Raw genomic sequence first — 54,993 nt, 5'->3', positions numbered from 1 at the left:
GTCACCGTCGAGGGCGCGACGGAGAAGTGGGCGGCGATCTCGGTCGTCTTCACGACGTCGCCCTGCATGTGGATGTATTTGAGGTATTCCGCCTTCTTCGAGGAGAGTTCCTGGCCGGTGATCCCCTGCATGGGGAGAGGGTATGTCCTGCCGGAAGAAAAAGTTTCGCCGGGGCTAAACTTTCTCGTCCCCGGGCGGGATCAGTTCGGCGGCGACGTAGTGCCGATGGTTCCCGGTTATCACCGCCCGCCCGGCAAACCCGAACGGCAGGTCCCCTTCTACGACGACGTTGAGGTAGCAGGGATTGCGGCAGACGGTCGAGCCCGGCGCGTTCTTCTCGGTCGCGACGACCGGTGTCTCCCGCCCGACCCAGCGCTCGTTGTAGGCATCGTAGATCCGGTTTGCTTCGGCAAGAAGTGCGCGGGAGCGATCTTTTCGTATCCGTTCGGGGAGGTCTTTTAAGGCCGCGGCGGGCGTGCCCGGCCGCCGGGAGTAGCGGGTGATGTTCACCTTCACGAACGCCGCCCTCCGGAGGAGAGCAAGCGTCTGTGAAAACTCCTCATCCGTCTCCCCGGGAAAGCCGGTGATGAAGTCGGAGGAGATCATCATATCCGGGTAGCGTTCCCGGAACGTATCGACGATCCTGACGACGTCGGCAGCGGTGTAGTCGCGCTGCATCCGCTCGAGGACGGTATCGGAGCCCGATTGGACGGGGAGGTGGAGGAACCGGAAGATCTTCTCGCTCTTGTAGGCCTCGACGAGGGGCTCAAGAATCCCGAGCACCGTGGCCGGGTGCATCATCCCCGGCCTGACGGCGAACCTCCCGGGGATCTTCGCTATCTCCTGCAGCAACCCGGGGAGCGACTCGCCGCGGTCAAGCCCCCACGCCGCCACGTCCTGCCCGGTCAGCTGGATCTCATAGGCGCCCGAGGCGACGAGAGCCCGGACGGCGTCGACGATCGCCTCGCGCGGTGCACTTATAAGCCGCCCCCGGGCGAGCCGGGTGATGCAGTAACTGCACCGGCCGACGCACCCGCTTGCCACCTGCACCACGCCGGTCGCCCCCGGCCCCCGGGTGCCGACGCTGCCGGCACGTTCGTGGATCTCGTCCGGATGGATGACGTGCGGCGTGCAGACCGAACGGATCCTCTCCATCTGGACGAGCGGCATGCACCCGGTCACGTAGAGGTCGCGGTCGGCGAATAGAGCGAGGCGCCGGAGCATCTTTCGTTCGGTCGCGCCGATCACCGTGCAGGTATTGACGATGACGGCGTCCGCCTCCTCCGGCCGTTCGGTCATGGTGCAGCCGAGCCCCTCCAGTATCGCCGCGAGCCTCTGACTGTCGGCATGGTTGTAGGTGCACCCGTAGGTCTCGATGTAGACCCGTCTTCCTCGCAGTTCCTCAAACGTGATGGCGATCGACTCTCCTTGCGCGCGGTCGGCGGCCGGCCCGGGTTCCCGGCGGTGTGGTTGCCCCTATCGGTCGGAGGATACTTTTCACCCCTTCCGGCCGGTCTCGGCCTGAGCACAATACTTAACCGCTGACATTACAACTTCTTTATCCGATGATTAAAATAGGGTTGCTGGGATGCGGCAACGTCGGGCATATCATCGCCACAAATGCCGAGAGCATCCAGGTCACGGCCGTCTTCGATATCATCCCCGGGCGGGCGGAGGAACTCGCGGCACTCTGCCATGCCCAGCCGTACACGGACTTCGACGCCTTCATGCAGGACGACTTCTCGATCGTCGTGGAAGCCGCCTCGGTCGACGCCGTCAGGATATATGGCGAGGCCGTCCTCCGGTCTGGGCGGGACATCGCCGTGCTCTCCGCGGGAGCTCTCGCGGACGACGAGTTCCGCGAGCACCTCGTCGAGGTCGCACGGGAGATGGGAAAGAAGATCCGCATCCCGAGCGGAGCCATCATCGGCCTCGACAACCTCAAGGTCGGTCAGATCTCGCCGCCGCGGCAACTCCTCCTGCGGACGACGAAACCTCCCGCGTCGCTCGGGATGACCGCCGAAGCCCCGACCGAGATATTTAAGGGGCTGGCACACGAGTGTATAAAGCAATACCCCAAAAACATCAACGTCGCGGTAGCGCTGGGACTCGCTGCCGGCAGGGACGCCGATGTGGAACTCTGGGTCGATCCTGCGGCGGAGAGGAACACACACGAGATATTCGTCGAGGGAGACTTCGGGGACATCTACGTCCGGGTCAGGAACGTCCCGAGCCCCGGTAACCCGGCGACGAGTTATATGGCGGCACTCTCGATACTGACGCTCTTAAAGAACCTCGAGAACCCCCTGGTGGTTGGTACGTAACAATGGAAAAGGAGATTCGTGCGCTCAAGGCCCAAAAGAACGCAGTCGTCATGGCACATAACTACCAGCCTCTGGAGATCCAGGCGCTCGCCGACGTGGTGGGCGACAGCCTCGAGCTCGCGGTGAAGGCGAAGGAGACCGCGGCCGACCTGATCGTCGTCTGCGGTGTCCGGTTCATGGCCGAGACGGCAAAGATCCTCAACCCCGATCGGAAGGTGGTCATCCCGGTTGAGGACGCAGGATGCCCGCTTGCCGATTTCCTGACCCCGGATATGATCCGGGAGGCACGCCGGCGGCACCCCGACGCGGCCGTGGTAGTCTACGTCAACAGCACGGCGGAGAGCAAGGCGCTTGCCGACGTCACCTGCACCTCGGCAAACGCGGTTCGGATCGTCCAATCGCTCTCAAACGACACGATCCTCTTTGGGCCGGACGCAAACCTCGCGGGATACGTCCAGCGTGAACTCCCCGAAAAGACGATCATCCCCCTCCCACCCGGCGGCCACTGCTACGTCCACGCGGGGTTCACGCTCGCCGACGTCGAGGCGGCCCGGAAGAAAGGCGGCACAATCGTCTGCCACCCTGAATGCCCGCCGGAGGTTCAGGAGCGGGCCGACCGGATAGCCTCCACGGGGGGCATGGTCCGGGACGCCGCGGCCGGCGGGGATGAGCCCTGGTGGGTCTTCACCGAGCGGGAGATGGCCTCCCGCCTGCGGGTGCTCTACCCCGGAAGGGTCTTTTACGAGAAACCGGAGGCCGTCTGCGCGGATATGAAGAAGATCTCTCTTCCCGATCTCCGCCGGGCGCTCGAGTCCGGGGAGCACGAGGTCGTCCTCCCGCCGGACGTCATGGACCGGGCGCGGCGGGCGATCGAGCGGATGATCGCCGTCGGAGCGTGATGCGGATGATCCCGATCGACGACCTGCTCCGGTTCATCCGCGAGGATGCGCCGTGGGGCGACGCCACCTCCGAGGCGGTCGTTCCCGACGTCGCCTGCCGGGCGGTGATCCGGGCGAAGGATACGGGAACCGTCGCCGGCCTCGAGGAAGCACGGGCGCTCTTTGAGCACTTCGGGGTCACGGTGCGCCAGCGCATCCCCGACGGCAGGGCGGTTGCCCCCGGGGAGACTCTTCTCGAACTCGACGGCCCCGCGAGGGCCGTCCTCCTCGTGGAGCGGACGGCGCTCAACATCATCGGGCGGATGAGCGGGATCGCAACCCGGACCCAGGAGGCGGTCGAGGCCGTCCGGGCGGTCTCTCCCGACGTCCGGGTTGCCGCGACCCGGAAAACCGCTCCGGGGCTCCGGATGCTCGACAAAAAGGCGGTGGTCCTCGGCGGGGGCGATCCGCACCGGTACTCTCTCTCGGACATGGTCCTGATCAAGGACAACCACCTCGCGCTGGTGCCGCTCGCCGAGGCGATCCGGAAGGCAAAGGCGCGGAGCCGCTATCGGGCGGTCGAGGTGGAGGTGGAGACGGCACAGGACGCCGTCGAGGCTGCGGCTGCCGGTGCCGATGTCGTCCTTCTCGACAACATGTCGCCGGAAGCCGTCAGGGAGACGGTCGGGGCGCTGGCGGCCCGCGGTCTTCGCGAACGTGTCACCCTCGAGGTCTCGGGGGGTGTCGCCGGCGGCGCCCTTGCCCGGTATGCCGCGACCGGGATCGATATCATCAGCATGGGTGCCCTCACCCATACGGTCAGGAACTTCGACGTCAGCCTGGATATCCTGAAGGGTGCGGGTATCGTCAGGCTTCCGTGAAAAGAGGGGTTTAAGATGCGGTCCCGGGTTCCTCCATCGTGAGCTCGTCCAGGAACGGCATCAGCCCTTTGACATACGGTCTGGTTTTGCCCTTCTCTGTCCTGTGTTCTCCGTAGGCCACGATCTCGATGATCAGCGGGAGCTCGTTCAGTTGCCGGGTGAAGAGGGGGTCCTGCTCGGCGGCGAACCGGAGGAATTCGTTCAGGTCGACGAACGGGCGTTCCGTTTCGGAAACATCGCCGTATTTCTGCAGGTCCTCCTGGAGCGTGGAATCTCTCGCCAGATCCTCCTCGAAGTAGAGGAAGACCTGGAAGTTGTGGCGCCGTCCCATTTTATCGAGGTCTCTGATATCGATCTTCGCTCCGGCAACGATGCCGAGACGTTCCAGGTCCGGGGGAAACGCCGTACCCTCCGGTTTAACCGTCGGACTCTCCATACTATGGTGAAGGCAGGGAGAGTAGAAAAATGCACCCGTTGTGAGCATCTTCCGGGGCAAAACCTTATACCCGACCGGCCCCAGATGGGCGTGAGGTGGCCCATGGCAGGGAGGGATCCCCCGGTGCCGGGGAGAGAGACCGAAGGCCTTGAGAGGGAGGAGAGACTCCATAGGTATCTCTCGATGCTCGGGTCGGGGGATCTCAACGAACGGTGGCGGGCTGCTGACGCGCTCGGGGAACTCGGCGACAGTCGCGCGGTACAGCCGCTCATCGAAGCGCTGGAGGACGAGTACGTCGATGTCCGGTGGAAGGCGGCGAAGGCACTCGGGCTCATCGATGGGCGCGAACCCGTCCTCCCGTTGATACGGAGCCTGGAGGACGACAGCCCCTGGGTCCGGGTGGGGGCGGCCTGGGCGCTCGGGAAGATCGGCGATCCCCGGGCGGTCGAACCGTTGATCCGGTTACTCGACGACACGAAACCCCGGGTCCGGAGGATGGCGGCCTGGGCGCTCGGCCGGATAGGCAACCCGCGGGCCCGGGAACCACTTTTGCGCCTTCTCGGGGATGCCGACCGCGATGTCAGGGTTGCCGGGCGGCAGGCGCTCGACGAGATCGGAACCGAGCGGGAGATACCGAGCGTCTGAAGAGGGTGCGGCTCTCAGTCCGGTCCTCCCCTGCTGGCGGTCGCGTTTTGTATGCGTTTATTATCCAGGAACGTCTTCTTATATCTGATAGGGTGTTGCAATCGGTTTATATGCCTGGCTGAGCGCCCAGAAGGAGATGGACATGGACATATTCATGAAGTGCGCCGTTGAGGAGGCGGAAACGGGCCTGAGGGAGGGCGGAATACCCATTGGCTCGGTGCTGGTCTGCGACGGCCGGATCATTGGGCGGGGCCGGAACCGCCGGGTCCAGGATGACGATCCCGTTCTCCACGCCGAGATCGACTGCCTGAGGGACGCCGGACGGGTCCGCAGCTACGCGGGATGCACGCTCTACTCGACGCTGATGCCCTGCTACCTCTGTGCGGGGGCTGCCGTCCAGTTCGGGATCGGGAAGGTCGTGGCGGGGGAGTCGAAGAACTTCGCGGGGGCGCGGGAGTTCCTTGAGTCGCACGGAGTCGAGGTGCTGGATCTCGATCTCGACGTCTGCAAGGAGATGATGGGCACGTTCATCGCGGAGCATCCCGACCTCTGGTACGAGGATATCGGGGAGTTGTGAGGCGGTTTATGGCCGGGGACACGTTCTTCCGCTACACCGCCGTTGCCGTCGCCTGCCTCATCGCCGGGGTCTTGATCGGTCTTGCGGTCGCTCCTCTCCCGGCCGTTCCCGCGTCCGGAGATAGGGATACACTCTTTCAGGTCTCGACGATCGATGCGCTCCTCCAGGGCACCTATGACGGGAGCATGACGTTTGACGAGCTCGCGAGGCACGGGGACTTCGGGATCGGGTGCGGCGACCGGCTCGATGGGGAGCTGATCGGCATCGACGGCGAGTGGTACCTGATCCGGGTCGATGGTCGGGCCTACCCGGTTTCCGGGAACGCGACGACACCGTTTGCGGCCGCGACCTTCTTCGATCAGGACGTTTCGGTCGTGATCGATGAACCGATGAACCTGACCGCTCTCCAGAACCGTGTGGAGTCGGAGTTTCCTTCAGAGAACCTCTTCTACGCGATCAGGGTGGACGGCACCTTCTCGCATATGGTGACCCGGAGCGTGCCCGCCCAGGAGAAGCCTTACCCGCGGCTCGTCGATGTGACGGCAAACCAGACGGTCTTTACGTTTGAGAACATCACCGGAACCGCCGTCGGGTTCTGGACGCCGGCACTGGCGGAAGGGGTCAATGTCCCCGGCTACCACCTTCACTTCATCACCGACGACCGGACCGCCGGCGGCCATGTGCTCGACATGATCCTGGCGGAGGGCACCGTGCAGGTCGACACCACGGCGAACTTCACCATGGCGCTCCCGTCCGGGGGCGACTTCTGGACGGTCGACCTCTCAGGAGACCTCTCGGAAGACCTTGAAAGGGTTGAGTAGATCCGGGAAGAACCCTTTTTTTATGGCGCGCTTTTGCGAGATCCCGCGGTCTCGCGTGCGGTATTGATGGCGGGGCCTGTCTGAGACGTCCCGGTCGGGAGGAGGACACCCCTTCTCCTGTTCCTACCTATCCGGGGTATCTGGAACCCCCACTCCATCTGGCTCGCGGTGTGAGCCGGACCTCCACCCTCCTCCGGCATCTCCCCATGCAGTGGACTGGGGGTATCGCCATTGGGGGAGGCGGCCCGCGGGGGCATCCCCCCTCCCCTGTCTCTCCCCATCTTGGATACCTGTAGCCCCACCCCGCCCGCGCTCCTCCCCCGCCCCCAGGGGCGGGGGCAGTGCGTGGCGATGCCCGGTTAAAAGCCGTGCAAGGTTCTTCTCCGGTATCCCCATCGTAGTGGACCGTGGGGGTATTACCATTGGGGGAGGCGACTCGCGGTGAGGGCCCCCTCACGATAACAACGAGAGGCAACCGCCAGCAAACCGCTCCGGCTGTCCCGGCCGCCCGGGCTGAAAAAGAGGACGGCTTACCGGACGACGAGCAGCGGCGGTCTGACCGCACCGCCGATCTGTTCGAGCAGAGCGCTGACCCGGTTCTTCCCGCTTCTGCCGAACGTGCCCATGACGACCAGGCTGTATCCGCCGGAGTTTGCCTCCCTGATGACCTCGTCCCTGACACGCCCTTCCACGACCTTTGCGGAGCACTGGATCTTCTCGCCCTTGTAGCGGGAAAGAAGGCTGTTCTGCTCGTCCTGGATATCTTTGTGCATGTCTTCCCAGATCCGGCCTTCATAATCCTTCAGCTGGGCGCAGATGCCGCTCTGGGTGCAGAAGTTGAACGCCATCGCTTTGGCTTCCACGATATCCAGCACCGAGAAGAGGACTACCTCGGCGTTCTTCCGCTTTGCCACTTCAATCGCATGCAGAGCCGCTTTCTGGCTCCACTTCGAACCATCGATAAGCACGAGTATCTTCATGATCACACCACAAATTTCAGCCAGAGTATTCCAAACCCAACCGCCACCGTCACGAAGAGCACGAGCATCCCCACCTTCAGGAACTCGACGAAGGAGATGTGGAACCCCTCGCGCTCAGCGATACCGATGACGACCACGTTTGCCGACGCCCCGATGGCAGTCCCGTTCCCGCCGAGACACGCACCGAGGGCGAGTGCCCACCAGAGCGGGTAGACGTCCATCGTCGACCCCATGCTCTGGATAAGCGGTATCATCGCCGCGGTCAGGGGGATGTTGTCCAAGATCGCCGATGCGATGGCGGCAAACCAGGTCACGATGAATATCGCCTCTCCGGTCGAACCGATGTTCTCGATCATGACCGAGGCGATGCCTGCAATGACGCCGGTCTCGACGAGAGCACCGACGATGACAAAGAGCCCTCCGAAGAAGAAGAGGGCCGGCCACTCGATCTTCTCGAGTATCTCCTCAGGCGGTTGCCTGCTCCAGACGAGGAGGATCGCAGCACCGATGAGGGCCACCTCTGCAGGCTCAAGGCCCATCGCCGGGTCGACGAACGGCAGGACCGTGTGCAGGATTGCTCCGATCTGGTCGTGGACGAAGAAGAGGAGGACCACGAAGAGGATGACGGTCACCGATTTATAGAAGAGCGACCGGTCGGTGATCGCCGCCCGCTCGTCGAGACCGTTGAGCGTCTTGACCATCTCCTTCTGTTCTTCGGGGTTCACCTTCATCGAGCGACCGTAGATGAGGTACATCATCCCGAGGAGGATCACCATATTGATCACCATGATGGGGCCGAGATGAATCAGGAACTCGTTGAAGGAGAGGCCGGCGGCCGAACCGATCATGATGTTCGGCGGGTCGCCGATGAGTGTTGCGGCCCCGCCGATGTTGGAGGCAAAGATCTCCGTCACCAGGAACGGAATGGGGTTGAGTTCCATCACCTTCGCGACGTAGAGGAGCATCGGCGTGAGGAGGAGGACGGTGGTGACGTTGTCGAGGAACGCGCTCACCACCGCGGTCACGATCGCAAAGAGGATGAGGACCCGTATCGGGCTCCCACCCGCGAGTTTCGCTGTCCGTATCGCGATGTACTCGAAGAGGCCGCTGCCGCGTGCGGTGTTGACGATGATCATCATCCCGATGAGCAGGAAGATCGTTCCGAAGTCGATGTGCTCGAGGAGCGCATCCCAGGGGACGATCCCGATGAAGACCACGATCGCCGCACCGAGCATGGCGGCGACCGCCCGGTGGATCCGTTCGTCGATGATGAGCGCGTAGGTGAAGAGGAAGACCGCTACCGCGATCAGTGCAACCGTATCCACTGTGCACCCTTCAGTATATGAGCGCGGGGGTCTGGACCCGCTGGCAGAGGCGCAGAACGATCGGGCTCACCGAGTCGCCGGTCGACTCCCCGTCGGCGTAACTGCGGCAGAGCGCAACCATGTCATGGTTCTTTGCCATCCGGGCAACGTCGTCGCCTTTGTGTCCGACAAACATCCGCGTCTGGGTTGAAAACCCACGCTCTTCGAGTTTTGCTGCAGTCCGTTCGAGGAGTCTCTGGCCGTACTCTTCCTTCTTTGCCCGGAACTCCTCCGCCGACTCATGGCCGAGCGTCTGTTTGAGGAGGTCGATCACCCCGGCGTCGGTTATGTAGGCGAGCGATATTGTGGCGTCGTAGGCAGAGAAGACGTCGATTGCTTCGTCACCGATGTCGTGAACGAAGGAGTCGAGCGGCACCAGGATCGACCGGATCTCAGGAACGACCATCTCTTCGTCGGTCAGCAGGAACTCGCTGTAATCCTTCAGGACCGAGTCGTACCGCTTCCCGACGATATCTTTGAACTTTCGCTGGATCAAGGAAGAAGAGTATCCCATTGTGATCTAGGTATCCCGGCGCGCTGGTTTAATACTTTTGTTTGGCCGATTCCGCGCCCGCTTACTCTCGATTTGCCGGAAGGCGCTCCCCTGGCGTGATTTGCCGGCAGTCGGAACCGGCCTTGTGGCGCACCGGGTTTGCCGTCATCGCTCGCCTAAAGACGCGAGCGCCTCCCGACAGGCCGGGCAGAGCCTTTTCTTCTTCCGGTCCAGTTCGTCCAGGGTCTTCGGCCGGAACATGACGCACTCGGGGTCGGGACAGTGGTCGAGTCCGAGGAGGTGCCCGAGTTCGTGCGCGCCTTCTTTGGCAGTCCGGTCGACGAGGTCGGTGTCGTCCGGCGTCCGGTCATAGTAGTCGTTGCCGAGACGGGCGGTCGAGACGACGGCGACGCCGCATGCCGGTCTCGCGAGGCCGAAGACGAAGTCGAATCCATTGGCGTAGAGATCGCGGGAGGTGACGAGCAGCAGGGGGCCGTCGATATCGTATCTGCGCGTGAGGGTGTCCTGCAGGCGGTCCAGGATCTTTTGAGCATCGTGCTGGTCGCGGTTCCGGTCGTAGCCGTCGATGAGGAACGGGTATTCGACGAGTACGGGATCTCTTTCGAGGATCATCGCGATCATCCTGATGACCGGGAGTTCGATACCTCCCGGTGCCTGAGGGTCCCAAAGAATATTGATGCCCATTACCTAATCTCTGGGTAATGTGTCACTATAAACGTATTGAACGGAGTATCGGGGAATATATCGCCGGCCGTTACCGGCGGGCCGTGGAGGTGGGTATCGGCAACAACCCCGAGGCCGCAAGGCTGATCAGGGCCGCCGGTGCCCTGATGCTCTGCACCGACGTCAGGCCGGGGATCCGGCACGACGGGCTTACTGTGGTGACCGACGATGTCTTTGAACCGGACATCCGACTGTATGAGGGCGCGGACCTGATCTACGCGGTGAGGCCCGGCGTGGAGATGGTCCCGCCGCTGATCGCGCTTGCCGACCGGATCGACAGCGATCTCCTGGTCTACCACCTGGGATGCGAGATCTACGGGGGTGGCGGCGAGATCGTGGACTGCGGCCCGGTTCTCCTTCACTGCTACCACCGCCGGGGTATGTAGGCCTGTATGTCTCTTCCGATAGCCCCCACCCCGCCCGGCCTTCGGCCTCCTCCCCCGCCCCTCGTGGGCGGGGGCAGTGCCCGGGCGTTGCCACGGGAAAGCCGTGTTCTGGGAGCAAGCCGGCGAACTATCCTTCTCCAGAATCTCACCATGCACTGGACTGTGAGAATATCCGCCATTGGGGGATGGGGGCTCGGGGGTATGGCCTTCCCGTATCTCTTCCTGTTCAGGATATCTGTCATCCCCACAGGTGGAGAGCCGCACGCGCCAAATTCTTCAAAAATATGATGATCTGGTGTTCTAGAAGAGCGTCGCCTGGCCCGGGGGCGGGTCCCGCCGCGATTCTCCGGTATCGGCGGGAGGGTCGTCGTCCCGGGACTTCCTGGTCTTTCGGGCCGCCTTCTCTCCGGCGGCGGCCTTCTTTGCCCTCTCCTTCTCCTCCTTTGCCACGTCTTTGACGATCTTCGTCGCCCGGGCTTTGTCGTGGATGAAGAGAGTCAGTTCGTCGGCGTCGAGCTCGAACCCGCGGACGTATTTTTCGGGGTCCTGCTCGACGAGGATGCTGATCGCGGTGAAGAAGTCTTCCCGCAGCGCATCCTCAGGGATATGCGTCATCTCGCTGAGTTTCCGGGAGAGCCCTGCCCGGACCGCCTTCTGCTTCTTCGACGCACCCATCTTCTGCCAGCGCGCCGGCGGCATGATGCGGCCGCGGACGCCGTGCCCGCCGGCGGCGTCGGCGACGCCGAGGAGCATCACCGCGTTTGCGTAGCGCCAGAGGGTGTAGTACTGCCGCCGGTACGTCCGGCCGATATACTCGTCCGCCCTCGCGAGGCTGGCGTAGCCTTTTGCGAGAGAGGCGAGATCCGGCATGTGTTCGAGGTTCCCCTCGAGCCACTGCTCGACAGTGTCGGGGGTGTCCTCGACCTCCACCGCCATGCGGAGCAGGTCGGCATCCCTCCTCCCCTTATAGACCGCTCCGACGAGTTCGAAGATGGTCAAGCGCTCGTCCTTTGTGGAGGTGTGGACGTCGCCCGCCGTGAGGTGCTCCTTCCCGATGGCCGCGGCGTAGAGCATGTTCACCGCGGCTCGCATATCGCCGTCGGCCCGGTTCGCGATCTCGTCGAGCGCGGCGGGATCGCATGTCACGCCTTCCGCGGCGCAGATCTGGCGGAGGCGGGGGACGATCGAGCGGGCCTGGAGCGCCCGGAACTGCACCGGTTCCGTGACCGCCTTGAGCTCTCTCGTGAGGGAGTAGTAGTCGTTTGCGATCAGGATGATCGGCTGCTGCGCCGCCGCGATGATCTCCATGATCGCCTTCGCCCCTCCCCGATCGGCCTGCCCGTGCAGGTTGTCGGCCTCGTCCAGCAGGATGAGTTTTCGGCTCGCGCCGGAGAGGCTTGCCGTGGTGGAGCCCGAACCCGCCACCTTCTCGAGGGCCGCTTTCGTCCGCTGGTCGGAGGCGTTCAGTTCCACGACCTCCCAGTTCATGTCGTTCGCGAGGGCATGCGCACTCGAGGTCTTGCCGGTGCCGGGTTTTCCGTACAGGATGAGCGGTTTCTTCTGCCGCGACCAGTCCCGCGCCCACTCGAATATCTGCCTGACGGCACCGGAGTTCCCCACGATGTCCTGGAGATGTTGCGGCCTGTACTTCTCCACCCAGTCCATACCAGACTATTCGACGCGGGGCATCAAAAATGCCACCCCGGTGCGGGTGCAGAAGGACCGGGAGGGCGCGCCGCAGGGGAGCCATGTCATCCCGGCCGGATACATGCCGACCGTTCTCTCCTTGATCGGTTCAGGGAACAGAGTGCATAATACCGGTGAATCAAATACATTATCTTTGATGAGGCAGAATACCATAAAGAAACGTGGAGTGTTGGTGTTCTTGTGGTGAAGGATTGCTCCACCGATACGGTAGCACGGGCCGTCAGGGAATACGAAGGCGTCACCCGGAAGAGGGAGATCGGGGATATGATCCGGTCTCTCCGGATAGAGAGCCCCGACGTTATCGCTTCGTTCGGTGAGGATGCCGCGGTCATCCGGCATAATGCAGAGGACGCGCTGCTTCTTGCGGCGGATGGTATCTGGAGCAGGTTAATGGAGGCGGACCCGTTCTGGGCGGGGTACTGCGCCGTGCTCGTGAACGTTCACGACATCGCCGCCATGGGCGGAAGGCCGGTTGCGATGGTCGATGTCCTCTCTGCCACGAACGACCATATCCGCGACGAGGTGACCCGGGGCATGGTCACGGCGTCCGCACAGTTCGGCGTCCCGATCGTGGGCGGGCATCTCCATCCGGAGACGCCCTACAGCGTTGTGGATCTGGCGATCCTCGGGACGGCCAGGATGGACCAGCTCATCTTCTCGAACACGGCAGAGGAAGGGGACGTGGTCGTCGCGGCGATTGACCTCGATGGCCGGGTGCACCCGTCATGCAGCTTCAACTGGGACTCGGTCACCATGAAGTCGGCGGAGACGGTGCGGGCTCAGATCAGGGTGATGGAGGACCTGGGAAAAGAGCGCCTGGTGACGGCCGGCAAGGACATCAGCAACCCGGGCGTCATCGGAACCCTCGGCATGCTCCTTGAGGTGAGCGGAAAGGGCGCGGTGATCGACCTTGAGGCGATACCCCGACCGGACCTCTCCGCCCTCGGTCTCCCCTTTGAACAGTGGGTGCGCATGTATCCCGGCATGGGGTTCATCCTGACCGTCAGGCCGGAGAACGTGGAGGAGGTCTGCCGCCGGTTTGACGACGTCGGGATCACCGCCACCGCCATCGGGGAGGTTGACGGAACTGGGAGGCTCTCCGTCAGGTACCTGGGCCGGGAGACGCAGGTCTTTGATCTCGACCAGGACGGTATCATGGGGATCTTTTCGGACGGAGGGGCATGCCGGTAACGGTCGGGCTTGGTGCGGCGTCCCCCGACGCGAAGATCCTCTCGACCGTCCGGGCGGTCGGCCGGGAGGTCGATCTCATCCTTTTTTCCCCGCCGGGAACCGCCGGCTCGTTTCCTGATTCAGTTACGGTCGTCGAGTCCGAGGAGCCGCAGATCGCCCTCATCGAAGCGCTCTATGCCGGCAGGATCGATGCCGCCGTCAGGGGCACTCTCCCCGCCTCTTCGACGCTGAAGGCGCTCAAGCAGGCGGCAGGTGTCGATCACCTGGAGCGGATTGCCCTCCTCGAGGCCGCCGACGGGCATCTCTTCCTCCTCGCCCCGGTCGGGGTCGACGAGGGCTGGACGGTCGAGGAGAAGGTGCGGTTCGCTCGAACCGGCCGGGACATCGCCCGAAGGTTCGGGCTCCCGGAGGGGGTGGCGGTCCTCTCGGGAGGACGGCTCGGGGATCTCGGGCGGCACCCGGCCGTCGACCGGACGATGGCGGATGCCGAACTCGTTGCACGCCTGACCGGGGCGGAGCACACCGAGATCCTGATCGAGGAGGCGGTGGGAAGGTACGGGATGGTCGTGGCTCCCGACGGGATCTCCGGGAACCTGATCTTTCGGACACTCACGTTCCTCGGAGCCGGGGCGGGGCATGGTGCTCCAGTGGTAAATATCGATAGAATTTTCGTGGATACGTCGCGCGCCTCTGCAGATTATACCAATGCGATAATTCTCGCGAAATCTCTGGCGCAATCGGAAAGTCCCTGATTATGCCTCTGATTATCAATTGGGGTTCTAAAGTCCGTTATTCCAATCGGCACCGTTACCTGCCGATTATCGGGGTGCCCTGTCCAGACACACCCTCAATGGGAAAGAGAAACGCAAATTCCCGAGATAATCCCGAAACGTTTAAATATTAACTGAGACACCTCTTTTTAGAGGTGGAATGAGATTATGGCAGATCTACCTATTGCTGCGGTTGTACGTATCGCAAAGAAGAATGGTGCTGAGAGAGTCGGGAGCGATGCCGCTGCCGCACTGGTTACCAAGGCTGAGGCGTACATCGCCGAGCTGACCAAGGAAGCCAACAGGCTTGCCCAGCACGCGGGACGCAAGACGATCAAGGCGGAAGATGTCGACCTCGCGGTTAAGTCCGCGTAAGTCGACCTATCTTTCCTTCTCTTTACCGGGGTTCTTACGGGCCCCTTTTCACATCTCACTCCGGCAGCATACATGCCGAACGCTCGGATGATTCTCCTTCCCGGAGATGCCCCTGACGGCGTTCTGCTCCTCCCGGCCCGGCAGACAGATCGCAGATGTGTGTCAGACGCTCACAGCGGCGATTCCAGCCCGGTTGTCCCGACATATCGGGGGTTTTTACGTCTGCTGCACCGTGGAGGTTCTATGAGCCGTTACAGCGCTCGCGGGCGAGGCGCTCCACTTCAGGAAGGCGGGCCGGATCCAGGGTAGTGCGTGGCGGATGCCGCCCTCGGGGAGTGGGTCTCCCCTTTCCCTGTCTCTACCTCCCGGGGTGACTGTAGCCCCCACCCCGCCCGCGCTTCGCGCTCCTCCCCCGCCCACAAGGGGCGGGGGCAGTCATGGTGATAGCCGGTGGGAAGCCGTGTCTCGGGGCACACACCACACTTTTTAGCATCTCCCCATGCAGTGGGGGGTATCGCCATTGGGGGAGGGGCGGAGCATCCCCCCTCTCCTGCCTCTACCCCACACGGATCTTTTCGTAACTCCCACCCGCGCTCCCCTTTCCTGATAGAGCAAAACCGCGCCCCTCACAGCCCCGCGAGAGCCAACAATCGGGTGCAACGCACCACTGACAAAAAATTACCGTTTTCGGGGCTCACAGTGTCCCTTTGGTGCTCGGCACGTCGCCTATCGAGGGATCGACCGCCACGGCTGCCCGGAGCGCCCGTGCAAACGCCTTGAACGCCGCTTCACAGATGTGGTGGTCGTTGCTGCCCGTGACCGCGATGTGGGCGGTGATCCCGGCGTTGGTGCAGAGGCTGTAGAAGAAGTGCTCGATGAGGTCGCCGGGGATGCCGCCCGGCCCCACCGGCGAGAAGCCGCCCTCGAAGACGAGGTAACCCCGGCCGCCTACGTCGAGCGCCACCCGGGCAAGCGCCTCGTCCATCGGGACGGCGGCGTCGGCGAACCGGGTGATCCCTCTCCCGTCTCCGACCGCTTCGGCAAGGGCCGTCCCGAGGACGATCCCGATATCCTCGACGGTGTGGTGGGCGTCCACGGCGAGGTCGCCGGTCGCGCGGATTGAGAGATCGAGCCGCCCGTGCCGGGCAAACGAAGTCAGCATGTGGTCGAAGAACGGCACCCCGGTCTCGATGGTTCCCGCCCCGGTTCCGTCGAGGTCGAGGGAGAGCCTGATATCGGTCTCCCGTGTCGCGCGGTGGATCTCACTCGTTCGCATGCGCTGCCTCCATGACTTCCGGAAGCCGTACTTTCCCGGCGTAGAGGGCGGACCCGAGGACCGCCGCCGCCGCTCCGGCTTCTCGGAGCGCCGCGACGTCCCCGGAACTCGATATCCCACCCGAGACGACGACCGGAACCTTCACCCGGCGGAGGAGTTCCTTCACGGGTTCGATGGCGATCCCCTGCTGGAGCCCCTCCACGTCCACGTTCGTATAGAGGAGCGATCCTGCGCCGAGGCCTTCGAACCGCTCCGCCCAGACGAGATAACTCCCTGCCGGGCGCTCCCACCCTTCGATCATCACCTCGCCGGCCCGGGCATCGATACCCGCCATCACCCGCTCGCCGCCGAACTCGTCGGCAAGCGTCCGGACGATCTCCGGCTCCCGGACGGCCTGGGTCGAGACGATCACCCGGTCGATCCCGGCGTCGAGCCACCCCGCGGCATCCTCCACGCTCCTGATGCCGCCGCCGAGTTCGACGAACGTCTCCGTCTCGCGGGTGAACTTCCGGATCAGGTCGGCGTTCTTCTGCGCCCGGCCGAACGCCCCGTCGAGGTTGACGACGTGAAGGCCGTCCGCTCCCTCATCGAGCCACCGGTGCGCCCAGGCGGCCGGTTCTCCGTAGACCGTCGCCGCCTCCGGCCGACCCTGCACCAGCTGCACGCACCGCCCGTCCAGGATATCAACTGCAGGATAGATCTCCATCTTCTCAGCGTATGATCCGTTCGATGGGCATGACTAATATGTCTTTTGCGCCGGCGCGTTTTACCTGGTTGATCAGTTGATAGACCCGCTCCTCTTTCACGACGGCGTGAACGGCAACCAGGTTCTGGTCGGATGCCACCTCCATCACCGTCGGGCCGGAGAGGCCGGGCAAGACCTCCCGTACGTCCGCAAGGGCGCTTCGGTGGACGTTCATCATCAGGTAGCACTGTCCCTTCGCGCGGATGACGCTCTCGAGAGCGAGGACGAGCTCGTCGATCTTCTCCCGCTTGGCCGTGAGCGAGGCGGGGTTCGCCACCAGGACGGTCGTGGAGGTCAGCACCTCGTCGATGACGCGGAGGTGGTTCGTCCGGAGGGTTGTCCCCGAGGAGGAGAGGTCGACGATGGCGTCGGCGATCCCGAGGTGCGGCGTCGCCTCGCATGCCCCACCGACGGTCACGATCGTGACGGCAACGTTATGCCGGTCGAAGAACGCGCGGGTGATCGCCGGGAACTCGGTCGCCACCTTTGCACCTGCAAGGTCGGCGACGGTCTCGACGTCCGACTCCTCCGGCACGGCGACGACGAGCGTGGCTTTCCCGGTCTGCAGGTCGAGGACCTCTTCGACCACCGAGCCCCGCTCCATCACCATATCCTTCCCGGTGATACCGAGATCGGCGACGCCGCTCGCCACGTACTCCGGTATGTCGATCGGGCGGGCGAAGAGGATCTCCACGTTCGGGTCGCGGGTCCGGGTGATCAGCCTCCGATCGCTCCCGCCTTCGGCCAGGTGGAGGCCGCTCTTCTCGATCAGTTCGTTGATGGGCCCGGCAATCCTTCCTTTGTTCGGGATGGCAAGGCGAACGAGCCCGGGTCCGGGCACGGGCTGCCGGGGTGACGGTTTACTCATGGGTCAGAACAACTCCAAAAATGTTAGAAGGTTTAGAATGTAGAGAGTTCTCCCCTGATAACCTTCTCGGTGATGGCGGGGGTCTTCTCCAGCCATTCGTCGATGATCGACTCGACATCGGGTTTTATGGAGTTGATGTCATAGCCCGGTTTCGTGAGGATCTGGGCGCTTGCCACGTGCGGCTGGTCGATCGGGTAGCCGATCCGGGAGACCATGCGGACGTACATCTCCTCGATCCCGTCGACCTTCGCGACGCAGTCCTGCGCAACCTGCGTCGCGAGGAGGTTGTAGAGTTTGCCGATGTGGTTGATCGGGTTCTTGCCGCTCGTCGCTTCCATGCTCATCGGGCGGTTCGGGGTGATCAGCCCGTTCGCGCGGTTGCCGCGGCCGACCGAGCCGTCGTCGCCCATCTCGGCGGAGGTACCCGAGACCGTCAGGAAGACGCTGCCGGCCTCGAGGTCGTCGGCGGTGTTGATCGCGACGTTGACCGTCCTTCTGGTGAACTGTTTTGCGACCGCCGCGATCTGCTCCGTCAGGAAGTTCTTCTGCTCGACGTACTCGGCGATGCTCGAGCAGTAGCGGTCCACGAACGCCATCGCGACGGTGAGGGTGACGGCATCGCCGTCACGCAGGCACATGATCTTGCAGTCCTGGCCGATGACGGGGTACTTCGGGCGGAGGGTGTCGTCGATGTATGCTGCGACGCCCTTAACAATGCTCTCCGCCTCGCTGAACGGCGCGTGCCCGACCCCGAACGAGGTGTCGTTCGCCCGCGGAACCTTCCCCTCGCATGACCGGAAGACATCCTGCAGATCGGTCGATCCGTTTCCCATCCGGCAATCGACGATGATATCGCGGTTCATGTTGATGGTGGGGAGGATCTCTTTGATGTAGTCGCGTGCAGCCTCGACGGCGATCGCATCGGCGGGGATGTTTATGCCGTTGAACGTCTTCGTGGCCCGGCCCGATATGAGGAAGTAGATCGGTCTCGTGATCCGGCCGCCGCCGAACTTCGGGATCGACTCTCCTGCAACGACCTCGCCCTGGTCGGTGTTGTGGTGCAGGACGCTGCCGCACTCTTCCAGGTACGACCTGCTGAGTGCCCTGCTGATCGACTCCGCGATGCCGTCCGCGAGGCTGTCCGGGTGGCCGAGGCACTTCCTCTCCACCAGTTCAATCCGCTGCTTCTCGATCGGGATCTGGTCAAGCCATTCTACGCTGATGTTCCTGGTCATTAAATCCACCGTAGTTCTAAAGTATGATAAGAGAAATGATTGCAATTCATATAACCATTTCTAACCGTCACTACGGAGGCGGATGTCGGAGCGGATGCTGATCTTGCATTGCCCGTCCCTGAAGATGCGCACCATGCCTCCGCTCTCGGAGACCGTGATGCCGATGACCGGGATCTCGTGAGTGATGGACGCGGTTGCGCGGTGCCTCCCCCCGAGGCCGCCGGGAAGAGAGATGCCCCGCCCGGTGACGTCCAGGTAGCGGCCCGCCGACCGCACCTCGCCGGTCTTGTCGATGACGAAGACCCCATCGAGCTGGGCGAACTCCTTGACGCTCTCCCAGTTATCCTTGTTCTTGATGTCCCGTAGCGCTGCGGGATGTCCCTGGTAGGGGTTGAGGATCGCCTGGTGAGAGTGCCGGAAGACCTCCTCCGGGTCTCCTATGATGAACGCGGTGCCGATGGCTCTCCCTTCCCTTCCCTCGACCGCGATCTCGAGGGCGAGCGAGAGGGCCGAATGAAGCACCTCGCGGGGGACGATGTCGGAGAAGTCTTTCAAGTTGATGAAGTTCTTCCCCTCCTCGATATCATAGATGATGAGGGCGTAGGAGAAGACGCCGACGACGAGCCCGTTCTCCAGGTTGCGCCGGAGGTAGAGGTGGACGGCGGCGTCGAGCATATGCCGTTCGCTCACCTCCAGGATATCGTGCATGGTGAGGTCTTTTAGAACGTCGAGCTGGAGCTCCTGCACCTGGATGATCGGGACATCGGGCGCCTCCGCGAGAACCGGGGCCGGTTCGACGAAGGATACGACTGCCCGAGCCCCGATATTCTCCGCCACCGCGCAGGCGGTTGCGAGCATCAGCTCGCCGTTCATATGACCTCGTGGATCAGTCCGGGTATCTCAGATGGACGGGATGCGACGGGGATGTTCTGGTCGCGGAGCCGCCTGACCTTGGACCGGGCGTCGCCCTCGCCTCCCTCGATGATCGCGCCCGCGTGGCCCATCCTCTTCTCGGGCGGAGCGCTCACGCCGGCGATGTAAGTGACGACGGGAAGATCGGTCGACCGGACGCCTTCCTCCTCGAGGTTCCCCCCTACCTCGCCGATGACGACGACCGCCTTCGTCTGCGGGTCCTCCTCGAACCGCGCGAGAACATCCACGAACGTCTGGCCAATCACCGGATCGCCGCCGATCCCGACGACCGTGCTCTGGCCGATGCCGGCCCGGGTGAGTTCGTCGACCACCTCGTAGGTGAGGGTGCCGCTCCGGGAGACGACGCCGACGTTGCCGCGGCGGGCGAGGTGGGCCGGCATGATCCCGAGCTTGCACTCCCCCGGCGAGAGGAGGCCCGGGCAGTTCGGGCCGATGACCGTGCAGTCGTGGAGTTTCGCATAGGCGATCGCCGACATAACGTCATGAACCGGGATGTGCTCGGTGATGACGACGGCAAGTTCGATCCCCGCGTGCGCCGCCTCCATGATTGCGTCGCCTGCAGCGCCGCCCGGCACGAATATGACGCTCGCGGTCGCGTCGTGCTCGCGGAGCGCCTCCTTTACGGTGTTGTAGACCGGAACGCCATGAACCTCCCGTCCTCCCTTCCCGGGCGCGGTCCCGGCGACGACGCCCCGCCCGCCGACCTCGCGGGCGTAGGCGTTCATCAGTTCCGTATGGAACGTGCCCTGCTTGCCGGTGATGTTCTGGACGATCACGCCGAGATCCTTATCCCCATAAATCATTCTGCGACCTCCATCGCTGCTTTCACGGCCGCATCCATACTCTCGAGCATCCGGTAGCCGCATTCGGCAAGTAACTGCCGGCCTTCCTCCTCGTTCGTCCCGGCCATCCTGACGATGACCGTCGGCGCGACGCCGGCGGCGATGATCCCCTTTGCCACCTCGTCGCACCGGGTGATCCCCCCGAGGAGGTTGACGACGATCACGTTCACCCCGGGCATGCTCGCGACGAGTTTGACGGCGTGCATCACGCGCTCCTGGTCGGCGCCGCCCCCGACATCGAGGAAGTTCGCCGCCCGGCCGTGGTAAAACTCGATGAGGTCGAGCGTCGACATCGTGAGCCCGGCACCGTTGCCGATCACCCCGATGCTCCCGTCGAGTTCCACGTAGGAGAAGCCGTGCTTCTCGGCCTCGCGCTCCCGCTCAGAGAGGTCGCGGTTGACTGCTATCCCCTGGCGGGCGAGGGCGTTGTCGTCGATGATCAGTTTCGCGTCCGCCGCGTAGACCCCCCGCGACGTCGTCACGAGCGGGTTTATCTCCGCAAGCATGGCATCTTTCCCCTGGAATACGTGGTAGAGGCTGTTGATGACCGGCGCGAGTTCTTTGGGCGCGCCGCCGAGGAGTTCCCGCATCAAGAACGGCGGGATGTCGCGGAGGAGGGGGGATACGACGACCCTCCGTACGGCAGACTCATCCTCCTCCGCCATCTTCTCGATCTCCACGCCGCCGGCGTCGGCGAAGAGCACCACCGGCTGTCCGCTCGACCGGTCGACGGCGATGCTCACGTAGTATTCGTGCTCGATCGGGAGGCGCTCCTCCGCGAGGATCTCCCGTACCGGCACGCTCTTGATCTCCCGGGAGAAGAGGTCTCGGGCGGTCTCGGCCGCCGTCGTGCGGTCGGCCATCAGGACGCCGCCGGCCTTTCCGCGCCCGCCGACGTCCACCTGCGCCTTCAGCACCACGCCGTCGCCGAGATCGGGCAGGTGTGCCGCGACCTCCTCCGCCGCCCGTATAACCGCCCCTTTCGGGACCGGTATCCCGTACTCAGAAAAAACCCGTTTTGCCTCGTATTCCAGTAGTTTCATAAGTTCACGCTCGCTCTCCGAGTTCGAATCCTCTCTTCAACGCCTTCAGGTTCAGTTCCTCGGTGCCCTTCGGGACGCTGTCGAGCACCGCACGCTCGATCGCCTCTCTGCTCACGACCCCGGTCGCGGTCACGAGAGCGCCGATCATCACGATGTTCGCGACAATCTCCCGTCCGAGAGCGCCTTTCGCCTCCGATGTCGCCGGGATCTCGTAACAGCGGCATCCCGGGCGCGACCGGACGAGGTCGGCATCGATGAGCATGACCGCGTCCTCCCCGGCACGGGCCCCGTACTTCTCGAACCCCTGCTGCGACATGATGACGTAGATATCGGGCCTGGCCACCTCGGGGTAGAGGATCGGTTCGTCGTCGATCACCACCTGTCCCATCGAGGCCCCGCCCCGCGCTTCCGGGCCGTAGACCTGGGTCTGGACGGCGTACTTGTTGTCGTAGAGCGCCGCCGCCCGCCCGAGGATGACCGCGGAGAGGATGATCCCCTGCCCGCCGTATCCCGAGAACCGGATCTCATGCCTCATCGCCGCACCCCCATCGCAGGCTGGTTTCGCCGGACGAGTTCCCCGACGGTGAACGCCCCTTCAGGGATCGGCTCTCCTTCCGCGACCAGCCGATCACGCTTTGCAACGAGTATCGCGTGGCTCCGGAGGTGCTCGATCATCGCCGGGACGGTCCGGAGTTTGTTGTGGCGGCCGTAGTTCGTCGGGCACTGCGTCCGTGCCTCGATGAAGGCGAGCCCCGGCGTCTGCATCCCGACGGTGATGGCCTTCGTGAGCTCCTTGACGTGGTAGGAGGTCCACCGGGCGACGTAGTTCGCGCCGGCGGCGACCGCGAGCTCCGCGAGGTCGAACGCCGGTTCGCTCGCCCCGTATGGCGTCGTCGACGATATGGCTCCCGGCGGGGTCGTCGGACTCCCCTGCCCGCCGGTCATGCCGTAGATGTGGTTGTTCATGCAGACCACGGTCATGTCCACGTTCCGGCGGCAGGCGTGGATGAAGTGGTTCCCGCCGATGGCGGCAAGGTCGCCGTCTCCCGTGAAGACGACGACGTTGAACTCCGGCCGCGCCATCTTCACGCCCGTCGCGAACGCAAGCGCCCGGCCGTGGGTGGTGTGGAGCGAGTCGGTGAGGATGTAGCCGGGAGCCCGGGATGAGCACCCGATCCCGGAGACGAAGACCGTCTCATCGCGTTTCCAGCCCATCTCCTCGACGGCCGCGAGGGTGCAGTTGATGATCGTCCCGTTCCCACACCCTGTACAGTAGATGTGGGGGAGCCGGTCACCCCGGAACCAGTCGGGCGCGATCATCGGTGCGCCTCCAGCACCCGCACGAGTTCGGCAGGGGTATGCAATTCGCCTCCGATCTTCGGGATGGAGACGACCGGCTGGTCGACGTGGCGCTGGACTTCCCGCACCACCTGGCCCATGTTCAGTTCCGGCATCAGGAAGACCTTTGCGTTCGGGAATTCTTTCAGGGCGAACTCCGGGAACGGCCAGACGATCCTGAGCCGGAGGTGCCCGATCGAGTCGTCGGGATGGTCGCGCATCACCTGCTCCACCGTCCGCGACGGCGGGCCGTAGGTGACGAAGACCGTCTCGGCGCCGGGGTTCACGATCTCGTAGTCGGCGATATCGCGGCGTGCCGACTCGACCTTCGCGACGAGCCGCCGCACGAGTTTGTCATGCGCCTCGGGATCGGTCGTGTCCGGGTAACCCCGCTCGTCGTGGGTGAGGCCGGTCACGTGGACGGCTCTCCCCGAGCCGAAGGGCGCGAACCCGGGGATTTTGTCCTCGCCGGCCGCGAAAGGAAGAGAGCCTTCCGCGAGCGGGCGGGGGCGTTGTATATCGACCGCGTCGGGGATGGTCACCCGCTCGCGCATGTGGCCGACGATCTCGTCGGACATCAGGAAGGTGGGGACCCGGAACCGGTCCGCGAGGTCGAACGCCTTCACCGTCAGGTCGAACATCTCCTGGACGGAGTTCGGGGTGATCGCGATGGTGCTGTAGTCGCCGTGCGACCCAAACCGGCACTGGAGCATGTCTCCCTGTGCCGCCCGCGTCGGCTGCCCGGTGCTTGGCCCGCCGCGCTGGATGTTGACGATGACGCACGGCGTCTCGGTCATGGCCGCGTAGCCGATGTTCTCCATCATCAGCGAGAACCCGGGGCCGCTCGTCGCGGTCATGGCCCTCGCCCCCGTCCACGCGGCGCCGATGACGGCGGCGATGCTCGCGATCTCGTCCTCCATCGAGATGAAGACCCCGCCGGCCTTCGGGAGTCTCCGGGCCATCGTCTCGGCGATCTCGGTCGACGGCGTGATCGGGTAGCCGCCGAAGAACCGGCACCCGGCGGCAAGCGCGCCCTCTGCGCAGGCGGCGTTCCCCTGCATGAACTCGGTCCTGCTCAAAACTCCACCTCCACTCTGTGCGGCTCGAACGGCTTCTCCTCGACCCAGGATATGGCCTGGTCGGGACAGATCATGTGGCAGACCCCGCAGAGCATCCTGCCGTAGAGGGCCTGCAGCCTGCAGTTCGTACATCGTTCGGGGCGGTCGAGGACCGGGGCGACGATCCCCCGGCTGTTGAGTTCCGTTCCCTCCCGAAATATCCCGTAGGGGCAGACCAGCACGCAGAGATTGCATCCTTTGCAGCGGCTTTCATCGATGACGAGTTTCATGAGACGGTATCCTATCTTATGTTGAATCGCTGGTGAAATTGTGTTTTCGCTTTCTCCCGTACTGCGCGGAAGAGATCGCCGCCGTGGGCGTCGATCCCGACCGTCAGCGGCAGGTTATCGATCTGGATGACCCATACCGCCTCGGCCATGCCGAGGTCTTCGAAATAGACGCCCGAGAGACTCATGCGGTCTGCGGCGAGCGCGGCGCACCCCCCCGTGAGCGCGAGGTAGACTCCGCGCCCCCGGAGTCGCTCGACCACCTCCGGCCCCATGCCGCCTTTGCCGACGAGGGCGCGGACGCCTGCGTCGATGAGGAACCCCGTTATGGCGTTCATCCGGGCGGACGTTGTGGGGCCGGCGACGACGAGCCGGCCGTCCTGCACCACCGGGCCGCAGTGATAGACCACGGCACCCTCCGGGTCGAAGGGGATGCCCTCCTCCATCATGCGGAGGTGGGCCTCGTCCCGGGCAGTGTAGATCGTCCCCGAGAGCGTGACCGTATCTCCCGCACGGAGGTCGAGCACCTCGTCGCCGAGCGGTGTCTTGAGGTTCACCGCTCCACCTCCACGGTCGCCCGGCGGCAGGCCCAGCACTGCACGTTCACCGCAACCGGGAGGGAGGCGGTGTGGCAGGCGGCGCGCTTCACCTTCACTGCGAGCGCCGTCGTGTCGCCGCCGAGCCCCATCGGCCCGATCCCGAGTGCGTTGACCGCGTCGCAGAGTTCCTGCTCGTAATCGTCCATGGTGTCGACCGGGAGGAGCAGGGCCTCCTTTGCGAGCGCGGCGGCCATATCGAACGTCCCGCCGATCCCGACGCCCAGGATCACGGGCGGACAGGGTTTGCCGCCCGCGAGAAGCATCGTCTCGGCGACGAAGCGGGGGATCTCCTTTGCCTGCGAGGGAAGGAGCATCCCGATCCGTGAGACGTTCTCGGAACCCGCGCCTTTCGGGAGAACCGTCACCGTGAGCCGGTCGCCGGGCGTCACGTGGACGGCAGGCATCCCCGGGCCGGTGTTGTCGCCGGTGTTCTCGCGGGTGAGGGGATCGACGACGTTCGGGCGGAGGGGGATCGCGGCCGTCGCCCTCCGCACTCCCTCCCGCACCCCTTCAAAGAGAGCGGGTGAGAACGCGATGTCGGGCGGAAGGGTGAGGTAGACCACCGGGACGCCGGTATCCTGGCAGATCGGCACCTGCCGTTCCTCTGCAAGCGCGATGTTCTCGAGAATGTTGCCGAGTTCCCGGCGCGCGATCTCGTCCCTCTCGGCCGCCGCTGCCCTCCGGAGCGCCGCGAGCACATCGGGGGGCAGCCGGATCTCGGCCTCGGCGAGGGCTCTCGCTGTGGCGTCTGCCAGTGCGCTCGAAAGCGTAGGATCTGCCGGATTAACCATCATCTATACTGGTGGGAAGAGACTATATAATACCTGTATTTCCCCTGGTTGCGGATACGCCGCCTTGTGGGGGGTTCCCCGGAAAAAAGATGGGAAATGGTGCGGGTTTACGCTGTCGGCGCCCGCTCTTCGACGATCCTTGCTGGAGTCGGAAGTTTGTATATGCCGCGCCTGAGCGAGGTCTTGGCCTTCTCGGTGTACTGCGGGCTTGTCCAGACGGAGAAGACCTTCTGGCCCTTGTCCACCCGCGCCGCGGTGCCGACGGCCTTCCCGAAGGCGAGGCGCATGCCTTCCGAGACACGGTCCGCACCTGCGCCGGTCGCCTGTTTGTTCTCACGGAGGACGTGGTGCGGGAAGGTCCGGATCTTCAGGTGGTAGTTCGCCCTCCCGATCTCCTTCTGGAGTTGCCGGTTGATGCCGATACGAGCGGCCTCAAGCGCCGTGTGCCGTATCTGGCATGTCTCCTCAACGACGATGGAGAGTTCGACCGGGAAATCCTCGGTGAGGTTGCCCATATCAAACTGCACGATCTTGCTGCCCGGCACGCCGCCCATGTATTCCCTGCGTGTATATGCTTTTTTTGCGAGATTCCTGTACATCTTCGCTGGTTTTCGTACCATCGTTAAAAACTCCTGCCGATCTTTGAGTGCTTTATAAAATGGGAATTTCCTCTAATAAACCTTACTGGATGTTTTCGCTCTCGTCGATCATCCTGAGCACCCTTCGCCGGACTTCCGCGAACTCGGGACTGGTGCGATCCCGGGGGTGCGGCCAGGGAATCTCGATGACCTCCCGGATGGAACCCGGCCTCGGGGTGAGGACGACGATCCTGGTGGCGAGGTAGACCGCTTCGTCGACGCTGTGGGTGACGAAGACGATCGTCTTCTTCGTCTGTTTCCAGAGGGAGAGGAGCTCTTTCTGCATGTGGTTGCGGGTCTGGGCATCCAGAGCCCCGAACGGTTCGTCCATGAGGAGGACATCGGGGTCGTTTGCGAGCGCTCTTGCGATCGCCACCCGTTGCCGCATCCCGCCGGAGAGTTCGTAGGGGTAGGCGTCCCTGAACTGGGAGAGGCCGACCAGCTCGATGTAGCGGTCCGCCGTCCGCCGGCGCTCCTCTTTTCCGACCCCTTTCATCTCGAGGCCGAAGGCGACGTTGTCGATCACCCTCCGCCAGGGGAAGAGGGAGTACTCCTGAAAGACCATCCCGCGCTTCGGGTCCGGGCCGGTGACCGCGCGCCCCTCGATCGTCACGCTCCCGGTCGTCGCGGTCTCGAGGCCGGCGATGATCCGGAGTAGCGTCGTCTTCCCGCACCCCGATGGCCCGACCAGACAGATGAACTCCGTGTCGCCGATCTCCAGGTTGACGCCCTCGAGCGCCTGCGTGAAGGTGCCGTCCTCCTTTGGGAAGGCCTTGCCGACGTTCGCGACCGAGACTCCGCTCATTTCAGGCCACCTCCCCTGCCCGCCACCGCAGGAGCTGCTTATCGACGTAGTTCCTGAAGATGCGGTCGATGATGAGCCCCGTAAATCCGAGGATCAGCATGTAGACGACGACATTGGGCATCTGGTGGAGGTAGTAGTTGTGCCAGAGCTGGTAGCCGAGGCCGTAGGTGGAGACGCCGAACATCTCGGCGGCGACAAGACACATCCAGCCGACGCCCATGGCGATCCTGACGCCGGAGGCGATCGCCGGGACGGCGGCGGGCAGGGCGACGTAGCGGATCAGCTCAAACGAGGTGTCGCACCCGAGCACCTTGCCCGCCTCGACGAAGACCTTCGGGACGTCCCGGAACGCGGCATAGGTCGCGGTCAGGATCGGGAAGAACGCCCCTGCAAAGATGACGAAGCCCGCCGCCTGGGTGGTGAGCCCGAACCAGATGATGGCGAACGGGATCCAGGCGAGCGGCGGGATGGGGCGGAGGGTCTCGATGATCGGGTCGAGGAGGTGATCCGCCACCCGGAACCATCCCATCAGGATCCCGAGGGGGACGCCGAGGATGAACGCCGCGATGATCCCGATCCCGAAATGCTCAAGGCTCACTGCAAGGTCGGTGAGGAGCGTGCCGGACCCGAGGAGGTTTATGAATGCGCTGGCGACGTCGGTGACGCTCGGGAGGATGAATGATCGCCCCACCACGTAATCGGCGATGATCTGCCATACTATCGCCACGACGGCGACCGCTGCGATGCCGAGGAGTCGTTTCTGTGTCTGCTGCTTCATGGTTCTATTCCGCTGCTCATGACGGGTGCCGGAGTGGATCGCTGGCCGATCACCTCAGGAACCTTTTCTATTACTTCATCGGCATCGCCGTAAAAGATACTTTTGGAGAAGAAAACAGAGAGGTCCCGGGTTATGCCCGGGCCTTCTCGTAGAACGAGAGGTCGAAGAGGTCGTCCTGGGTGAGGGGTTTGTTGATGTAGCCGAGTTCATACTGGAGGTTCGTGTACTCGACCACCGAGGTCGTGATGACGTTCGGGTCGGCGGTCCAGGTGCCGTCCCAGTCCCGGAAGGATGCCTTCACGGTCTCGACGTTCTGCCCGGTCTTCTTTGAGTAGATGGCTGCGGCCTCGTCGGGATGTTCGATGTTGTACTCCGTCGCCTTGATATGGGTCCGGACGACCTGCTCGACGATCTCGGGGTGCTCGCGGATCAGGGAGCCGCTTGCAACCAGAACGCAGCAGGCGTGGTCTTTCATCATCTCGCCCGACTGCACGACGGTCCTCCCCGTGCCCTCGGCTGCGATGACGGACGGGGACGGGTGGGGCAGGAAGACGCCGTCGACCTGGCCTGCGGAGAGGGCGGTGGTGGCGGCGCCGGGGTCCATGGCCTTGATGTTGACGCTCGCCGGGTCGACGCCGTTCTCCTCAAGCCAGGTCCGCAGGATGGTGTCCTGGATGGTTCCCGGCGGGAAGGTGGCGATCGTCTTGCCCACGAGGTCGGCAGGGGTCGAGTAGGGGATCTCGTTCCTGAGCACCAGATCGGAGCCCTGGGTCTGCACTGCAGCAACGATCTTGGCGTCAAGTCCGGTGCTCACGGCTGCTATGAACGGGGCGGAGCCGACGTAGGCGATGTCCAGGTCCCCGGCGAGCATCGTCTGCATCTCGGGCGCGCCGGTGGGGAAGTTGTAATCGGTTATCTGCGTGATGCCGAACGGCGCGAGGTCCTCCTGCCACCATCCCTTATCCATCGCGGTGGTGTGAGCGGTCTGGTGGGTGCTCGGCTGGTAGCCGATCCGCAGATGCGTCACATCGCCGCTGTCGGTGCCGGTGCATCCGCTTACAAACGTGAACGCCGCGACCAGGGCCACGGCCAGAAGAATTGCAGTGAGTTGCTTCATATGTATCTCCATCTGTATGGGTAGTTGTATACTGAGTAATCATCACGCTGTCGGTATATAGTAGTGTCGAAAATTTGCAGTTATATTATACTATAGTATTAAAATTAGTTTGATATTTTTCCATATTGAATAAATGAGTGCCGGGTAATGTGGGGGCGGAGGCGCACGTTGCCGGGTGAGATCGGTCCAGAGATGCCTCTGCCGGGACACCCTCCCCCGCGTGGCGATACGCGATGGCTTGTAGCATCTTATTTAATCTACAATACATAGGTGGAATGCCCGCGTATGATTACCGAAAACCATCTATCTGTGAATGCAGGAGGAAGAGTGAATGACAGATACCTTAACATTTGACCAGGCGATGAAGAAGCACCTTCAGACATTGGAACTGTATGTGCCGATCGTAGCAAGAGTTCATGGGAGCAATCACCCGGAATTTGGTGAAGTTCACAGGTTGTTCGATACAATCGTTGAAAAAACAAAAGCAGCGGGCCCAGATAAACCTGAATTGAACGAAGAGTTTGCCCGACTGCAGGAGGTTACGGATACTTACACCGTCCCGGAAGGTGTGTGCGAGAGCTATGAGGCTGTCTACAGTATGCTGGCCGATCTGGATAGGGCATATCGTGCTGGATAGGGCATATCGTGCTTAGATCGTTATAATACAGAGAAGACGGTGAGCGTTTTGCAGAGATTTATACTGAGTAAGAAAAATCATATAACGCTGATCTGCGCTATTCTGATCGTTCTCGGGTTTATCAGTGGACTGGGTTTTAATAATGAGACTGTGGCTACCTGGTCCCTGGCCATCGCTTCAATTTTAGGGGTTGCGCCTATTGCAATCCAGGCCTATCAAGCATTGAAGGTTAGAGTCGTCAGTATTGATGTTCTAGTCACCGTCGCGGTCATCGGGGCGTTTCTCCTCAGGAATTTTGAAGAATCCGCCATTGTCACCTTCTTGTTCTTGTTCGGTGCTTATCTGGAGCAGCGGACATTGAACAAGACGCGTTCGGCCATAAAAGAGTTGACCGAAATGGCGCCGGAAAGCGCCCTAAAACAGATGGAGAATGGTGTATTTGAAGAAGTAAATGTGGATGAAGTCGATGAGGGCGATATATTACTGGTGAAGACCGGTGCGAAGGTTCCTGTTGATGGAACCGTTCTGTCTGGAGTTGGCCACATCAACGAAGCAAGTATCACCGGCGAGTCCGTCCCGGTCGGAAAAAAGAAAGATTCAGGTGTATATGCCGGAACGATTCTGGAGAATGGAACACTTCAGATTGTCGCCGACCGTGTAGGTGAAGATACTACTTTTGGTAGAATTATAGAGTTGGTTGAAGAAGCGCAGGATTCAAAATCCGAAGCGGAACGCTTCATTGATAAATTTTCTAAATACTATACTCCGGCAGTTTTAGGGCTTGCCATCATCACATGGTTAATTTCGCGAGATGTTGAACTGGCCATCACATTACTGGTTCTGGGATGCCCCGGCGCACTGGTCATCGGCGTACCCGTTTCAAACGTAGCGGGCATTGGTAACGGAGCACGGCATGGCGTTCTTTTAAAAGGCAGTGAAGTTATCGGCGATTTTAGCAGGGTCGATACCATCGTTTTCGACAAAACAGGTACATTGACGATAGGCAATCCAAAAGTAGCCGACAAAGAATTTTACGCGGACGACGTTCGAGAGGTATTAGCGTATCTTGCAAGCGTTGAAAGTGAATCGGACCATCCCCTGGCCAATGCAATTGTAGAATACATCGGAGATATACAACTACGTCGAGTAGAACGAACGGATGTTGTAAAAGGCGCTGGAATTGTCGCTTACATCGATGGACACAGGGTTGCGGTAGGCAATGTTGCGCTCATGGAGCGGGAGGATGTTCATTTATCTGAAAAGGCCCATGCAGACATTGCCCGATTCGGAAAGAGCGGAAACTCCCTTGTTTTAACATCCGTCGATGGCGAACTGAAAGCACTGATGGGTATCCGTGACCAGACCCGTCCGGGTGTAAGGGAGGACCTGCAAAAATTAAAGAAATTGGGCGTTAAAAATCTGGTAGTTCTCTCGGGAGACAACCAGGGGACAGTTGATCTGGTGGCGCGTGAACTGGGTTTGACAGAAGCGCACGGACATATGTTACCCGGAGATAAGTCGAAATATATTGAAGGGTTACAATCTAAAGGTCATATCGTAGCATTCGTTGGAGACGGAGTAAACGATAGCCCATCCCTTGCTCTGGCGCATATCGGGATTGCTATGGGGGGCGGCACAGATGTCGCGATTGAAACATCGGATGTCGTCCTGATGAATTCGGATTTCAGTCGCCTGCCACATGCACTGGGCTTAACAAAAGCAACGGCTGCTAACATGCACCAGAATATCGTTATCGCAGTAGGAGTTGTGTTAGTCCTGCTTGCCAGTGTATTTTTAAGTGACTGGATGAACATGTCGATAGCGATGCTGGTACACGAAGCAAGCATATTGGTCGTAATTCTAAACGGAATGCGACTCCTCCGGTACAGATTATGATATGAGGTTAAGGAGAGGTGAAGATGAAGAAAGCAACGATCCAGTTAGAAGCATTGGCCTGCCCGTCATGTGTCCAGAAGATTGAACAAGCAACAAAATCTCTGGCCGGTGTGGAAAAAGAGAGTGTAAAGGTGCTGTTTAACGCAAGCAAAGTAAAATTTGACTTTGATGCTGAGAAAACATCCGTCGAGGATGTCGAAAAGGCCATTACTGCACTTGGATATGTAGTCATAAAATCTCAGGTTAAAGATAAGTAAACTACCCCGCCCTTCGGGGCGAGGCCTCCTGCTTCATCCTTTCTCTATCGGGACCGGGTTCACGGGCACAATGGTGCGTTCCGAACCCGCTACCCCGAAAGGATTCTGATCTTCTCCGGCGTTTCTCTTGATATTGACCGCCGTGTTGACGTCGCAGTCATGATGGGTGCCGTGCGCGGGAGACTCTCCATTGTGATGCCCACCACGGTCCACTGCCCGGGGTGAACCGGAGAAGATCCAGAGCAACCATCCTATCCGTGCGTTGTTTTAATCTCCCCCGCGGCCAAACGATACAGACAGGACTGTTGATATAATGCGTTCGGATCAGATTCGGCAGGGCCGTCTCGCCGGTGAACGGTCGGGCGATCTCGAGCACTTTCTTGCATCGATGGAGACCGACCGCTGGATCGCGGAGGCGGATCTCCTCGTGGACATGGCGCACCTCCTCGGCCTTGTGCGGCAGGATATCATCAATGAGGCCCCGGCACGGGCCCTGATGGCGGCGCTCCTCGACCTCCACGACCACGGCATCCCGGAGGAGGCGTTCGACGAGAAGTTCGAGGACGTCCACGCGGGCAAGGAAGCCTGCCTCATCGATCGGGTCGGCGAGGACTTCGGCGGCCGCCTCCACATGGGCAGGTCCAGGAACGACGAGGTCGCGACCTGCATACGGATTCGGCTCAAAGAAGAGATGATCGCCCTCGTGCGGTCGCTTGCCGACCTCCGGCGGACCCTTCTCGACGTCGCCGCCGCCCACACGGAGACGGTGATGCCGGGCTTCACCCACCTCCAGCACGCCCAGCCCACGACGCTCGCCCACTACCTCCTCGCCTACGAGCAGGCCTTCTCCCGGGATACGGCCAGATTGCGCGAAGCGTATGCCCGGGTGGACGTCTCCCCCCTCGGCTCAGCGGCGTTCGCCTCGACCGGGTTCCCCCTCGACCGTGCCTACACTGCGGCTCTCCTCGGTTTCTCCCGCCCGGCACCAAACAGCATGGACGCGGTCGCCGCCCGGGACTTCGCGATCGAGGTGCTCGCCGATACAACGGCCATGATGACGACGGCGAGCCGGCTCTGTGAAGAGCTCGTCCTCTGGAGCACGGCGTTCGTCGGGTTCGTCCAGCTCGAAGACGCCTACTGCTCCTCCTCCTCGATCATGCCCCAGAAGAAGAACCCGGATGTGGCCGAGATCATGCGGGCAAAAGCCGGGACGGTTGCCGGTGCACTCACCGCGGCGGTCACCATCGTCAAGGGTCTCCCCATGAGTTACAACCGCGACCTCCAGGAGCTGACCCCTCACCTCCGGCGGGGTGTGGAGGGCGCCCAACAGAGCATCCCGCTCCTCGCAGGGATGATCGGCACCGCCACCTTCAACACGGAGCGGATGGCCGCCGAGGCGGGCAGGGGCTTTTCTACCGCGACGGAGCTTGCGGACGTCCTCGTCCGGGAGTATGGACTTCCCTTCCGCACCGCCCACCGCATCGTCGGGCGGGCGGTACGGCACGGCTCGCTCGACCTCGCCACGGTCGAGGGCGCCGCCCGGGAAGCGGCCGGGATCTCGGTCGTGGAACGGGGGCTGAACCAGGAGCGGATCGATGCCGTTCTCGACCCGGCCCACGCTGTTGCGGTGCGGAGCATCGTCGGCGGCCCGGCGCCCGCGGCGGTTGCCGTTCAGATCGATGAACAGAGAGAACTCCTTGCCCGCGACGAAGAGTGGGCGGAGGAGACTGAATCAGCACTATCAAGCGCATTTGAAGACCTTATCCTGAAAGCACGGAGGTTTGCAGCATAATGGAGAGACTCGAGACCGGAGACCTGGTGCGGTACACAAACGGCGGTACCGCGCTCACCGGCACCTATATCGCCGAACGGGACGGGATGGCCGTCGTCAAACTGGAGAGCGGCTACAACATCGGGGCGTCGCCCGAGAAGATCGAGTTCGTTGAGCGCCCCGCCCCGCAGCCGCCGGCAGGCGCCGGGGTCGTCGTCCAGAACCCCGACCTCCCGGAACTCGCCGTCATATCCACCGGCGGGACGATCGCGAGCAGGGTGGACTACCGGAGCGGCGCGGTGATGAGCCAGTTCTCGGCGAGCGATATCCTGCGGGCGATCCCTGAACTCGGGGACGTCGCCCGCTACCGCGACCGCCAGATCGCAAGCATCCTCTCGGAGAATATGAAGCCGGCGCTCTGGCGGGAACTCGCCCGGGCGGTCTATGACGAGATCCGGACCGGCGTCACCGGGGTGATCGTCACCCACGGCACCGACACGATGGCCTACTCGGCGGCGGCGGTCAGGTTCATGCTCAAGACGCCGGTGCCGATCGTCTTTGTCGGGTCGCAGCGGTCTGCCGACCGCCCGAGTTCCGACAATGCCATGAACACCCTCTGTAGCGCCGCCGTCGCCGCCGGCGATCTCGGCGAGGTGGCGGTGGTGATGCACGCGACGACGAACGACGACCGCTGCGCGATCCACCGGGCGACGAGAGTCCGCAAGATGCACACCTCCCGGCGCGACTCCTTCCAGAGCATGGGGATGGAACCGCTCGGCTACGTCGACTACCCCTCCCTCTCAGTCACCCTCTCGGACGAGGCGGTCCGCCGGGGTGCACAGGAGCCTGAACTCCATGACGCGCTCGAAGAGCGGTGCGCTCTCCTCCACTTCTACCCCGGGATGCCTGCGAGCGTCCTCGACGTCTTCGAGGGCTACGCCGGTCTGGTCATATCGGGGACGGGGCTCGGGCACGTGGCAACGGACTGGGTCCCGAAGGTCCGGGAGATGATCGAGGACGGGACGACCGTCGTCATGACGTCGCAGTGCCTGCACGGCCGGGTCTGCGACCGGGTCTACAACACAGGAAGGGATCTCCTCGCCGCCGGGGTCGTCGAGGGCGAGGATATGCTGCCTGAAGCGGCGCTCGTCAAACTGATGTGGGTGCTCGGGAACGAGAGAGATCCCGAACGGGCGAAGACGCTGATAGAGACCGATCTCGCGGGCGAGATCCGGCGGAGGTCGATCCCATGATGGACTACGGGAAACTCGGCCTCAAGGCCGGCATCGAGATCCACCAGCAGCTCGACACCGCCGAGAAGCTCTTCTGCCGCTGCCCGACCTGCCTCCGCGACGTCTCCGAGCGGACGGGGGAGTTTTACCGCTACCTCCGGGCGACGGAGAGCGAGCTCGGGGAGATCGACCGGGCGGCGCGGGAGGAGATGAAACTCGTCCGGAAGTTCCGCTACTACACCTATGATACGGTCTGCCTGGCGGAGCACGACGAGGAGCCCCCGTCCCCGATGAACCCCGAGGCGCTCGAGGTCTGCCTCACGATAGCAAAGATGCTCGATATGACCCCGGTCGAGCAGGTGCACACGATGCGCAAGCTCGTCATCGACGGTTCGAACACCAGCGGGTTCCAGCGGACGGCGCTCGTCGCGCTCTCCGGCGCCCTTCCCGGCGGCTGCCGGGTCGAGACGATCTGCCTTGAAGAGGAGGCGGCGCAGCGGGTGGAGGACGAGACCTTCTCCCTCGACCGCCTGGGGATCCCGCTCGTCGAGATCACCACCGCCCCCTGCATGCGCACCCCCGAGGCCGTCCAGGAGGTCGCGGGGCATATTGGGATGATCCTCCGCTCGACCGGGAGGGTGAAGCGCGGGCTCGGGACGATCCGGCAGGACATCAACGTCTCCATCGCCGACGGCGCCCGGGTGGAGATCAAGGGCGTCCAGGAACTCGATCTCATCGCCGAGGTGGTGCGGCGCGAGGTCGAGCGGCAGGTCAATCTGGTTGAGATCCGGGACGAACTCCGGGCACGGAGTGCCCGGGTCGATCACACCGTCGTCGACGTCACCGCCCTCTTTGCCGAGACGAAGTCCGCGATCCTGAAGAAGGCGAAAGCCGTCCTCGCGGTCCGGCTCTGCGGGTTTGCCGGGCTCGTTGGGCGCGAGATTCAGCCCGGCAGGCGTCTCGGGAGCGAGATGTCGGACTACGCGAAGAAGTGCGGCGTCGGCGGGATCTTCCACACCGACGAGCTCCCCGCCTACGGCGTCACGGCCGAAGAGGTGGCGCGCCTCCGGGAGTTCGTCCGGGCCGCGGAGAACGATTGCGTCGTCATTGTCGCGGCGGGAAGGGAGCGCGCCGGGTGCGCGGCCGAGCAGGTGATGATCCGCGCGGAGATGGCGCTCTCCGGGGTCCCCGAAGAGACGCGCAAGATGCTCGAGGAGGGGAGTTCCGCCTACATGCGCCCGCTCCCGGGAGCCGCCCGGATGTACCCCGAGACCGACGTCTTTACGGTCGCGATCGACGGGGGCCTCTGGGAGAGGATCGTGATCCCCGAACTTCTCACCGCCCGCGCCGAGCGGTTCGTTCGGGAGTTCGGGCTCGACGAAGGGCTGGCACGGCAGGTCGCGTTCTCCGAACGGCTGCCGCTCTTCGAGAAGGCGGTCGCCGCCGGCGTCCGCCCCAATCTTGCTGCACGGACGCTGCTTGCCACCTGCCGGGAGCTCGCCCGCGACGGCGTCGACGTCGGCCGGGTGAGCGAGGAGGAGATCCTTGCCCTTCTCTCGGCGGTCGAGGGCGGCCGGGCGGCGAAGGAGGCGATCCCCGATCTCCTCACCGAACTCGCAAAGACCGCCGGAGACGCCGGGGAACCGGGCGTTCGGGTGGACGCGGCGATCGAGAAGATGGGGCCGGCCGTCTCGCAGGCGGATGTGGAGGCGATTGTCCGGCGGATCGTCGCCGAACGGGAGGCATTCGCCCGGGAGAAGGGTATGGGCGCGCTCGGCCCCCTGATGGGCGTCGTCATGCAGGAACTCCGCGGGAGCGTCGACGGGAAGGTCATCAGCGAGACCCTCCGACGCGAGCTCCAGCGGTTACTCTCCTGATCCCCGGCCCGGGTCCCTCCCGGTCGGGTTACTTTTATCATCGGATCAGTGCATAAATATAAAGGAGTTTTATCATGGGAAAGACAGGCAGTGTTCAGTGGGCCCAGGTCAAGGGCGTCAAGGGGCAGATCCGGCTCGTCCCTGCAAGTGAAGGCGAAGTGAAGAAACCCGGCCCGAACCAGCGGTTCAAGCCGGCAGCGGATATCCGGAAGCGGGCGAGCAGAGAAGGGCAGGACCAGCGGCGCGGCGGACGTGGCGGGCGCGGTGGACGCGGCGGGCGCGGCGGCAGGGGAGGCGGCGGCACTCCTACGATGGACGTGCGGGTACGCCGCGGCATACGGCGCGCCAAGGTGTCGGCTCTCGGGACCAAGCAGAAATCGAGATAAGCCGTCCCCCTCTTCTCCTTCAATACTTTTTATACTTGAGAGTTCCAGTATGTGGTATGGATCTCAAATCCGCCATCAGGACCTATCAGTTTGCCGAACGGGCGAAATCCGAACTGATTGTGGGGTCGCACCTGACGACAGCCCTGATCCAGTTTCCGCTCACGGAGAAGCCCGGCGGGAAACGGATGCTTGTGATGGTGCTCGAGTCGATCCGCTCGGAACTCGACTTCGCGTATGGGGATACGGGACTTTCCGAATTCAAGAAGGCCATCGATCACCTCAACGAGGCGATCAGCCTGACGGAGAGCATGGATCTCGGCGCTGCGTCGGAACGGATAGGAAGAGCCGTCAGCGCTGCCACAACTGCAGCCCAGGCGGCATGGGAGACGCTCAAAGAGCATGAACTCCTCTGATATCCTCCGATTTCTGAGAGCGCGGTCGTCGGTCCGGGAATACTCCGGGGAGCCGCTCGATCCGGAGGATCTCGACTACATCCTCGCCTGCGCGAGTACGGCGCCGAGCGCCGGCAACCGCGAGGCATGGGATCTCGTCGTCGTCACCGACGACGATGTCAGGCTGGAACTCGCGTCGGCGGCCCTCGAGCAGGTGCATATCCGGGAGGCCCCGGCGGTCCTGGTGGTCTGTGCGAACTACGTCCGGTCGATGTCGCACTACGGGGAGCGGGGGATCCTCTACGCGCTCGAGGACGCGACGATCGCCTGCACCTACATGATGCTCGCCGCCCATGCCCGGAACCTGCACTCGTGCTGGACGGGGGCGTTCGAGGAGAACGAGGTTCGCGAGCTTCTCGGCCTCCCGCAGCATGTCCGTCCCGTCGCGCTCCTCGCGGTCGGGAAGGGGAGGCCGCCGCTCGAACCCATGAAACGGATGCCGGTGGACGAGCACGTACACCGCGAGACCTGGTAGGACTAACCATTTTCGGAGAGAATATGTCGGATTATTTGGTTACGCTTGAATCAGCGTGGATAATTAAAGACGTCAAGTCTATGGACGACGCCGTGAGCATTGCGATCAGCGAGGCCGGCAAAAGGCTCAACCCCTCGGCGAAGTTCGTGGAGATCGAGGCAGGGATGATCGCCTGCCCCTTCTGTGAGGGGGAGTTGAACACCGCGCTCGTGGTCGCCGGCACCGCCCTTGTCGGGCTCATGCTGGAGATGAAGGTCTTCCGTGCGGAGTCCGAAGAGCACGCGGCAAGGATTGCAAAGTCAGTCGTCGGGAAAGCGCTGCACGACGTGCCGCTGAAAGTCCAGGAAGTGCAGGAGTTATGATCTCCGTCGTCGGGCATACCGCCATCGACCATCTCTTCCAGGTGCCGAAACTCCCCGGGCGGCACAACTCGACCTACATCGCCGGCCACGAGGTCTACTTCGGCGGCGGGGCGGCGAACATCGCGGCCGGGATTGCAGTGCTCGGGGAACGGTGCCGGCTGGTCTCCGCGGTCGGCGGGGACTTTCCGGGGAGCGACTACGACCGCTGGCTGCACGGCCTCGAGATCGTGCAGGACTTCACCCAGGTGAACGATGCCCGGACCGCGACCGCGTACGTCTTCACGGACGACGACGGCGACCAGGAGACCTTCTTTGAGTGGGGCGCGTCGACCGCGTTCTCCCGCGCGGAGGCTCCCGCTCTCGACTTCGTCCACATGGCGACGGCCGACCCCGACTTCAACGTCCGGGTGGCCCAGAAGAGCAAGTTCGCCTCCTTCGACCCGGGGCAGGATCTCCTCCGCTACACCCCGGACCAGCTCGAGATCATCCTCGCGAACATCGACATTCTCTTCTCGAACAACCATGAGATGGACCGGATGTGCGATATGCTGGGGCTGGAGCGGACCGCACTCGTCGCGTCGATCCCGATGACCGTCACGACCCGGGGGGTGGAGGGGAGCATCCTCTGCGTGGACGGCGAGGAGTATCACGTTCCGGCGGTCACGGTCGAGGCCGTCGACCCCACCGGTGCCGGAGACGGCTACCGTGCCGGGTTCCTCACGGCGTTCCGGAGGGGCTACGCCCCGCTCGACTGCTGCCGTGCGGGGGCGGTGGTCTCGTCCTTCGTCGTCGAGAGGACGGGCACCCAGACGAACCTTCCCGACTGGGAGCGGATGCTTGCACGGTATCGGAAGGTCTTTGGCGAGCCCGGCGAAATTATTATCTGAATTATGGGTAATACAGCGCAGATAGCCGGCATCTCTCTGCCGGCTGCCGTTTCCGGCCCGAGACTACCCGGAGGCGCCTGATGGAGTCCGGCCCCGACGTGCGTGTCGAGCGGCTCACCCGCTACATCTTCTCCGCCCCGTCCTGGCCGCGGTCGCTTGCACTCATCGTCGTGCTCGGCCTCGTCATCGATGCTGCTACCTACCGGGTGTGGGACGAGCTGTTCCTGGTCGGCACCCTCGGGTTCTCGGTCCCGGCACTGGTCGCTCTCCTGCTGGCGGTGCCGCTGGTGCGGGCCTTCGGCGGCTACATCACCTGGAACCGCTCGGCGCTCCTCGCCCTGGCCTGCACGGTTCTTGCGGTGATCCTGAGCCTCTCGCCGGTGCTTCTCTTCGGTCGTGCTCTCTTTCCCACGCTCTATGCGATCGCGTTTGGCCTGGCCTTCGGCCTCCGGCTGCTGGTTCTCGTAGCCGTCGCCGATTACCGGATCTCCCGGATGGTCCTCCCCGCGTTCACCCAGAGTGCGGTTGCCATAGCGGTCGGAGCCTGGTTCTTCACCCCCGGGTTCGCGCCTTACGCCCTCCTCCTCCAGGTGGTCTTCGGGCTGGTCTTCGTCTTCCTGATCTGGGTGATCGAGCGGCCGCTGAAGCGGGCGTTCCAGATCAGCGGGCTCAACTTCCTCAACACCTTCATCGCCCACCTGACCGACGGGTCGAAGAACATGGAGGACTTCTTCCGCGAGATCGGCGAGGAGGTCTATGTGCCCCAGATCTCCCTCTTCTTCTCCCGTGACTCGGGGAAGAACGTCCTCTTCACCGTCCCGAACGTCCACCCCGGCCCGATGGGCGACGTCGGCGGCGGGAACCTCCCCCGGATCCTCCACGACACCTTCCCCGAGGAGACGCTTGTCGCCCACGGCTGCGCCACCCACGACTTCAACCTGGTCTCGGAGAGCGAGATCGAGAAGATCGCCCGCGCCGTCGAGGCGTCGCGGGAGGGGCTCGCCTACTCTACCACCGCGAGCCGTCCTGTCCGGGTCGAATCGGGCTCGGTCTCGATCCTCTGCCAGCGGTTCGGGGACGCCCTCCTGATGGTGAGCACCCGGTCGCCGGAGCGCACAGAGGACCTCGACTACTCGATCGGGATGGCGATCATGGCCGAGGGGCGGTGCGACTTCTCAGAGGTCGCGTTCGTGGACGCTCACAACTGCATGACCAGCGTGGGCTCCCCGGTCCTCCCGGCGACGAAGATCGCGACGGAGTACATCGCCGCCGCACGCGAGGGATTCCGGGCCGCACGGGACCTCCCGGCGGAGCCGCTCTCGATCGGTGTCTCCCACGTCAGGGTTCCGTTCACCCGCGAGCAGGGGTTCGGGTCGCTCGGGGTGCAGGCGCTGGTGACGGAGGTCGAGGGGAAGCGGGCGGCCTATGTCCTGATCGACGGGAACAACGTTGCTCCGGGCGTCCGGGAGCAACTGCGGGCGGTGGCGCTCGAAGACGTCGACGAGGCGGAGATCATGACGACCGATACGCACACGGTGAACACGATCACCGGTAAGAACCCGGTCGGCTACGTGGTGCCGGCGAAGGCGATCGTTCCCTACATCGAGCAGGCAGTCCGCGAAGCGATCGCCGATCTCGCGCCGGCCCGCGTGGGGGCGGCGACGGCTTCGTGCGAGGGGGTCGTCGTCTTCGGGTCGCAGCGGGTCTCGCAGCTCGCGAGCACCGTGAACGCGATGCTCGCGTTCATCGCCCCGCTGAGCCTGATGATCCTCATCCTCGCGTTCCTGCTCTCGGTCCTCGCCTATATCGCGCTCCAGTAGGGGCGGGAACGCCCTTTTTCTTTCTGCACGCCCAACCCCTATCATGAACTACCGGTTCGCTGGTCGGATGGGGCGTGCCCCGGAGTCGTTCCTCGAAGAGCTCTTCCGGGTCTCGGCGGTGCCCGGGGTGATATCGTTTGCTGGAGGCCTGCCGGGCTCGGCATACATCGACGTCGAGGGGATCCGGGAGGCGGCCCGCGAGGTCTTCGCCGACGAAGGGCGGGCGGCGCTCCAGTACACGACGACGGACGGCTACCTCCCTCTCCGGGAGTTCATCGCCGACCGTTACCGGCGGAGGCTCGGCCTCCCGGCGACGCCTGAAGAGATCCAGATCGTGAACGGCTCGCAGCAGTGCCTCGACCTGGTCGCGAAGATCTTCCTCGACTCGGGGGACGCCGTCGGGATGGAGCGGCCGGGCTACCTCGGCGCGATCGAGGCCTTCTCCCTCTACGAACCAGTCGTTCACTCGGTTCCCCTGGAGGAGGACGGCCCGGACCTTGCGGCGTTCGCATCGCTCATCCGCGACCATGCGCCGAAGTTCTTCTACGGTATCCCGAACTCGCAGAACCCCTCGGGGACGACCTACTCGGAAGGCAAGCGGCGGGCGGTCGCGGAGGTCCTCGAAGGGACGGATACGGTCTTCTACGAGGATGATGCGTTTGGCGAGCTCTTCTTCGACGGAAAGCCCCGGCCGCCGGTGAAGCGCTACCTTCCGGAGCAAACGGTGATCTCGGGGTCGTTTTCTAAGATCGTCGCGCCGGGGATGCGGATCGGCTGGATATACGCGCCGGCGCCGATCCTCCGGGAGTTCAACGTCGCGAAGCAGGCGGCCGACCTCCACTCGAACTTCCTCTGCCAGGTGATCCTGCACCGCTACCTTTCGACGCACGATCTCGATGCCCACGTCGCCCGCGTCGCGGCGGTCTACGGCGCAAACTGCCGGCTGATGTGCGACCTCCTCAACGACCTGATGCCGCCGGGGACGACCCATACGAACCCCGAGGGCGGGATGTTCATGACGGCGACGCTGCCGGATGGGATCTCGTCGATGGAGGTCTTTTCAGAGGGTGTCAAGGAGGGCGTAGCGGTCCTCCCCGGGGTTCCGTTCTACGCCGACGGCGGCGGGGAGGATACGATCCGGCTGAACTTCTCGGCGGCTGGCGAGGAGGAGATCGCGGAGGGGATCCACCGGCTGGCGAGGGTGGTGCGGCGGCTGGCGTGAGAGGGGCTACCGGCGTTTCGTCATGCTCCACGCCATGAGCCAGCATCCGATCATGACGAGCAGCCCGTGGGCGATCCGGACCGCCGGGGGCGCGAAGAACTGCGGGAGGAAGAGCACGAACCCGAGCGCGAGCGGGATGCCGCTCCACCCAGGGAGGATGCCCGAGCGCCAGATCGCGGCCCCGAAGAGGATGCTGCCTGCCGCAAGAGCGAGGAGGCCCGCACCGAAGAGCCAGACGCCTGCCCCGAACCGGATCGCGTCCGTGAGCGTTACCAGAAGATCGACGCTGTTCTGCTCGATCGCCTCCCGGCCGACGGCGGCGAGCGCGAACGTCTCGGCCCCGTAATAGGGGAGGATCAGCCCGACGCCGGTCCAGGTCAGGACGAGCGCCGCGATGCCCTGGGGTTCGGCCTTTGTCTCGCGCAGGATGCCGTAGAGGCCGAGCAATCCGAGAACGAGCAGGATGAACCCCATCATGGCGAGCGTGTGCGAGAGGAGCCAGGCGGTGGAGGCGAATGCCCCGGCGCCGGCGAGGGACGCTTCGACGGTGTACGGTCGGATCGCGGGATACGCGAAGAAGCAGGCGCCTGCAACCGCGAGCGAGAGTACTGCGAGACGTGTTCTGGTCATCGGTTTATCTCCGGTCGTGGCGGTCGGTTATTCCGGCAGGCAGGGCCGGCCGGGGCTTGAGCGCCGCTCTACCTGGACGAGCATCAGCACCGCGGGTTCGTTGCCCACCGTCCCCGATCTATGGCCCCTGTGCCCCTGCCCGTTGGGCCGGGTATTCCGGTCATTCCCGAACGAGAGTTCCCCCGGCCCCATCTCCACGCGGGTGCCGTCCATCGTCTCGACGAACCAGCGGCCCGAGAGCGGCACGATCCACTGCGGTTCCGGGAACTCGCGCCACTCGCCGACCCAGCCCGCGGGCAGGACGAGGACGACGACGCGGGCTGCCGGGTCGCCGGGTCTCCCGATCCACGACGGCGCGGCACCCTGCGATACGCTTGCGAACGCGAAGTCGGTAAGCCGGCAGCGGTCCTGCCGACTCACGCCGTTCTCGTCGGTCCAGACGTGCCAGTAGGGGACTTCGGGCGTGTCCGGGTTACGGTCTCTCTCCATGGTAGCCTCCAGTCTTCGGGCCCGTCCTCAAATACCTTTGGCCTCGGGAGTCGCCCTGGAGAATGGTTGCCGGAGCGGGTTTTTCCCCGGCGGCATGCGGGCGCTGGACTTAATACATGCGGTGGAGAATAGGTAATGGCACTTTTCGAGCGAGGGTAGCCAAGCCCGGCCAAAGGCGGTGGACTTAAGATTTAATACTAAAAAAGGTTACTAGATCTCGCCGTCTGCCGAAGCCGTCATCCGGCGTCGGACTTATTACGTGCAATCAACAATAGTTATTGGATCTTTTGAGCGAGGGTAGGTAAGCCCGGCCAACACCGACGGACTTAAGATCCGTTCTCGAAGGAGTCCGTGGGTTCGAATCCCACCCCTCGCATTCCGTGAATTTAATCTTTGGCATTATTTAACCGGAGAAGCCACCTCCGGCAAATGAACGATGATACCTAGGAGATTGTCCGAAAGTGTCTCCTCTCAAATAAAGTTCGTCCCACGTTTTCTAAGGTTTGAACATTCTGAACCTTGACGAGATCGCCTTAATTCTATATTCCTTTCGAAGCGGAAGGGCTTTATTCCAGTGCTGGAAAAACAGGGTGCATGGAACCACTTGATGGCGAGCAGCATAGACAACTGCTCAATATTGGAACTCAACGGGTAATTGGGAAAATTCTCCTCCTCCAGGACCTCTATGGACACGTAAGATTATTGGAACAGGCAAACCAGAACCCTGACCAGATGGCTCTTACGCGAGTTGTACTGAAACAGGTATCTAAAAACGTGTGCAAAGACTTAGAAGAGTTGTTCGAGCGTTATCAAGATCCAATCTTTCGAAAAACACGGAATGCCATCGGCAGTGCTGGCACATCTCTTGATGACGGAAACTATGTTGCCGGAATAAAAGCGACATATGAGGGTTTTGAAGATCTAACAGCAATGGTTGAAAAGAAAGTGTTCAACTATTAATCTGCTGGATCTCCATTTCATTGACGACCTCAAAAATTGTCTGATCTCCATCGATGTAGAATGAATATTCCTCTGTATCCATTTTTGGACTTGCTGGTGTAAATGCCGGTTTTCCACCACGCATTGTGGTAGCTAATCCAGATGGTTTGACAGAATAATATGTCTTGATCACAATCGGCAGTTGTATCCCCCATACGCCCAGATACGGAAGTATCTGTGCTTTGATTCTCTCTGGTGTCATTATGCCTTCGCCTCGTTTGTCTGCCGAGCGTTTAACCCGCACTTTAGAGCCCTCTCGTTCAGCGTAGTAAATTGACCACTTCAAGCGTGCTTTCCCATGAAATCCCTCTTTGCTCAATATTATCTCTCCATCTGGAGCGCTCCTTTGATTCTCCTCCAGCTGAAACTTGAGGATTGATATGATCACTAGTAATACTGCCGGATGTAGGCATAGGCACGGTCGAAGAGCTCCTGGTCGGTGTGGAGTTTGTACTTGAGGAGGGTGCGCCGGAGTTCCTTCTGCACCAGCCGCTCACCCTGCGAGGTATGCTGCCAGTCGGGGAAACGCACTTTCTTCACGATCTCGTCGATATCGGTCACGATTCGCTCGACGATGATATGAGTGCCTTTGTTCTTTGCCTCGTTGAAGAGCTCGGTGAGGGCTTCTTTTGCCCTGTCGCGTTCTTCCTCCGGATCGGTCTCCCGTTCGGCCTCGACGACGTCTCTCGCCACCTCGAGGATGGCCTTGAGGAACTCCAGGCTGGTGAGGAAGCCCTGCTCGTGGCGTTCCCTCACTTTTTCCAGTCGCTCGCCCAGCGCGATGAACGCCGGGTTTGTTGCATGCCTGCGCAATCGGGCGATGAGTTTTATCTCGATCTCGCGAGCTCTCTTCTCCGGTTCGGCGTCGCCCAGGATCTCGTCGAGCACCTGCGCATCCAGCACCAGCGTCTCGACATCGTCCCGCATCGACTGCACATGGACGTTCTGGTTGATCAGATCGACCGTCTTCGCGCCGAGGGCGTGCCAGAGCAGCCTCCCGTGGCCGCTCGGAGGCCTGACGGATTCATAGACCTGCGTGAGCCACCGGAAGTCTCTCTCGTACGGCCCGAGCACGGGGTCGGGAGACAGTGCCTCCCAGATGGTACCGAGCACGGAATACTCCGCTGCAAACCTGTCGCGGACTTCGTTGTCGGGCAGGCATTGCTGCGCTTCCATAAGCCCTTCGTAGCCGCCTTTTGTCCGATCTACTCCCGGGAAGAAGGCAAGGCACTTCTGCACCCGGACGGGCAGCGCTTTACGCAGTTCGTCGATGTTTGTGATGATCTGCTGCACGGCTCTCTCGTCGAAGTCGAGCGCACGAGCCACGTCGTCGAAGATGCCGATGTAGTCCACGATGAGGCCGTGGGTCTTCTTCTGGCCGAAGGTGCGGTTTGTCCGGCAGATGGCCTGCAGGAGGTTATGGTCCTTCATCGGTTTGTCGAGATACATCGCCTGCAGGATCGGCGCATCGAAACCGGTCAACAGCTTGCTGGTGACGATGATGAACTTGAGCGGGTCCGCCGGGTCGCGGAAGCGGTCGAGCAGTTTCTCTTCGGCATCCCTGTCACGGGCATGGGTTTTCCATTCGGGCGGATCGCCGGACTGGCTGATCATCACGATGGCGCTTGCTTCAGGATCAATCAACTCGTCCATCACCTGTTTGTAGAGCACGCAGCACTCGCGGTCGAAGGTCACCACCTGCGCCTTGAAACCGTTTGGTTCTACCCTGGTCTGGTAGTGCCTGACGATGTGGTTCACCACGGCACGAACGCGTTCGGGGTTCTTCACGAGCACCGCCATCTTCGCCGCCCGTTTGGCGAGGTCGTCGCGGTCCTGTTCGCTCAAGGAGCCGGTGATCTCCTGGTAGGCTTCGTCGATCGCCGCCTTATCGACCTGTAACTTCACCTCCGGTGCCTCGAAGTGCAGCGGCAGGGTGGCCCGGTCGCGGATGGACTCCTGGAACGAGTAACGGCTCATGTAGCCCTTCTCGTCTTCGTCTGCGCCGAATGCCCAGAACGTGTTGCGGTCGGCCCGGTTGATGGGTGTCCCGGTGAGACCGAAGAGGAACGCGTTCGGCAGCGCCTCGCGCATCTTGCGGCCGAGATCCCCTTCCTGGGTGCGGTGCGCCTCGTCGACCATCACGATGATGTTGGAGCGTTCGTTCAGGCTTCCATCGGCTTCGGCGAACTTGTGGATGGTGGTGATGAGCACTTTTCGGACGTCCTGTGCGAGGAGGGTCTGCAGTTCCTGCCGTGTGGCGACGCCCACCATGTTCGGGACGTCCGCAGCGTTGAAGGTGGCGGTGATCTGGGTGTCGAGGTCGATGCGGTCGACCACGATCATCACCGTGGGGTTGCCGAGTCTCTGGTGCAGGCGGAGTTTCTGCGCGGCAAAGACCATGAGCAGCGATTTTCCGCTGCCCTGGAAGTGCCAGATGAGCCCTTTCTTCGGATAGCCTTTTACGACCCGTTCGACGATCTGGTTGGCGGTGGTGAACTGCTGGTACCGGGCGATAATCTTGATCCGCCGGTGTTTCTTGTCGGTGGCAAAGAGGGTGAAGTACTGCAGGAGGTCGAGCACAATCTCCGGCTGGAGCATGCTCTCGACCGCCCGGCGCACATCGGCAAGCGTTCCCTCCGGTTCGTTCTCCTCCGTCCGCCACGGTCCCCAGAGGTCGATGGGCATCCTGATCGAACCGTAGCGGTAGACCCTGCCCTCGGTGGCGAAGGAGAAGACGTTGGGGACGAACATGGCCGGCACCTGCTTCTCGTAGATCTCATTCATCTGGAACGCACCGTCAAACCAGGTCACCGCGCTCCGGGTGGGGGTCTTTGCCTCGCCGATCACGAGCGGCAGTCCGTTGACGACGAAGACGATGTCGAACCGCTTCTCTACCGGGCCGATCTGGTAGGTCCACTGGTTGGTGACGACGAGGTGGTTATTGCCCGGGTTCTCGGCGTCGACGAGCCGCACCGGGACGTGCTCGCCGTTCTGCCCGAAGGGCATGGTCTTCTCGCCCCGGAGCCAGGCCATGAAGTTCTCGTTCGCCCGCACGAGGCCGTCGGCCTGCACGGCGAGGATGACGGCGCGGAGGTTGTAGATCACCTCGTCGGCCCGGTCGGGCTCGGCAGCGATCTCGGGGTTCAAACGGATGAGCGCGTCCCGCAGCCACGGCTCTACCATCACGTCGCCGGAACGGCGCGGGATCTGGGCGGGGGGCACGTAGTCCCAGCGGGCCGGGCGGAGGTCGCCGCCGAGGGATCCGCCCCGGTCGGGAAGGGGTTCTCGGACGGTCAGGCGCTCGGCCCGTCGCTGGAGGGTGACGGTGTCGAGGATCAGCTGCTCGACGGTGGAGGATTCGGTGAAGATCATGGTTTAACCTCCACGATTTGTGAGGATAATGCAGAAGTCAAATTTCTAGATGCTGCTATGTATCGATTAATATATGAAACAGATCTGGCAACGTGTTGAACTTTTTTCGCAATTTCATTCTGCACCGTGATAGGTGGTAGCCTTACCGGAATCCGCTCACATTCTGATTTGTTCAATTTCCGCTGGTACGTTCCTGTGATGTAAGGTTCAACAGAAATCGACTCTAAATAGTTAGCCAAAAAATCAATGCTGACTCCCGGTTTTGGCCTGAGAATATGAGCGTGGTTATTCACCCATATCTTTCCTTCAACTTTGAAAGCAATGCGTGAAGTGCGGTTGACAAGATTAAAACCGTCCTCGCTTAGCAAGACCAATGGCTCATCGAAAAGATAATCGTCAATATGGTCGATTACTCCCGAGGCTCCATAATATGGATACGGCCCCTTTCTTATTGCCCTTTGTTTTTCACTCAGTGGAACCCGTTTCCCATCAAGAAATTCTACGACCTCCGAAAGAGGCTCTAAATCGTACTTCGTAAGATGGTCGCCGAATAAGGATCTCTGATATTCTGTGAGGGCATCGGTAACGGCTATGTATGAATTTATTTCGGAATCAATCGCCCAAAGGACATCTGCAATACGGCGTTGCTGGTCGAGCGGCGGGAGATCGAACTCCTGATGCCGAAGCGTTGTCCAGTTGATAGTAGGCGAGAGCGATCCGACCGAGATCTCTATAGCTCGATTCATGAACGTATCACTCATCATGAAAAAAGGAAGGAACTCCGGTAGTACTGCTTCCGGTTTCGCTCGTAGAACCATCCCATGTGCCGAGAAGTATCCATCATGAGGAGCAATGGCCACGCGGCGCAGATAGGCGTTGCGTTTGGCAAATAAGATGTCGCCTTTCCGCATCTTCAATTTTTGACCTTTCAGATCTGCTTCACTCCCCCACCGGCGAACATGTAGAGTGCCGGACTCCAAGTGCTCTAAACCAATATAGGTCGCAGAGTCATCTGGCGTTGGCTGTCCAGTTTCCCGAATGTTCTCCGCGATTTGATCAAATCGAAAACGCTGCCATTTCGAGCGATCGAGCCATGGTGGAGTATTTACCTTGAATTGATGTGCATCAGCCAGTGGATCGAGGTTCTCTCCATTACCAAGTATAGTGGCGACGATCTGCTGGATATGGGACGAATTTTTCAACCATGTAGCAAATGTCTCATCTAACGAGCTGTCAGGTGAACGAATATTTGTCCGGCGATACTCCTGGTTTATGACATAGAGAGGGATGTTGATGCTCCATCCCTGCTCACGAATTTCCTCAATTGTTGCAACATGAGCGAACTCTGATTCATTCCTGAACGCCCGATAGGCCCCGACGATCCGCTCAATGTGCTCTTCCGTGAGGAAGCTCTGCGCCCGTTCCCGGGTGACTTCGCCCACAGCGCTGATGAAGAGGATTTTCCCCTGTCTTTCCTCGGGCTTCCTTGTGCGGCAGATGACCACGCACGCCTCCATCGGCGAGTTATAGAAGAGATTCGGCCCGAGGCCCAGCACGCACTCGATCAGGTCGGCCTCGATCAGTTTCCGCCGCATCTCCGCCTCCTCCTGCCGGAAGAGGACGCCATGGGGGAAGAGGATGGCACACCGGCCGGTCTCTTTGTCCATGCTGGCCAGGATGTGCTGCCAGAAAGCGTAGTCGGCCCGGCCCTGCGGCGGCGTACCAAAAATATTGCGTCCCCAGGGATCTGCGGCAAAGGCAGACCTGTCCCACTGTTTGATGGAATACGGAGGATTTGCCAGCACCACATCGAACCGCTGCAGGCGGTCGCCTTCCACGAATTTGGGCTCGGAGAGGGTGTCGCCGCGAACGATGTGGAAGTCCTCGATGCCGTGGAGGAAACAGTTCATCCGGGCGATGGAGGAGGTCATCAGGTTGCGCTCCTGCCCGTAAAGGCGGACATTGCGCCACTCCAGTCCCTGGCGGCGGAGGTGGGCGATGGCGGAGAGGAGCATGCCCCCAGAGCCGCAGGTCGGGTCGTAGATGGTCTCGCCCGGCTGCGGTTCAAGCAGCTCGGTCATGAGGTGGACGACGGTCCGGTTGGTGTAGAACTCGGCTGCGGTATGGCCGGAGTCGTCGGCGAACTTCTTGATCAGGTACTCGTAGCCGTTCCCGAGTTCGTCCTCGGGAAGGTTCGCAATGGTGAGTTCGAGCGAGGAGAAGTGCTCGATGAGATCGCGGAGCATGGCGTCGGAGAGGCGGTCCTTGTTCGTCCATTGCGCGTCGCCGAAGATCCCGTAGAGTTTATCCGGGTTCGCGGTCTCGATCGCCCGCATGCCGGCCTGGAGAACCTGCCCGACGTCCCGCGCAGCCTTCCGCACCTCACGCCAGTGGGCTTCGGGCGGGATCTGGAACCGGTGGTTCTCCGGGAACGCGGCGAAATCAACATCTCCGCCTGATTCCGCAAGTGCTGTCTCTGTCTCTTCGTCGTAGACATCGCAGAGGCGCTTGTAGAAGAGCAGCGGCATGATGAACTGCTTGTAGTCGCCGGCATCGATGGTTCCCCGGAGGAGCACCGCCGCTCCCCAGAGGTAGGATTCGAGCTGCTGCTGTGTGATGCGGGCGGTCACGGCGTCTCCCTCCCAGCAAGCAGGGCGCGGCCCGTATCCGTAATACGGTACTTCTGATTGCTGCTTCTGGGCTTCTCCGGGATGGTCATCTCGATAAACCCGGCCTGCATCAACGGTCTCAGCACGGAGTTCCTGAACTTGGTTCGACTCGTCCTGCCGACAACATCCATGAGTTCGGAGACGGACTTCTCCGTCACGCAGGCACGTAGCACAACAACCTGGTCCCCACTTAGTCCCCACTTGGTCCCCACTTGGTCCCCCATTTTAAGTTCTGTTGTCCCATTGCGCTCTGGTCTCCAGAGAACCTGGACGAACTGCCCGCAGTCTTGCCGGAATTCCGGCGGCGGCAGGCCCGCACGAGAGCACTGCTCGATCATATCGAGAGTGCCCGTACCGGCTTTCTCTATGTAGCGGGTCAGGAAGAGCGGTTCCGCAATGAGAGGATTGCGCGGGATGGAAGGATGCGGGGCACGGAGCGCTTCGGGCGACAGCGATGGCGGCAACTGGCCGGGATTCCATACTTCCAGCCGATCGGAGAAGAGCATGACCTGAACGGAAGCGTTTGAGACGTAGTCTCGGTGCGCGATGGCGTTGATGATGGCTTCGCCCACGGCCTCCTGGGGCACCTCATAGTTCATCGGCGCTGTAGGACCCTCGGCCCGGGTGCCGATAGAGCAGGCAATCTTGGAGAGTACAAAGTCGAGCGACTGGTCGACCAACTCAAAGACGGTGCCCTTGTAGATCTGGTAGGAGGGGATGGGTTTACTCACCTCGGTGCCATGGAAGTGAAGGCATTTGACCTCGGAGGTGATGAGAAAACGCTGAGGTTGTTTGCCGAACAGGAGCACGGCTGCGTTGCTGGGTTGATCGCCATCCAGCAGGTTAAGGTGAGCCAGCGCCTTGCGCAACGGAGTATCGGGGTCGAGGGCATATCCACGACTCCGCCGGGCACGTGAGAGGAATTCTGCAATCTTCTCCTGCGAGATGTCATCAAGCGTAGCATCGGTGCATGCGGAAGCGTCGAACGGGCGGATCCGTAGCATGCCTGTGTGAGCCAGATATTCGACGAGGCTGGAATAAATCTCTGTAGTCAACTCAGGAACGCTGTTGAAGCGGCGTCGAATGAGTTGATCTTCGACTCTGCGCAGAAGGGCACGCACCTTCGGACCGCGCACCGAGTCGTTACTGCCTTTAACGAAGACCAGACGCTCCTTACCTCCGGCAGTGGCCCGATCAAACTCACGTTCGGTGGGGGAGAGGCCATCGGCATCCTCATGGCCGTATTCATTCCCGAGAAGACAGAGATAGACATCACAGCGATCTACCTCCGTCAGATAAGCCTTATCCGGTCGCTGGCCGGAAGCGGGCAGGTCTTCGAAGAGAAATGCATCGAAGAATCGGCGGAACAGAGGATTGCCGTTAATATAGTCACGTATCGCTTGCCGCTCTTCAGCAAACTCCTTCTGGTGGGAACTGACAAACAGGCCGAGCCTCTTCATGACAGCAGGCCCTCCCGCTTCAGGATAGCGATAAGCCGCTCCTCCGCCGCAAACGCCGCCTCCGCGCTCTCGCGGAGTTTCTGCAGCGCCTCTTCGACGGTCGGCACTTCCTCCTCGACCTTCGGCTCGAGATAGCGGGGGATATTCAGGTTGTAGTCGTTCGACGCGATCTCCTCAAACGCCACCACCCGGGCAACACCCTCTACGTCCGCAAAATCTCGATACCACCCGTAAATGCGGTCGACGTGCTCGGGGAGCAACTCGTTCTGGGCGCGGCCGGTTCTGTACTCCTTTGAAGCATCGACGATAAGCACCTTCTTCTTCCGGTCGTCGCTTTTGCGCTGGCGGAAGACGAGGATGCAGGCGGCGAGGCCGGTGCCGTAGAAGAGGTTTGGACCCAGGCCGATCACCGCTTCGAGCACGTCCATACCGAGGATCTTCTTCCGGATGGCACCTTCTTTTCCCATACGAAAGAGCACTCCGTGCGGCAACACAACAGCCATGCGGCCGGTCCCGGGTGCCATCGACCTGATCATGTGCTGCACCCAGGCGTAGTCGCCGCTCTTCGCCGGCGGCATTCCGGCGAAGTTGCGGCCGAAAGGATCGCTGGCCCAGACCTCCTCGCCCCATTTCTCAAGCGAGAAGGGGGGATTGGCGATAACGCAATCGAAGGTCGCGAGATTGTCGCCCGAAAAGAACGCCGGGCGACGGAGGGTATCGTCACGCACGATCGAGAAGTCCTCCGCGCCATGCAGGAAGAGGTTCATTCTGGCGATGGCCGAGGTAGTGAGGTTCCTCTCCTGGCCGAAGAGTTTGCCCCAGAGTGTTCGGTCGTCGCCATGAGCCTCGCGCACATGGTGGACGGCTTCGAGCAGCATGCCGCCTGTCCCGCAGGCCGGGTCGTAGATCGCCTCGCCCTCGTGCGGGTCAAGAATGTTGACCATCAACCGCACCACCGCCCGTGGGGTATAGAACTCTCCCGCTTTCTTGTTCGTGAGGTCGGCAAACTTCTTGATGAGGTACTCGTAGGACTGGCCGAGGATATCGGCTTCGGCGGCCTCGTTTCCGAGGTTGATCCGGGAGAAGTGTTCGATGAGGTCACGGAGCAGGGCGTCGGAGAGGCGATCTTTATTTGTCCATTGTGCGTCGCCGAAGATGCCGTAGAGTGTATCCGGATTCGCCGTCTCGATGCAGCGCATTGCTTTCTGCAGGGCCTGCCCGACGTTTGTCGTCACTTTGCGAACGTCGTTCCAATGGCACTCATGAGGGATCTGGAACCGGTAGTTCTGCGGAAACCGGGCATACTCTTCATCGCCCCCGGATTCGGCGAGAGCTGCCCGATACTCTTCATCGTGAACATCGGAGATCCGTTTGAAGAAGAGCAGCGGGAAGATATACGTCTTGAAGTCGGCCGCGTCGACAGGTCCACGCAGGATATTGGCAGCTTCCCAGAGGTGGGATTCGAGTTGAGCAAGGGATGTTGTCGTGGTGACCATTGTTTGACCTCAAGAGAACTGTGCAAGGACCGCGGGGGGAGGCGGGCTATCTCTCTACAGATTCCATCCAGCCTTCCCTCTCGGGTCGTTGCAACACGTTAAGTATCAATTTTGGATCGGGACTATATTAACTTACCAATTTCCATATTCCGGTATCTTTTGATTTTTCCCAATTCTAAATTTGTATGATGCCTTTTCGTTTAATGTTTGGTGGCAAATCGAACAGTTATAACCCGAGCATAATATCACCCACATATTCCTCGCACCGTCCGTACGAGTTTTCTGAGGACGTGTATGCCTCAAAAATGACTTTCTGCACTGAAGTTTGAAAGAAGAAAGGCTTCTGACGCCAGAACTCGCTGTGTAAATCTCCATCTCATTGTTGGAGAATTGACATGCCCCTGGTACATCGCCGTAACCTTCAGGACGGAGTTCGGCGAGATGTAGCACTAGTACACTGGAAGGGCAATTTATTATACTACTTTTATAAATGGGGGGGCATGTCTCCAACATACCGTGATGCAACCATCAACTCCGTCGAAGCGACTGCCACGGTCAGCGGCAGCACGGGCGGCGGCCGCGACGAGAAGGGCAACGTGTACTTCTTCCCGAACGTCTCGGTGAGCATCGGCTACTGGTTCGACAACGAAGGAGTTCCCTCTTCGGACTGGGACACGCACTTCAAGGCGCAGTTGTGGATCAACGGCGAACAGGTCGGCAAGAAGCAGGATCTCTCGGCCGGCGGCCCGCAGACCTACACGTTCTTCGCGCACAAGTTCCCGGCAGCGGGGACGTATAAGGTGGAGGTTCGCGGGAAGAACTCGAAGTCGGTCGACGTTACGATCAAGAATCCGCCGGTGCAGGAGAAGAAGGCGGCGCAGTGATGGGAGGAGCGCTAATTTTTCGCTGATCTATAACGCCCTGTTCTGGATCTGTTGAGCACCGAAAACCACTTATGAGATTGTGCAATAGGTGTACCTGTTATACCCGCTACCGTTCCGTTGTGGGACGGTAGTTTGTTCTTTTGTTTTACTCCCGTGTCACGAGCAGGTTCAGGTAGCCCGGGCAACATCTCCTCACGGAGCCGGTCTTTCCCCTCGATTATGTGGCGGCTCACCTGTCCCGGGGATGGAGCATGCTTCGGTGAAGGTCATTCCAGCACCTCCCAGTGACCGCCCCGGGCAGGGCCGATGCGACGGAGCCGGCCTTGCTGTTTCAATTTTTCGATCTGTTTCTTGATCGCTCGGTCGGTTACACCTACGCTCCGGGCGAGTTCAGCAATGGTCACGGTTGGGTCATGTTGCATGAGTTCAATGATCTTCTGGGAACTTTTCTGGGAACCTTTTGGGGAACTTTTCTGGGAACCTTTCTCCGAACTTCTCTCCTCTTTTCGGTGAACCGTGACGGTGAAAAGATCCCCCTCTTGATCGTCGGTAAAGTCGATCTCGGGCCAGTCTTCGAGTGCCCGCTTGATACCGGAGCCAAGGCCGCGGTACGGTAGCAGTCCCTTTGCGACGTACGATGCAAGAATCGGGTTTCTGATATTGGAGTTTCAGTACTTCGCTAATTTTCGAACCAGCATATTCTCTGCCGAACCCGGAAACCCGCACAAAAACGAAAGATTTATATCGTTTGCAGGCGTCCCCTCATGCCTTTTGCCAAAAGCAAGAAGACGACCT

The 54,993-nt window shown here is 61.9% G+C and carries 58 protein-coding genes and 1 tRNA gene (1 of these 59 only partly in view); 26 read left to right on the top strand and 33 right to left on the bottom strand.

Going from position 1 to position 54,993, the window contains the following annotated elements; all coding sequences use genetic code 11:
- Window positions 1-131, bottom strand: the 5' end (the start) of a protein-coding gene (locus tag FKB36_RS11090) for a metal-dependent transcriptional regulator (RefSeq protein WP_261598138.1). Its footprint begins 313 nt before the window's first position; 131 of the gene's 444 nt are visible here — the first part of the coding sequence; it begins with the start codon at window positions 129-131; its stop codon lies off the left edge, out of view.
- A gap of 43 nt (window positions 132-174) precedes the next feature.
- Window positions 175-1,377 carry a tRNA (N(6)-L-threonylcarbamoyladenosine(37)-C(2))-methylthiotransferase gene (locus FKB36_RS11085; protein WP_390895712.1) on the bottom strand — a complete coding sequence of 401 codons (1,203 nt, stop codon included), beginning with the start codon at window positions 1,375-1,377 and terminating at the stop codon, window positions 175-177.
- Window positions 1,378-1,565: 188 nt separating this feature from the next.
- On the opposite strand from FKB36_RS11085, the gene nadX reads away from it, so the two are divergent.
- The 3 genes from nadX to nadC are packed head-to-tail and all read left to right on the top strand — an operon-like array spanning window position 1,566 to window position 4,083.
- Window positions 1,566-2,324: an aspartate dehydrogenase gene (nadX, locus tag FKB36_RS11080; protein ID WP_261598137.1), complete on the top strand. Its 759-nt coding sequence runs from the start codon at window positions 1,566-1,568 to the stop codon at window positions 2,322-2,324.
- A gap of 2 nt (window positions 2,325-2,326) precedes the next feature.
- The gene (gene nadA / locus FKB36_RS11075; RefSeq protein WP_261598136.1) at window positions 2,327-3,223 is read left to right on the top strand and encodes a quinolinate synthase NadA; all 897 of its coding nucleotides are present in this window, start codon (window positions 2,327-2,329) and stop codon (window positions 3,221-3,223) included.
- Window positions 3,224-3,228: 5 nt separating this feature from the next.
- Entirely contained in the window at window positions 3,229-4,083 is an 855-nt protein-coding gene (gene nadC / locus FKB36_RS11070; protein WP_261598135.1) for a carboxylating nicotinate-nucleotide diphosphorylase, read from the top strand.
- Window positions 4,084-4,093: 10 nt separating this feature from the next.
- Here the strand turns inward: nadC and FKB36_RS11065 are convergent, their stop codons facing one another.
- Window positions 4,094-4,519 (bottom strand): hypothetical protein, encoded by a 426-nt coding sequence (locus FKB36_RS11065; protein ID WP_261598134.1) that lies wholly within the window; start codon window positions 4,517-4,519, stop codon window positions 4,094-4,096.
- A 102-nt stretch (window positions 4,520-4,621) separates the two neighbouring features.
- Between FKB36_RS11065 and FKB36_RS11060 the strand changes: the two genes are divergently transcribed.
- The 3 genes from FKB36_RS11060 (at window position 4,622) to budA (ending at window position 6,562) form a co-directional block, all read left to right on the top strand.
- Window positions 4,622-5,164, top strand: a complete 543-nt coding sequence (locus FKB36_RS11060) for a HEAT repeat domain-containing protein (protein WP_261598133.1) — start codon at window positions 4,622-4,624, stop codon at window positions 5,162-5,164.
- Between the two features lie 142 nt (window positions 5,165-5,306).
- Window positions 5,307-5,741 carry a nucleoside deaminase gene (locus FKB36_RS11055; protein WP_261598132.1) on the top strand — a complete coding sequence of 145 codons (435 nt, stop codon included), beginning with the start codon at window positions 5,307-5,309 and terminating at the stop codon, window positions 5,739-5,741.
- Window positions 5,738-6,562, top strand: coding sequence for an acetolactate decarboxylase (gene budA / locus FKB36_RS11050; protein WP_261598130.1), 825 nt, complete (start codon window positions 5,738-5,740; stop codon window positions 6,560-6,562). Before FKB36_RS11055 ends, budA begins: the two co-directional genes overlap by 4 nt.
- A 530-nt stretch (window positions 6,563-7,092) precedes the next feature.
- On the opposite strand, the gene FKB36_RS11045 is transcribed toward budA, so the two are convergent.
- The 4 genes from FKB36_RS11045 to FKB36_RS11030 form a co-directional block, all read right to left on the bottom strand.
- Window positions 7,093-7,542, bottom strand: coding sequence for a universal stress protein (locus FKB36_RS11045; RefSeq protein WP_261598129.1), 450 nt, complete (start codon window positions 7,540-7,542; stop codon window positions 7,093-7,095).
- Between the two features lie 2 nt (window positions 7,543-7,544).
- Entirely contained in the window at window positions 7,545-8,867 is a 1,323-nt protein-coding gene (locus tag FKB36_RS11040; RefSeq protein WP_261598128.1) for an ArsB/NhaD family transporter, read from the bottom strand.
- 10 nt (window positions 8,868-8,877) lie between these two features.
- Window positions 8,878-9,420: a universal stress protein gene (locus tag FKB36_RS11035; protein WP_261598127.1), complete on the bottom strand. Its 543-nt coding sequence runs from the start codon at window positions 9,418-9,420 to the stop codon at window positions 8,878-8,880.
- A 144-nt stretch (window positions 9,421-9,564) separates the two neighbouring features.
- Complete coding sequence (locus FKB36_RS11030; protein WP_261598126.1) at window positions 9,565-10,104, bottom strand: archaemetzincin family Zn-dependent metalloprotease; 540 nt, start codon at window positions 10,102-10,104, stop codon at window positions 9,565-9,567.
- A 17-nt stretch (window positions 10,105-10,121) separates the two neighbouring features.
- On the opposite strand from FKB36_RS11030, the gene FKB36_RS11025 reads away from it, so the two are divergent.
- Window positions 10,122-10,529, top strand: a complete 408-nt coding sequence (locus FKB36_RS11025; protein WP_261598125.1) for a UPF0146 family protein — start codon at window positions 10,122-10,124, stop codon at window positions 10,527-10,529.
- 300 nt (window positions 10,530-10,829) lie between these two features.
- Here FKB36_RS11025 and FKB36_RS11020 read toward each other — a convergent pair whose 3' ends face one another.
- Entirely contained in the window at window positions 10,830-12,194 is a 1,365-nt protein-coding gene (locus FKB36_RS11020; protein WP_261598124.1) for a replication factor C large subunit, read from the bottom strand.
- Between the two features lie 222 nt (window positions 12,195-12,416).
- Between FKB36_RS11020 and FKB36_RS11015 the strand changes: the two genes are divergently transcribed.
- The 3 genes from FKB36_RS11015 to FKB36_RS11005 all read left to right on the top strand — a co-directional run bounded on the left by FKB36_RS11015 (window position 12,417) and on the right by FKB36_RS11005 (window position 14,572).
- A complete protein-coding gene (locus FKB36_RS11015; protein ID WP_261598123.1) occupies window positions 12,417-13,427 on the top strand; it encodes a methanogenesis marker 2 protein in 1,011 nt (336 codons plus the stop codon).
- Window positions 13,418-14,179, top strand: coding sequence for a methanogenesis marker protein Mmp4/MtxX (gene mtxX / locus FKB36_RS11010; RefSeq protein ID WP_261598122.1), 762 nt, complete (start codon window positions 13,418-13,420; stop codon window positions 14,177-14,179). Before FKB36_RS11015 ends, mtxX begins: the two co-directional genes overlap by 10 nt.
- 186 nt (window positions 14,180-14,365) lie before the next feature.
- Window positions 14,366-14,572 carry a histone family protein gene (locus FKB36_RS11005; RefSeq protein WP_011843678.1) on the top strand — a complete coding sequence of 69 codons (207 nt, stop codon included), beginning with the start codon at window positions 14,366-14,368 and terminating at the stop codon, window positions 14,570-14,572.
- Between the two features lie 694 nt (window positions 14,573-15,266).
- Here FKB36_RS11005 and hisB read toward each other — a convergent pair.
- The 17 genes from hisB to FKB36_RS10920 form a co-directional block, all read right to left on the bottom strand.
- The gene (gene hisB, locus FKB36_RS11000; RefSeq protein ID WP_261598121.1) at window positions 15,267-15,848 is read right to left on the bottom strand and encodes an imidazoleglycerol-phosphate dehydratase HisB; all 582 of its coding nucleotides are present in this window, start codon (window positions 15,846-15,848) and stop codon (window positions 15,267-15,269) included.
- Entirely contained in the window at window positions 15,835-16,554 is a 720-nt protein-coding gene (gene hisA, locus FKB36_RS10995; protein ID WP_261598120.1) for a 1-(5-phosphoribosyl)-5-[(5-phosphoribosylamino)methylideneamino]imidazole-4-carboxamide isomerase, read from the bottom strand. Before hisA ends, hisB begins: the two co-directional genes overlap by 14 nt.
- A 4-nt stretch (window positions 16,555-16,558) precedes the next feature.
- On the bottom strand, window positions 16,559-17,461 hold the full coding sequence (gene hisG / locus FKB36_RS10990) for an ATP phosphoribosyltransferase (RefSeq protein ID WP_261598119.1): 903 nt from the start codon (window positions 17,459-17,461) through the stop codon (window positions 16,559-16,561).
- A gap of 32 nt (window positions 17,462-17,493) precedes the next feature.
- Entirely contained in the window at window positions 17,494-18,696 is a 1,203-nt protein-coding gene (locus tag FKB36_RS10985) for a methionine adenosyltransferase (protein WP_261598118.1), read from the bottom strand.
- A 60-nt stretch (window positions 18,697-18,756) separates the two neighbouring features.
- Window positions 18,757-19,569, bottom strand: coding sequence for a DNA integrity scanning protein DisA nucleotide-binding domain protein (locus FKB36_RS10980; RefSeq protein WP_261598117.1), 813 nt, complete (start codon window positions 19,567-19,569; stop codon window positions 18,757-18,759).
- Window positions 19,566-20,432 carry a succinate--CoA ligase subunit alpha gene (gene sucD, locus FKB36_RS10975; RefSeq protein WP_261598116.1) on the bottom strand — a complete coding sequence of 289 codons (867 nt, stop codon included), beginning with the start codon at window positions 20,430-20,432 and terminating at the stop codon, window positions 19,566-19,568. The genes FKB36_RS10980 and sucD overlap by 4 nt, the downstream gene beginning before the upstream one ends.
- Window positions 20,429-21,514, bottom strand: a complete 1,086-nt coding sequence (locus FKB36_RS10970; RefSeq protein WP_261598115.1) for a succinate--CoA ligase subunit beta — start codon at window positions 21,512-21,514, stop codon at window positions 20,429-20,431. Before FKB36_RS10970 ends, sucD begins: the two co-directional genes overlap by 4 nt.
- 4 nt (window positions 21,515-21,518) lie before the next feature.
- Complete coding sequence (locus FKB36_RS10965) at window positions 21,519-22,049, bottom strand: 2-oxoacid:ferredoxin oxidoreductase subunit gamma (protein ID WP_261598114.1); 531 nt, start codon at window positions 22,047-22,049, stop codon at window positions 21,519-21,521.
- The gene (locus FKB36_RS10960; RefSeq protein WP_261598113.1) at window positions 22,046-22,834 is read right to left on the bottom strand and encodes a thiamine pyrophosphate-dependent enzyme; all 789 of its coding nucleotides are present in this window, start codon (window positions 22,832-22,834) and stop codon (window positions 22,046-22,048) included. Before FKB36_RS10960 ends, FKB36_RS10965 begins: the two co-directional genes overlap by 4 nt.
- Window positions 22,831-23,931, bottom strand: coding sequence for a 2-oxoacid:acceptor oxidoreductase subunit alpha (locus tag FKB36_RS10955; RefSeq protein WP_261598112.1), 1,101 nt, complete (start codon window positions 23,929-23,931; stop codon window positions 22,831-22,833). The genes FKB36_RS10960 and FKB36_RS10955 overlap by 4 nt, the downstream gene beginning before the upstream one ends.
- Window positions 23,928-24,200: a 4Fe-4S dicluster domain-containing protein gene (locus FKB36_RS10950; RefSeq protein WP_261598111.1), complete on the bottom strand. Its 273-nt coding sequence runs from the start codon at window positions 24,198-24,200 to the stop codon at window positions 23,928-23,930. Before FKB36_RS10950 ends, FKB36_RS10955 begins: the two co-directional genes overlap by 4 nt.
- A gap of 11 nt (window positions 24,201-24,211) precedes the next feature.
- Window positions 24,212-24,754: a FumA C-terminus/TtdB family hydratase beta subunit gene (locus tag FKB36_RS10945; RefSeq protein ID WP_261598110.1), complete on the bottom strand. Its 543-nt coding sequence runs from the start codon at window positions 24,752-24,754 to the stop codon at window positions 24,212-24,214.
- Entirely contained in the window at window positions 24,751-25,590 is an 840-nt protein-coding gene (locus FKB36_RS10940; RefSeq protein WP_261598109.1) for a fumarate hydratase, read from the bottom strand. Before FKB36_RS10940 ends, FKB36_RS10945 begins: the two co-directional genes overlap by 4 nt.
- A gap of 104 nt (window positions 25,591-25,694) precedes the next feature.
- Complete coding sequence (locus FKB36_RS10935) at window positions 25,695-26,207, bottom strand: 50S ribosomal protein L16 (protein WP_261598108.1); 513 nt, start codon at window positions 26,205-26,207, stop codon at window positions 25,695-25,697.
- A 61-nt stretch (window positions 26,208-26,268) separates the two neighbouring features.
- Entirely contained in the window at window positions 26,269-27,030 is a 762-nt protein-coding gene (locus tag FKB36_RS10930) for an ABC transporter ATP-binding protein (RefSeq protein ID WP_261598107.1), read from the bottom strand.
- Window position 27,031: 1 nt separating this feature from the next.
- Window positions 27,032-27,808 (bottom strand): ABC transporter permease, encoded by a 777-nt coding sequence (locus tag FKB36_RS10925; protein WP_261598106.1) that lies wholly within the window; start codon window positions 27,806-27,808, stop codon window positions 27,032-27,034.
- A gap of 130 nt (window positions 27,809-27,938) precedes the next feature.
- The gene (locus FKB36_RS10920) at window positions 27,939-28,925 is read right to left on the bottom strand and encodes an ABC transporter substrate-binding protein (protein WP_261598105.1); all 987 of its coding nucleotides are present in this window, start codon (window positions 28,923-28,925) and stop codon (window positions 27,939-27,941) included.
- A 331-nt stretch (window positions 28,926-29,256) separates the two neighbouring features.
- Here FKB36_RS10920 and FKB36_RS10915 point away from each other — a divergent pair, with 331 nt between their 5' ends.
- From FKB36_RS10915 to FKB36_RS10855, 13 genes are all read left to right on the top strand, one after another.
- Window positions 29,257-29,562, top strand: a complete 306-nt coding sequence (locus FKB36_RS10915) for an iron-sulfur cluster repair di-iron protein, ric (protein ID WP_261598104.1) — start codon at window positions 29,257-29,259, stop codon at window positions 29,560-29,562.
- Between the two features lie 39 nt (window positions 29,563-29,601).
- Window positions 29,602-31,458: a heavy metal translocating P-type ATPase gene (locus tag FKB36_RS10910; protein ID WP_261598103.1), complete on the top strand. Its 1,857-nt coding sequence runs from the start codon at window positions 29,602-29,604 to the stop codon at window positions 31,456-31,458.
- 23 nt (window positions 31,459-31,481) lie between these two features.
- Complete coding sequence (locus FKB36_RS10905; RefSeq protein WP_261598102.1) at window positions 31,482-31,715, top strand: heavy-metal-associated domain-containing protein; 234 nt, start codon at window positions 31,482-31,484, stop codon at window positions 31,713-31,715.
- Between the two features lie 313 nt (window positions 31,716-32,028).
- Window positions 32,029-33,507 carry an argininosuccinate lyase gene (argH, locus tag FKB36_RS10900; RefSeq protein ID WP_261598101.1) on the top strand — a complete coding sequence of 493 codons (1,479 nt, stop codon included), beginning with the start codon at window positions 32,029-32,031 and terminating at the stop codon, window positions 33,505-33,507.
- The gene (gene gatD, locus FKB36_RS10895; protein ID WP_261598100.1) at window positions 33,507-34,739 is read left to right on the top strand and encodes a Glu-tRNA(Gln) amidotransferase subunit GatD; all 1,233 of its coding nucleotides are present in this window, start codon (window positions 33,507-33,509) and stop codon (window positions 34,737-34,739) included. Before argH ends, gatD begins: the two co-directional genes overlap by 1 nt.
- Window positions 34,739-36,595 carry a Glu-tRNA(Gln) amidotransferase subunit GatE gene (gene gatE, locus FKB36_RS10890; protein ID WP_261598182.1) on the top strand — a complete coding sequence of 619 codons (1,857 nt, stop codon included), beginning with the start codon at window positions 34,739-34,741 and terminating at the stop codon, window positions 36,593-36,595. The genes gatD and gatE overlap by 1 nt, the downstream gene beginning before the upstream one ends.
- A 74-nt stretch (window positions 36,596-36,669) precedes the next feature.
- Window positions 36,670-36,981 carry a DUF5350 domain-containing protein gene (locus FKB36_RS10885; protein ID WP_261598099.1) on the top strand — a complete coding sequence of 104 codons (312 nt, stop codon included), beginning with the start codon at window positions 36,670-36,672 and terminating at the stop codon, window positions 36,979-36,981.
- Window positions 36,982-37,037: 56 nt separating this feature from the next.
- The gene (locus FKB36_RS10880) at window positions 37,038-37,394 is read left to right on the top strand and encodes a hypothetical protein (RefSeq protein ID WP_261598098.1); all 357 of its coding nucleotides are present in this window, start codon (window positions 37,038-37,040) and stop codon (window positions 37,392-37,394) included.
- Entirely contained in the window at window positions 37,381-37,908 is a 528-nt protein-coding gene (locus tag FKB36_RS10875; protein WP_261598096.1) for a nitroreductase family protein, read from the top strand. Before FKB36_RS10880 ends, FKB36_RS10875 begins: the two co-directional genes overlap by 14 nt.
- Window positions 37,909-37,931: 23 nt before the next feature.
- A complete protein-coding gene (locus tag FKB36_RS10870) occupies window positions 37,932-38,270 on the top strand; it encodes a DUF555 domain-containing protein (protein WP_261598095.1) in 339 nt (112 codons plus the stop codon).
- Entirely contained in the window at window positions 38,267-39,157 is an 891-nt protein-coding gene (locus FKB36_RS10865) for a carbohydrate kinase family protein (RefSeq protein WP_261598094.1), read from the top strand. The genes FKB36_RS10870 and FKB36_RS10865 overlap by 4 nt, the downstream gene beginning before the upstream one ends.
- 80 nt (window positions 39,158-39,237) lie before the next feature.
- Window positions 39,238-40,977, top strand: a complete 1,740-nt coding sequence (locus tag FKB36_RS10860; protein WP_261598093.1) for a DUF2070 family protein — start codon at window positions 39,238-39,240, stop codon at window positions 40,975-40,977.
- Between the two features lie 43 nt (window positions 40,978-41,020).
- Entirely contained in the window at window positions 41,021-42,199 is a 1,179-nt protein-coding gene (locus tag FKB36_RS10855) for an aminotransferase-like domain-containing protein (protein WP_261598092.1), read from the top strand.
- A gap of 6 nt (window positions 42,200-42,205) precedes the next feature.
- Here FKB36_RS10855 and FKB36_RS10850 read toward each other — a convergent pair whose 3' ends face one another.
- Both FKB36_RS10850 and FKB36_RS10845 read right to left on the bottom strand, forming a co-directional pair.
- A complete protein-coding gene (locus tag FKB36_RS10850; protein WP_261598091.1) occupies window positions 42,206-42,829 on the bottom strand; it encodes a hypothetical protein in 624 nt (207 codons plus the stop codon).
- A gap of 27 nt (window positions 42,830-42,856) precedes the next feature.
- Window positions 42,857-43,318, bottom strand: a complete 462-nt coding sequence (locus FKB36_RS10845) for a cupin domain-containing protein (RefSeq protein ID WP_261598090.1) — start codon at window positions 43,316-43,318, stop codon at window positions 42,857-42,859.
- Between the two features lie 291 nt (window positions 43,319-43,609).
- On the opposite strand from FKB36_RS10845, the gene FKB36_RS10840 reads away from it, so the two are divergent.
- Window positions 43,610-43,694, top strand: a tRNA-Leu gene (locus FKB36_RS10840).
- A gap of 218 nt (window positions 43,695-43,912) precedes the next feature.
- A complete protein-coding gene (locus FKB36_RS10835) occupies window positions 43,913-44,278 on the top strand; it encodes a hypothetical protein (protein WP_261598089.1) in 366 nt (121 codons plus the stop codon).
- On the opposite strand, the gene FKB36_RS10830 is transcribed toward FKB36_RS10835, so the two are convergent.
- The 5 genes from FKB36_RS10830 to FKB36_RS10810 are packed head-to-tail and all read right to left on the bottom strand — an operon-like array spanning window position 44,268 to window position 53,314.
- Window positions 44,268-44,705, bottom strand: a complete 438-nt coding sequence (locus tag FKB36_RS10830; RefSeq protein ID WP_261598088.1) for a hypothetical protein — start codon at window positions 44,703-44,705, stop codon at window positions 44,268-44,270. The genes FKB36_RS10835 and FKB36_RS10830 overlap by 11 nt on opposite strands.
- Window positions 44,705-47,689, bottom strand: coding sequence for a type I restriction endonuclease subunit R (locus FKB36_RS10825; RefSeq protein ID WP_261598087.1), 2,985 nt, complete (start codon window positions 47,687-47,689; stop codon window positions 44,705-44,707). Before FKB36_RS10825 ends, FKB36_RS10830 begins: the two co-directional genes overlap by 1 nt.
- On the bottom strand, window positions 47,686-50,319 hold the full coding sequence (locus tag FKB36_RS10820; RefSeq protein ID WP_261598086.1) for an N-6 DNA methylase: 2,634 nt from the start codon (window positions 50,317-50,319) through the stop codon (window positions 47,686-47,688). Before FKB36_RS10820 ends, FKB36_RS10825 begins: the two co-directional genes overlap by 4 nt.
- On the bottom strand, window positions 50,316-51,818 hold the full coding sequence (locus tag FKB36_RS10815; RefSeq protein ID WP_261598085.1) for a DUF4062 domain-containing protein: 1,503 nt from the start codon (window positions 51,816-51,818) through the stop codon (window positions 50,316-50,318). The genes FKB36_RS10820 and FKB36_RS10815 overlap by 4 nt, the downstream gene beginning before the upstream one ends.
- Window positions 51,815-53,314, bottom strand: coding sequence for a type I restriction-modification system subunit M (locus FKB36_RS10810; RefSeq protein WP_261598084.1), 1,500 nt, complete (start codon window positions 53,312-53,314; stop codon window positions 51,815-51,817). Before FKB36_RS10810 ends, FKB36_RS10815 begins: the two co-directional genes overlap by 4 nt.
- Before the next feature lie 500 nt (window positions 53,315-53,814).
- Between FKB36_RS10810 and FKB36_RS10805 the strand changes: the two genes are divergently transcribed.
- Window positions 53,815-54,198: a hypothetical protein gene (locus tag FKB36_RS10805; RefSeq protein WP_261598083.1), complete on the top strand. Its 384-nt coding sequence runs from the start codon at window positions 53,815-53,817 to the stop codon at window positions 54,196-54,198.
- Between the two features lie 266 nt (window positions 54,199-54,464).
- On the opposite strand, the gene FKB36_RS10800 is transcribed toward FKB36_RS10805, so the two are convergent.
- On the bottom strand, window positions 54,465-54,620 hold the full coding sequence (locus FKB36_RS10800) for an HTH domain-containing protein (RefSeq protein ID WP_261598082.1): 156 nt from the start codon (window positions 54,618-54,620) through the stop codon (window positions 54,465-54,467).
- Between the last annotated feature and the right edge of the window lie 373 nt (window positions 54,621-54,993).

The sequence above is a fragment of the Methanoculleus formosensis genome, assembly GCF_025384765.1.
In the GTDB taxonomy this organism is placed as follows: Archaea; Halobacteriota; Methanomicrobia; order Methanomicrobiales; family Methanoculleaceae; genus Methanoculleus; species Methanoculleus formosensis.
This window is presented reverse-complemented; position numbering and strand designations above follow the sequence as displayed.

Excerpts from the sequence above, each read along its gene's own strand:
- nadX (WP_261598137.1), top strand. The coding sequence starts at position 1,566 with ATGATTAAAATAGGGTTGCTGGGATGCGGCAACGTCGGGCATATCATC.
- nadA (WP_261598136.1), top strand. The coding sequence starts at position 2,327 with ATGGAAAAGGAGATTCGTGCGCTCAAGGCCCAAAAGAACGCAGTCGTC.
- nadC (WP_261598135.1), top strand. The coding sequence starts at position 3,229 with ATGATCCCGATCGACGACCTGCTCCGGTTCATCCGCGAGGATGCGCCG.
- FKB36_RS11065 (WP_261598134.1), bottom strand. The coding sequence starts at position 4,519 with ATGGAGAGTCCGACGGTTAAACCGGAGGGTACGGCGTTTCCCCCGGAC.
- FKB36_RS11060 (WP_261598133.1), top strand. The coding sequence starts at position 4,622 with ATGGCAGGGAGGGATCCCCCGGTGCCGGGGAGAGAGACCGAAGGCCTT.
- FKB36_RS11055 (WP_261598132.1), top strand. The coding sequence starts at position 5,307 with ATGGACATATTCATGAAGTGCGCCGTTGAGGAGGCGGAAACGGGCCTG.
- FKB36_RS11045 (WP_261598129.1), bottom strand. The coding sequence starts at position 7,542 with ATGAAGATACTCGTGCTTATCGATGGTTCGAAGTGGAGCCAGAAAGCG.
- FKB36_RS11035 (WP_261598127.1), bottom strand. The coding sequence starts at position 9,420 with ATGGGATACTCTTCTTCCTTGATCCAGCGAAAGTTCAAAGATATCGTC.
- FKB36_RS11030 (WP_261598126.1), bottom strand. The coding sequence starts at position 10,104 with ATGGGCATCAATATTCTTTGGGACCCTCAGGCACCGGGAGGTATCGAA.
- FKB36_RS11025 (WP_261598125.1), top strand. The coding sequence starts at position 10,122 with ATGTGTCACTATAAACGTATTGAACGGAGTATCGGGGAATATATCGCC.
- FKB36_RS11020 (WP_261598124.1), bottom strand. The coding sequence starts at position 12,194 with ATGGACTGGGTGGAGAAGTACAGGCCGCAACATCTCCAGGACATCGTG.
- mtxX (WP_261598122.1), top strand. The coding sequence starts at position 13,418 with ATGCCGGTAACGGTCGGGCTTGGTGCGGCGTCCCCCGACGCGAAGATC.
- FKB36_RS11005 (WP_011843678.1), top strand. The coding sequence starts at position 14,366 with ATGGCAGATCTACCTATTGCTGCGGTTGTACGTATCGCAAAGAAGAAT.
- hisB (WP_261598121.1), bottom strand. The coding sequence starts at position 15,848 with ATGCGAACGAGTGAGATCCACCGCGCGACACGGGAGACCGATATCAGG.
- hisA (WP_261598120.1), bottom strand. The coding sequence starts at position 16,554 with ATGGAGATCTATCCTGCAGTTGATATCCTGGACGGGCGGTGCGTGCAG.
- hisG (WP_261598119.1), bottom strand. The coding sequence starts at position 17,461 with ATGAGTAAACCGTCACCCCGGCAGCCCGTGCCCGGACCCGGGCTCGTT.
- FKB36_RS10985 (WP_261598118.1), bottom strand. The coding sequence starts at position 18,696 with ATGACCAGGAACATCAGCGTAGAATGGCTTGACCAGATCCCGATCGAG.
- FKB36_RS10980 (WP_261598117.1), bottom strand. The coding sequence starts at position 19,569 with ATGAACGGCGAGCTGATGCTCGCAACCGCCTGCGCGGTGGCGGAGAAT.
- sucD (WP_261598116.1), bottom strand. The coding sequence starts at position 20,432 with ATGATTTATGGGGATAAGGATCTCGGCGTGATCGTCCAGAACATCACC.
- FKB36_RS10970 (WP_261598115.1), bottom strand. The coding sequence starts at position 21,514 with ATGAAACTACTGGAATACGAGGCAAAACGGGTTTTTTCTGAGTACGGG.
- FKB36_RS10965 (WP_261598114.1), bottom strand. The coding sequence starts at position 22,049 with ATGAGGCATGAGATCCGGTTCTCGGGATACGGCGGGCAGGGGATCATC.
- FKB36_RS10960 (WP_261598113.1), bottom strand. The coding sequence starts at position 22,834 with ATGATCGCGCCCGACTGGTTCCGGGGTGACCGGCTCCCCCACATCTAC.
- FKB36_RS10950 (WP_261598111.1), bottom strand. The coding sequence starts at position 24,200 with ATGAAACTCGTCATCGATGAAAGCCGCTGCAAAGGATGCAATCTCTGC.
- FKB36_RS10940 (WP_261598109.1), bottom strand. The coding sequence starts at position 25,590 with ATGATGGTTAATCCGGCAGATCCTACGCTTTCGAGCGCACTGGCAGAC.
- FKB36_RS10935 (WP_261598108.1), bottom strand. The coding sequence starts at position 26,207 with ATGGTACGAAAACCAGCGAAGATGTACAGGAATCTCGCAAAAAAAGCA.
- FKB36_RS10930 (WP_261598107.1), bottom strand. The coding sequence starts at position 27,030 with ATGAGCGGAGTCTCGGTCGCGAACGTCGGCAAGGCCTTCCCAAAGGAG.
- FKB36_RS10925 (WP_261598106.1), bottom strand. The coding sequence starts at position 27,808 with ATGAAGCAGCAGACACAGAAACGACTCCTCGGCATCGCAGCGGTCGCC.
- FKB36_RS10920 (WP_261598105.1), bottom strand. The coding sequence starts at position 28,925 with ATGAAGCAACTCACTGCAATTCTTCTGGCCGTGGCCCTGGTCGCGGCG.
- FKB36_RS10915 (WP_261598104.1), top strand. The coding sequence starts at position 29,257 with ATGACAGATACCTTAACATTTGACCAGGCGATGAAGAAGCACCTTCAG.
- FKB36_RS10905 (WP_261598102.1), top strand. The coding sequence starts at position 31,482 with ATGAAGAAAGCAACGATCCAGTTAGAAGCATTGGCCTGCCCGTCATGT.
- argH (WP_261598101.1), top strand. The coding sequence starts at position 32,029 with ATGCGTTCGGATCAGATTCGGCAGGGCCGTCTCGCCGGTGAACGGTCG.
- gatD (WP_261598100.1), top strand. The coding sequence starts at position 33,507 with ATGGAGAGACTCGAGACCGGAGACCTGGTGCGGTACACAAACGGCGGT.
- gatE (WP_261598182.1), top strand. The coding sequence starts at position 34,739 with ATGGACTACGGGAAACTCGGCCTCAAGGCCGGCATCGAGATCCACCAG.
- FKB36_RS10885 (WP_261598099.1), top strand. The coding sequence starts at position 36,670 with ATGGGAAAGACAGGCAGTGTTCAGTGGGCCCAGGTCAAGGGCGTCAAG.
- FKB36_RS10880 (WP_261598098.1), top strand. The coding sequence starts at position 37,038 with ATGGATCTCAAATCCGCCATCAGGACCTATCAGTTTGCCGAACGGGCG.
- FKB36_RS10875 (WP_261598096.1), top strand. The coding sequence starts at position 37,381 with ATGAACTCCTCTGATATCCTCCGATTTCTGAGAGCGCGGTCGTCGGTC.
- FKB36_RS10870 (WP_261598095.1), top strand. The coding sequence starts at position 37,932 with ATGTCGGATTATTTGGTTACGCTTGAATCAGCGTGGATAATTAAAGAC.
- FKB36_RS10865 (WP_261598094.1), top strand. The coding sequence starts at position 38,267 with ATGATCTCCGTCGTCGGGCATACCGCCATCGACCATCTCTTCCAGGTG.
- FKB36_RS10860 (WP_261598093.1), top strand. The coding sequence starts at position 39,238 with ATGGAGTCCGGCCCCGACGTGCGTGTCGAGCGGCTCACCCGCTACATC.
- FKB36_RS10855 (WP_261598092.1), top strand. The coding sequence starts at position 41,021 with ATGAACTACCGGTTCGCTGGTCGGATGGGGCGTGCCCCGGAGTCGTTC.
- FKB36_RS10850 (WP_261598091.1), bottom strand. The coding sequence starts at position 42,829 with ATGACCAGAACACGTCTCGCAGTACTCTCGCTCGCGGTTGCAGGCGCC.
- FKB36_RS10845 (WP_261598090.1), bottom strand. The coding sequence starts at position 43,318 with ATGGAGAGAGACCGTAACCCGGACACGCCCGAAGTCCCCTACTGGCAC.
- FKB36_RS10835 (WP_261598089.1), top strand. The coding sequence starts at position 43,913 with ATGGAACCACTTGATGGCGAGCAGCATAGACAACTGCTCAATATTGGA.
- FKB36_RS10825 (WP_261598087.1), bottom strand. The coding sequence starts at position 47,689 with ATGATCTTCACCGAATCCTCCACCGTCGAGCAGCTGATCCTCGACACC.
- FKB36_RS10815 (WP_261598085.1), bottom strand. The coding sequence starts at position 51,818 with ATGAAGAGGCTCGGCCTGTTTGTCAGTTCCCACCAGAAGGAGTTTGCT.
- FKB36_RS10810 (WP_261598084.1), bottom strand. The coding sequence starts at position 53,314 with ATGGTCACCACGACAACATCCCTTGCTCAACTCGAATCCCACCTCTGG.
- FKB36_RS10805 (WP_261598083.1), top strand. The coding sequence starts at position 53,815 with ATGTCTCCAACATACCGTGATGCAACCATCAACTCCGTCGAAGCGACT.
- FKB36_RS10800 (WP_261598082.1), bottom strand. The coding sequence starts at position 54,620 with ATGCAACATGACCCAACCGTGACCATTGCTGAACTCGCCCGGAGCGTA.